The sequence below is a fragment of the Streptomyces sp. NPDC004542 genome (assembly GCF_040610035.1).
GTDB lineage: Bacteria > Actinomycetota > Actinomycetes > Streptomycetales > Streptomycetaceae > Streptomyces.
Genome location: NZ_JBEXLP010000032.1, coordinates 1 through 56835, shown reverse-complemented (window position 1 = coordinate 56835; position 56835 = coordinate 1). Strand labels below are relative to the sequence as shown.

The following is a 56835-nucleotide window of genomic DNA, read 5'->3' as shown; positions in this document are numbered from 1 at the left end:
CGCGGCGCTCAGCAGTCGCTCCGGCGGCATCAGACCGTAGGAGTGCCGCACCCAGGGCACGTCGGCGATCGTCGCCGCGGCAGGCCCGGCCAGTTCCATGGGTTCGGCGATCACCAGGTCCGGGTGCCAGGCGTCGACGAGTGCACGGACGGCGGGCAGCGCTCGGACACCGATCTCGGCGCACCGGTGGCCGGTCCTCTCAGCCGGGCCCACCGGACCGCCGGACAGGCCCGACAGGCCCGACAGGCCCGACAGGCCGACCGGTTTGAACAGTTCGACCGGGTCCACAGGTTCCCGCACGGCCGCGGCAGGCAGTCCGGCTCCGGTCACCACCGGGAGAAACTCACGGTCGGTGGCGACCAGCACGGTGTGCCCGGCTGCCTGTAGCGCCCAGGCGAGCGGCACCATGGGAAACAGGTGGCCGATACCGGGGAGGCTGGTGAACAGCACTCTCATCGAATGACTCACCTCACCTGTCCACCAGCACGTCCGGGCTCTCACCGCGAGCCTCGGCGCTGACCTCGCGGATCCGCAGTCGATCCGTCTTCCCGGTGTTGTTGATCGGGAACTGCCGCCAGCGCACGAACCGGACCGGAGCGTGCGTCGGGGTCATGGCCTGCGCGACGTGGTCGCGCAGAGCGGCGAAACCCGGGGCGTCCTCGGTGCTGAGCACGACGGCGGCGTGCAGTTCCTCGATCAGGTCCGGCCTGCGGTGGCCGTACACGCACGCGTCCACCACACCGGGACAGCCGACGAGCACCTTCTCCACCTCGGTCGGGCTGACGCGCGTGTCCTGCACCTTGACCATCTCGTGCATCCGACCGAACAGCCGCACATACCCGCGTTCGTCGACGGAGCCGATATCGCCGGTGTGCACCCAGCCGTCCCGGACCACCCGCGCGGTGCCCTCGGGATCGCCGACATAGCCGGCCATGCTGTTCCGGCTGTGCACCACCACCTCGCCGACCTGGTTGACCGGCAGGTCTCGTCCGGTCTCCGGGTCGCGGATCGCGATGGTGACCCCCGGCATCGGCCGGCCCACGGTGGCCAGCAGTTCAGGATGGTCGTGGTCGTCCTCACGGAGCATCGCGATCCGGCCGGTCTCGGTGGAACCGTAGGACTGGCACAGCACGCCAGGGAACACGGTGACCGCCTCCCGCAGGCGTTCCGGCGACGCGGGACAGCCGACGTACACCAGGTGTTGCAACGAGGACAGGTCCGTGGTGCGGACATCGGGATGGTTGAGGATCGCGTAGAGCTGCGGCACACCCATGAATGTGTCGGTGACCCGGTGCGTCACGACATCCCGCAGGAAGTCGGTGGGATCGAACTTCTCACGCAGCAGCACGCTGCCGCCGGCGGCCAGCGCTATGTCGACGACCATTCCCACTGTGTGGCTCACGGCGGTCATCGCCAGATAGGTCTGCCGCGGCCGGGGTTGCCCGGCCAGGCCGACCACGGTCGCGTTCCATGCCCCGAACGGTTTGCACACGCCCTTGGGTTGACCGGTGGTGCCGCTGGTATAGAGCACCATCGCCAGCTCAGGTGCCTCGGCCGGGAATTCCGCCGCCACGTCCTCGACCGGCCGGCCGTCGGCGGTCACCGTGCCGGACGCCGGATGACCGAGGCCGCACAGCACGAGCTTGTCCGGAGCCGTCTCATGGATGGTCTCGGCGAGCTGAGCGTTGCGCTCGTCGAACACCAGGACAGATGCGCCTGCTTCACGCATCATCCGGACCCGGGTGGTGACCGGCAGGTCGTGGGTTACGGTGCCGTGGTTGGCGCCGGTTATGTACACGACCGATGCACCCAGCAGGTGTGCGGCATAGCGGACGAGCAGCATCCATGGGCTGTTCACCTGGGTCAGGATGGCCACCGCGTGGTCGCGTGCCACACCTGCCTCGCGCAGTGCCGTCGCGATCCGCCGTACCGAACGGTGGAGCTCTGTGCCGGTGATCACGGTGTCCCGCCATCGGACGACCGGTCGGGCGCCGTCCCGGGCCGCCTCATCGAGGATGCGGGTGACGTAGTGCTCCGGTCCGTGGTCCTTGTTCGCCACCAGTGGCTACCTTTCGCCAAGTAGAGGTACTCCCGCTTGGGCAGCGGCGAGGTAGATCTCCTGCCCGGTGATTCCGGCAGCCTGCTCGTCGACCAGAAACCCCGTCACGTGCCCGACCGCCTCCGCGTAGGAGCCCGCGCTGCCGTTGACCGCCGGTTGGTGCGCCGGGGCCCGGCTGTCGACCGCGCTGCCGGCCGGCGCGATGAGGTTCACGGTGACACCGAACCTCGCCAGCTCCAACGCCGCGGACCGGGTGAAACCGATCAGCCCGGCCAGCACGGGCTGGGAGGTGCGCCAGGCGTCTTCGCCCACGTCGACCGGCTCGGTGACGACGATGATCCGTCCCCACCGGTGGTGCAGTAGTTGGCCGGCCCCGGCCTGGCAACATACGAATGCCGAGCGCAGCGCCCGTCGTACCACGCCATAGCGCTGTTCGTCCGCGAGTTCGTCCTCGGGTAACCCGTCCGGCGCCGGCCCCGGTCCGACGCAGGTGACCAGCACGGCGGGGCTGCTCAGCGTGGTACGCACCTGGCCGAAAGCGACACCGACCGACCTGGCGTCGGCCAACTCGGCCTCCACCGTGACGCACCGCCTGCCCGACTCCTCGATTCGCCCGACCGTTTCGTCGGCCGCCGTGAACTCGGTGTCCAGCAGGGCGACGTCGAAGCCCCGCGCCGCCATGCTGAGCGCGACCGCGAGCCCCGTGCGCTCGCTGCCGCCGGCCACGACCGCGACTCCTGTCATCGCCGACCGCCTTCGACGTGGATGGTCTCCCCGGTGAGGTAGCCCGACTCCGGCCCGGTGACGAATGCCACCACCGCGGCGATCTCCTCGGGCGTCCCGATCCGGCACACGGCCGAGGACCTGGCCGCTTCCCACAGGACGGTGTTCCGATCCACACCGAGCCGTTCGGTCAGCTCGTCCACCATCGGCGTGGCCACGAATCCCGGTGCGATCGAGTTGACCGTCACACCGTGAGGACCCAATTCGGCCGCGAGCATACGGGTGAACCCGGCGATCGCGCCCTTCGCGGTCGCATAGTTGGTCTGACCGGCATTGCCGCGCGCGGCAACCGAACTGAAGTTGATGATCCGGCCGTGTCCCTGCCGGCGCATGTGCCTGCCGACCGCGAACGAACATCGCATGGTGCCGCCGAGGTTGACGTCCAGGGCCCTGTCCCACTCCTCGTCGCTCATGGTGAGCAGCAGCCGGTCCTGGGTGACCCCGGCGCAGTTCACCAGCACGTCGAGGTGACCGAACTCCTCGACGGCCGAGGCGACCGTGGCCGTCACCGCGTGAGCTACGGCGACGTCACAGCCGCACCCGCTGGCCCGTCCGCCGGCCGCACGGATGGCCGAGACCGTGGCTGTGGTGTCCTGTTCCACGCGGTCCACGACGATCACCGTCATGCCCTCCGAGGCAAGGCGCTCGGCCGTGGCCGCGCCGATGCCCCGGCCGGCTCCGGTGACCATCGCGACCGGCTCGCAAGCCACCGCTGATGCGGCGGGCCCGGTCATCGGGTCGCGCTCCGCGGTCGGCGCGCCGACCGGCTCCGCTCGATGTATGCAAGGCAGGCCACCCGGCGATCTGAGCAGAACTCGGCGCCGTGCCCGTCCTCGAATGCGCTGGCCGCGTTGACCGTGCCTATCATGTACACGTCCCCCCAGGGGGGCTTCAAGCCGTGATCTTGATCGGCAGTGAGCTCATGCCGTGCAAGATGCTGGAGTAGATCCACCGTTCTTCGCCGATCTGCTCCAAGTCGCCCACCAGCCGACGCAGCCCGTCGAGCACGGCGTACACCTCCATCCGGCCGAGGTGGTGGCCGAGGCAGTAGTGCGAGCCGTAGGCGAAGGTGAAGTGCTTGTTCGGGGTGCGGGCGAGCCTGAACTCGTCCGCCGTGTCGAAGACGGTCTCGTCCCGGTTGGCTGAGGAGATCCACACGCTGACCACATCGCCGGCCTTGATCTGCTGGCCGTTGATCACAACGTCTCCGGTTGCCTTCCGACCACCGTGCAGCGACGGCACGGTCCACCGCAGTGCTTCCTCGGTCGCCGTCTTCAGATCGACATCGCCATTCTTCAGGGCTCGCCACTGGTCGGGATTCTCGATCAACGCCAGGACCGTGCCGGTGATGGCGTGTCTGCCGGTCTCGTCGCCGCCGATCATCAGCCCGTAGCAGTTGGCCATCTGCTCGGCTGCATTGAGCGGATCTCCGTCGATGCGGCAATTCGCCAACAGACTGACCATGTCCTCCCGGTCACCACCACGACGCTCCTTGAGCAGTTTGCTGAAATACAGGAGGATCTCGTTCTTGGCGACCCAGCTCTCCTCAGGAGGTTCGTCCGCGTAGTCCGTGCTCCACGCGTGCGCGGTCAAGCCGAGCAGGTACTGCCGGTCGGAATGGGGAATCTCCAGCAGGTCGCAGATGGCGCCCAGCGGCACGTTCGCCGAGATGTCCCGCGCGGCATCGCATTCGCCTCGATCCAGCGCTGCCAGCAGCAGCCCGTCAACGGTTTCCCGCAGCGAGTTGGCGATCAGGTCGAGCATCTGCGGGGAAAAGCCCTTGGACAACAGGTTGCGCAACTGGTGGTGGCGCACACCGTCGGTGACCGCGAGCATGGCACCCGAGGCCGAGTCACCGCCGGTGAGCAAGGTGGCCAGCGCGTTGCCGTTCTCCGTGGTGAAGTGCGCCTTGTCCTTGTACACCTCGTTCACGTCGGCATACCGGCTGATCACCCAGAAGCCGGGCTGCTCACCCCGTGGCTGCTGCCAGTACATCGGCCGATTGGCCCGCAGATGGCGGAAGACCTCGTCGAGTTCGTACTCGGCGTGCAGAACGGGCGAGGCCAGGTCGATCTGCTCGAGTTCGTCGGGGGACACCGTGGGACGGGTGGTCATCTCTCACTTCCCGAGGGTCGCTATCGCAGCGAGCTGCTCGATGGTCGGGTGGTCGATCACGGTCCTCGGCAAGAGCGCCAAGCCGGCTTCCTGCGCCCGGTGAATGAGGTCGACGGCCAGGATGCTGTTCCCGCCCAGTTCGAAGAAGTTGCTGCGCACGTCGATCTCGAGAGGGCCGAACAGGTCTCGGAAGATATCGAACAGGATCTTCTCGGCAGGAGTACGCGGTTCCAGAACGGCGAGCCGGGTGGTCGTGATCGGCGGCAGCGCGGCTCGGTCCGTCTTTCCGCTGGGAGTCAAAGGAATGGCGTCGATGGTCGCGTAGACCGACGGCACCATGTAGTCGGGCAGGAAGCGACTGGCGTGCTCGCGCAGTCCGTCCGCTGCGGGCGTGGCGCCGTGCGTCGGCACCACGTAGGCCAGCAGCTGCGGCCCGTCGGCTGCGCCGGCCCGCAGCACGGCCACGGCCTGCGCCACGTTCGGATGCCGGCTGAGCACGGACTCCACCTCTCCGAGCTCGATGCGGAACCCGCGCAGTTTGACCTGGTCGTCGATCCGGCCGTGGAACAGGATGTCGCCGTCGGCCCGCATGGAGGCCAGATCACCGGTGCGGTACATCCGCTCGCCGTCGGCGGCGAACGGATTGGCCACGAACGCCTGCGCGGTCAGATCAGGGCGGTTGAGGTAGCCGCGGGCGAGCCCGGCACCGCTGAGGTACAACTCGCCGATCTCCCCGGCCGCGACCGGTGACAGTGCCTCGTCGAGGATGTGGGCGGACACGCCCGGAATCGGCCGGCCGATGGTGACCTCGTCCGTCGGGGTCAGCGGGCCGGTCATGGTCGCGCACACGGTGCACTCGGTCGGACCGTAGGCGTTGACCAAGAGGCGCCCTGGTGCCCACTGTTCCACCAGGCCGGCCGGGCACGCCTCGCCGGCCACCACCAGCACGCGTAGGTCCGGCGCCGCGTCCGGGGACAGGGTCGCGACGGCGGCAGGCGGCAGCACCGCGTGGCTGACCTGGCCCTCCTGCAGAGCCTTTTCCAGCGGGTCACCGGCCAGCGTGTCCGCCCCTGGCACCACCAAGGTGGCACCGGAGGTGAAAGTGGCCAGCAGCTCGGTCACATAGGCGTCGAAGCTCGGCGACGCGAACTGGAGCACCCGGCTGTACTCGGTGACCTGCATCGTGGCGGCCTTGGCCGCGGCCAGGGCGGGCAACCCGGCACCGGTCAGCGCGACACCTTTCGGCCGGCCTGTCGAGCCCGAGGTGTAGATCACGTAAGCCAGGTCCGTCGCGGCGAGTGAGCCACCCCGTTCGTCCTCAGTCACGTCGGTGTCGGGCAGTGCGTCGAGCGTGGCGGTCTGCTTGGCCGAGTCCAGCACCAGCTGCGGCACCCCGATGTCGGCAGGCAGCTTCGGCACGGCGGTCCGGATGGTGCACAGCAATGCGGGCCCGGCATCAGCGAGCACGTGGGAGATCCGCTGTTGCGGGTGGTTGACGTCCACCGGCAGGAACGCCGCCCCGGCCTTGGCCACGGCAAGCACGCTGATCACCATGCGACTGGACCGGGGCAGCGCCAGTGCCACCACACGGCCCGGGCCCACCCCCTCACTGAGCAGCAGTCGGGCCAGCCGGTTCGCCCTGGCGTTCACCTCGTCGTAGGACAGGATCTCGCCGTTCGAGACAATCGCCGGACTGCTTGGCCGACTGCGTACCGTCCGCTCCCACAGTTCGGCCAGCGTGACCGATGCCGTCCTGGTTGCCGCCGACCGATCAGAAGCCTCGTTCAGACCCTTGGAGAACAAACCGCCCCCTGTTGAATATCAGCATGGTTGTACCACCATCAAGTCTCCATGGCATCGGAACACACTCCCCAGACAGCCGAAAGGGAGTGCGGCACGAACAGGCGACTTCCGAGACAGCTTGCACGATATGCATCTCGACGACACTCCAAGCGTCGGGAAGTCATGCATCGAGTGCTTTCGCGTGATTGAATCACGCCTTGGGTCTGCCGTGAAGCGTCTGACTCCTTGAACATTTTGGACAGCCGCAGAGGTTGAATAGGTGCTGTCGGTGGACTTGACGTCGTTGATCGCTGGTTGCGGTTCACTCGGCGGGTGAGACATCCGCCAGGAAGTGCGTTCACGCCCTGCGCCCGGGGATGCCGGAGCGGTTGCAAACCGTTGGGCCAAGGGGTGTGCGTGGCACCGTTGTCGTCCGACGAGCGGTTTCTACTCGTCACCCATCGCCCGTTGCAGACTCAACGGGCGCATGTCTGTCCAATGCTCATTGACGTAATCGAGGCACTCTTGCCGCGACGCCTCATTGAGAATGACGGTCCACCCTTTGGGAAGAGCAGCGAACGAAGGCCACAGAGAATGCTGCCCCTCGCCATTGACCAGAACCAGATAGACGCCGTTCTCGTCCTCGAACGGGTTCGTCGCCATGACATGCGCCTCCGCAGATCTCATCGTCTGGAGAATCGACCTTTCGGCCCTGCCGGCAGGCGTATCGGACCGCCGCGACCTCGAAAACTGCGTTGCGGAGAGTACCCGTCTGCCTTCTTGAGCACCACCGCCACAGCACGTTCACGTACCTCAACGAGAGCGCCTCGAAGACCGAGCCGTCTCTCCATCGTCTTCATCACACCCGGGCGGTTCAAGATTCCAGGCCCGACCCGGTGACCATGATGCCGGCCGTCGACGTTCGGCTGTGTGGTGGTGTTCAACCGTATGGTTCGAGCAGTTGAACGTCCCGCAGCCACCGGATCGGACCGATTTCTCCGTCAGGCGGTGTCCCGGCCCGCGAGCTGGTCGGCCAGGTGTTGCCATGCGGCGGCGCACTCTCGGGCCATGTCGATCACCATGACACGACAGTGTTCCGGCACGCTGTCCGCGATCTGGGCGATCTGCTCGACGCTGCCCGGGGCGGCGCCGCCGAGCAAGCGGAGCAAGCGTCGGCCGACGTCGGTGAACCGCAGCGACGGGTTGTTGCGCAGGCTCTGCAGCACGCGGCTGTAGTCCGGACCGGCTCGCCGCGTCGCGGCGACCGGGCGTGGTTTCAGGGCTGCCTGCTGCAGGGCGGTTATTGCCGGCTCCCCTCGCCGCAATCTGGCGCGCACATTGCTGGCGGTGCCCACCGAGATCCGCGCTGCTTTGGCTATTTCGCGAACCGACGCGTTCGGGTTCTGGGCCAGCAGATCGCTCGCACGCCGGCGTCCTTCCGTGCCGTCGTTGGGTCGAATCCGGCCATCCTGCCCGGCTCTACGCTCGATCTTGCCGGCGATGGATGGCGATCGCAAAGACGCGACAGTGCTGGCCGCCAAGCCAGTGGTCCGTGCGATCTTGCGGTCGGACCAATGCGGGTACGAGTCCATGATCCGCGTGGCGGCAGATTTGCGCTCGGCCATCGTCAAGGGCAGGCCGTGCGCACGATTCAACTCAACCGCGAGGACGAACATATCGGCTGAGGAACCATCGACGAAAACGACCTCGATCCATTCGTCGCCACGAAAACGAGCTGCCCGCAGTCTGTACATTCCGTCGATGACCCGCCGAGTCTCACGGTGCACGACAATTGGCGGCAGGACATCCTCCGTTTCGACGAGTGCACGAATGTGTTCGGTACTTTCGCCGGACCGCAGCAGTTCAGACGGCGGTAATAATGAAGCGATCGGAACCCGTTCCCCTTTTTCGATTGATTTAGACGAAATCGACGTCATCTCCTCAGCACCGCTGTTACTCATATGCCCCCCTAGGACATGATGATCTGGCCTGGATCAGCGCGTGTAGAACATGGGTGACCAGAGGCAGGTCTCGGCCAGGATCAGCATCAAAGCACGTTCATCGCTCGTCACAACGACTACCCGAATGACTCGATTCGGTCCGCGTCCAGACCGATCACGGCCATGCCTGGCGTTTGCACATTCGCACGGTGTGCGGAATCGTCGGCTCTACCCGGCGCGGCTTGTGAGTGGTTGTCGGTGAGCCCATCACCGACTGTCCCCGTTGGATTCTAGGTCACCGACATCGGCGCCCTGGAGGTCATCCGAGCCGTGAGTTTTTCGCGCGCGTCGAGTTCTTCGCGCGCATCGAGTTCTTCGCGCGCGCCGAGTTCTTCGCGCGCGCCGGTGCGCCCGGTGACGCCCTAGTCGGCACGGCCGGCGGAGGGTTCGTCCTGGGCGTCGGTGCCGGATCCGTGAGCGCCGGTGTTGCGCGAGTACTCATCGAGACGGGCGTGCCGCGTGGTGAACGGAAGGCTGGAGTCGAGGAGTTCGTCGAATTGACCGCCCTCGGCGATGTCAGGCGTCCGCCGACCACTTCATGCAACGTAGTGCGTATAGGAGGTCCTGAGCGCTGCGCGCAGTGACCGACATGGTGACCGTGCGGTCGAGGCTGTCCGGCCGCTGCGAGATGGTGATGCCGTGCACCACCACCCCGGCTCCCCGCAGTCCGGCCCCCTGATCGACGAGACCGTCCGTGAGGGCGGCCGCCGGATGCTGGCCGCCGCGCCGGCAGCGGAAGTCAACCAGTACCGAGCCGAGTTGCCGGCCGAGACGGACGAGAGGGGTCGCCGCATGGGTGGCCGTGCCGGAGCACCACGGCATCAGCGCCGCTGGGACCATAAATCCCGTAATGTCTCGAACCCTCTGCCGAAGTCCGCGCAGCCGGGCGCGACGAAGGCCATGCAAGAGACCTGCAACGCGGAGGATCGCGCGCACGCCGAGAAGGCGGTCGAGGCGTGCGTGAAGACCTGCGGTGCCAAGTGGACCGAGGCCGTCGCGAAGATCACCGACGCCGCGGACGTGCTGCCGGCGTCCTACGACTTCCCGGCGGAGCACTGGGTCACTCTCGGCGCGGGCAGCCCGGCCGCCGTGCTCGCCCTGGTCTTCAAGCTCGTCGAGTCCGCACCGACCCGTTGGCGGGCGATCACCGGCGCCCACCTGGTGCGCCTTGGCCGCGCGGGAGCCATGTTCGAGAGCGGCGTGCCGGTCGAACGTGGCACGGTGGCGTCATGAACCCGCCGACTTTCGAGCAGGCCGCTCCCATCCGCGGTCGGGTGATCGTCGTGACGAGACCGCCCGGAGCCGGCAAGAGCAGCGGCGCTCTTCGCCGATCGCCTGGCCCCAAGCGTCCACCTGCACCGACAACTTCTGGCGTTACATCGAGCAAAGCCGGATCCCGCCATACCTGCCCGAAGCCCACCGGCAGAACCAGGCAGTCCTGCTCGTACTGGTCTCGGCGGCGTTCGGCCACGCCGGCGGCGGCTACCACGTGGTTTGCCACGGCGTCGTCGGCCCCTGGTTCATCGACCTCTTCCGCGCCGCGGCCAGGGAACAGGCCGTGCCGCTGGGCTACGTCGTCCTTCGCCCGAACCAGCTCACCGCTCCAGAACGGGCGACCGGCCGCACCGGCATCGCTCTGACCGACCCCGAACCGATCCGATCGCTGCACGACCAGCTACCTCCTCGACCCCGAGGACAGCGCCACCGACGCGGACGACCCGATCCACAACTCTTGACGATCGCTCCTCCCGTACCTGCCGGGAGGGGGTTGCGGCCATTCGATGCCACGCTCGATGAACTCGAGCAGATGACCGTCGGACTCCGCGGGCGAGCCGCCTCCGTCAGGCCCGAGCGGCGGCGAGAGTGAGGACGCCCTGGGGGACGAGCGTGCCGAGACGTGGGCCGTCGGCACGGCGACCACCGCCCGGTCCACCGCTTCCGGCGGTTCCGCAGCGGTGCCGTGAGGCACCGATGGCGTATGAGTGCATCCGGTCAAACGGCCTCGTCGACGACGAATAAGATCCAGTCCGTCAGAGTCAGGTTGCTCCCCCGCGCCGCCTGCCTCCACCGTTCGAGACGTAACTCGTCCAATTGAAGGCTGAGCTGAACTTGGCGGCGGAGATCATCTTCTTCGCCCGATATGCTGGCCCGGATCTGTTTGCGCAGCTCGTTCCTCGACCAGTTCAGTCGGACTGCGAAGTCGAGCCAGTGGTCCTGTTCGGCTTCCGAGAGAGCTGCCACTTCCATGTGATGTTGGAACGTGAGACTGTCTCGCCGGCGGGACGGCTCGAATTTTCTCGCCACCCAGGCATAATTTCGCAGCGTTTGGTAGTCGAGCTTGGTCTCCTCCATCGCCCGGCGGTATCGGTCACCGTACTGGTTCTGCCCGAACACCAACCAGTCACCGATCCACCAGGCCGACGAATCGCACACCGCGAGGATCCTTCCGCCGAGGCGGCACCATGCCTCCAGGGAGAGATCTTGTGGGATCTGAAGTCTGGTCCTCTGGGCCGAAACCTCCAGGCCGAGATGCGAGCCGTGGCCTGATTTCCTGCTGTCGACGGGGGTCGCGTCCCCTGCAGTCGGTTTCACCGGAGTGGCGCCGCACCCCCCGGCCTTCGAAGCTGTCTGACCAAACGCGACCACGACGCCTCCCGTTTAACACCGTCAGGACGAGCAAGTCGGCGCAGCCTTGGTCCATCTCAGACACGCTGCTGCGACCGACCGACCGTCAGATTACTAACCCCCATCGTTCATGAGGAACCCACCAGCTTGCTGTCGGGCCGAGTTCGACCACCGGCAGACCTCACCGCGTACGCGGCGTCCCTCCCGGAACACGAGTACGAACGACAGCGGCGTGCCGGCGCTCGGCGCGGGCACCAGGCCGGCGCCACCCACCCGCCGGCCCGCCTGCGGCGCCCGTCTGCTTGTCGGGGAGCCTGTGGCGGCGGCGGTGATACCGCAAGGTCGCCGGCGACCGGATCGCCGCGGAACCCGCCGCGGTCCGCACCGAGGTGGTCGTCACCTGATGCGCGACGGCCTCGGAAACGGCGCCCCCTACGGCGTGCACGCCCCGGGGCGCATCGACCCGGCGGCCACCCCGCGCGCCGCGCACCACCTGAACCTGGTCCACGGAAAGGCGATCGGGGTCCTGCGGGACGACCTGCCCTCGGCGCCCGCCCCGGCGCCGTCCGTAGCGGAACCGGACCGGCCACCGGCGACTGAGGATGGCCGGAAGGGCGAGGACGACGACGGTCAGGACCATGACGGTGCCCCAGCGCGAGGACCACCACAGGTCGAGCGGCCCGGCGGAGACCGCTTCGATGGCGGTCGGATTCACTACGACGGCGAGCTGCCAGTACGGCAGTCCAGGGCGCGGGCGATACCGAGGCGCGCGACGGCGAGACCGCGCAGGCACGGGCTCTCAGCTCATGGCCGTGAGATGACCGGAGCGAACCTGGCGGCGGACGGAGCCGACGACCGTGATGTGGGCGACGACGAGCCAGCCGAGGCCGACAACGCACTCCGCGCCGAGGTGGAGGAGGACGGACGGGGTCACCGGGGCGCCGGCCACGGCGGCGCGCGCGGCCGGCAGGCCGTTGGTCACCGGGAGGACGTGCAGTACCGAGCCGAGGGCTCCGCCCGGCACGGCGCCATTGACCCCGGCGCCGGAGAGCAGGGCGATCGTCACCGTGCTGGTGACGAAGGTCCGGGCCTCCGGCCAGCGGATGCTCAGTCCACTCAGTGCGACGGCCATCGCGTAGGTGGAGCTTCCCAGCACCAGTTGAGCCAGCACGATGAGGGGAAGGGTGCCTTGCTGGGCGTCGAGGTCGAGGATCACCGAGACCAGCCCGAGCGTGACCAGGGAGGTGAGCAGACCGTCGAACAGCCAGTACAGGCCGCGCGAGACGAGAACCACGAGAGGGTCGGTCGGGGAGAGCAGCAGCAGGTGCAAGGTGCCCGGCCGACGTTCCAGCGACACCTTCTTCGGCCACGACGACGAGCAATACGATCCCGTGCGCAACGGCGTGCAGCTGATGACGGCCGGGATGTTCGCGGAGATCGCGGGCTACCGCGGGCAGACAGCCCAAGCGCGTGCGGTGCTCGGCACCCTGGCGAAGGCGGCGGGTGACGCCCCGTACTCCGTCACCACCGCGACCTCCTTCGAGGCCCGGACCGCCGCGGTGGTCGGCGACCCCGCGTGGGCCCTGCGCGCGGCCGAGCGTGGCATCGCCGCCGACCCGCACTTCTCCTTCGCCTCCCTCGGCACCTACCTGCGCCTGGCCGGGTGCTGGGCACTGGCGGCCACCGGGCAGAACCCCACCGCCGCCGCGGACGAAGCCGAACGCCTCATGCGCACCCACCTAGCCAGCCCAGCCCGCACCTGCGTTTCCACCTGGTACGCGTTCCTGGGCGAGATGCGCATCGCCGCAGGCTCGCCGGGCCAGGCCGCAGCAGCACTCGACAGCGCCGAGGAGTACCTCGAACGCTACGGCCAACGCTCCGCGGAGGCGCTGATCATCCTCGTCCGCGTACAACTGAAACACGTCACCGGCAACAACCGTGGCGCCGTACGCCTGGCCGGCCGGGCCCGCACCGTGGCACATCGGCAAGAGGCACATCTCTTCGCGCAACGCGCCGGCCGGTTCCTCACCCGGATCGGTCAGCGCGGCGGTACCGGGGTCCCCGCTCTTCGTTCACCGAGAACTCCCGGTGATCTGGGTCAGGGACTCGTCAGCAATGGGACTGTAAGCTAGATCAGCGCCAGCGCCTGGTTCAAGTGGTGCTCGGCAATTCCCTGCATGAACGCCCGGTCGGGGAAGTCTCCGTCGAGCAGCCGGAGCGGCCTCGCCGTCAGGGACAAGTGCTGGGTGAGCTTGTAGAGAGCCAGCCGGTCCTCGTCGAGGTCCTCCACCGCCAACCGCCGGTATTGGTCCTCGGAGTGGCGGAGCCGCAGGAACACGTGCTCCCACTCGACGTCGAAGTACAGCAGCTCCTCGAAGTCGATCACGACTGGGTTACCGTCCCGGTCCACCAGCACGTGATCCAGCCCCAACTCACCGTGGACGACCGAGTACTCGGCACGAGGCCGTACCGCCGCGGCGAATTCGCGCAGCCGCTCCTCCAGCCTGCCGCGAGCGTCCGCGATCCTCCGGTCACGGGACGCCGCCTCGGCGAGGCAGCGCAGCGCGAACTCAAGCGCTGCCTCCTCACACGACACCGTTGCCCCGTCATCGCCGCGCAGCTGCTCGGCGATGAACGTCCCGGCCTCCGTCTGGCCACCGTCCGGGGCTCGATCAGGTGCCGAACGACGGGACCTGCTGCACGGTGAGATCGTCGCGCAGCCGCAGGAAGCGCACGGGGTGTCGGTAGACGCCCTCGTCGGTGGCGGTGTCGGGGGAACTCCGCCACCAGACCGGGACGCACAGAGTGGTACTCCAGCCCGCCACCGGTGCCCCAGCCGGCACTGAAGCGGAGCCCGTGCCAGGGGTGATCGGGGCCGGCCGGGTGCAGCCGCTGCGCAAAGGATCACTCACCCAATCAGTAGACACTGTCTACAAATGTGCGGTAGACACTGTCTATGACTGATGAGAGCTCCCTTCGGGAGCGGTTGATCGATGTCGGGGTCGACCTTGTGCTGACCGAGGGCTCCGCGTCCGTGGGCCTGCGGGAAATCGCCCGTCGAGCGGGGGTGTCGCACGGGGCGCCACGTCGGTACTTCCCCACGCACCACGCGCTGCTCTCGGCTATCGGCCGTCGCGGCTTCGAGGACCTCGCAGCCATGTTCGAGGTCGCGGTCACCGGTACGACCACACCGCGCGGCCAGCTGGAGGCCCTCGCTCGGGCGTACGTCGGGTACGCGCTGGAACGCCGCGGCATGTTCGAGCTCATGTGGCGGCACGACCTGCTCGACGGCGCGGCGCAGGCATCGGACCAACCGAGGCTGCGCGAGTCGACCCTCCCGCTGTTCGGGCACTTCACCGGGCTTGTCGCCCGATGCCGATCGGAGCGGGATGCCGCGCGACGCGCCGACGGGCCGGACGAGGCCGGACCTCCGCCTGCGGTGACTGCCGCCGCCCTGTGGTCGAACCTGCACGGCATGGCCCAGCTGTGGGCCTGGGGAAGCCTGCAACTCGCCCTCGGCGCCTCACCGGTGGGCGACGCCCCCGACGACAGCCAACGCGACCGGCTCATCGCGGCGGTTCTGGACGCCCACCTCGGCCCGGTGACCTCATGACCGCACCCGCACAGCGGCAGATTGCACTTCTGGTCAGCGTGGCCGGCGCGGTGATCGTCGCACTGGACGGAACCATCCTGCTCATGGCGCAGCCCGGCATGCAGCGTGATCTCGGCGCGAGCGTGGCGCAGATCCAGTGGACGAGCACCGGCTATCTGGTCGCCGTGGCCGCGTTACTCGTGATCGCCGGGCGCCTCGGGGACCGGTACGGGCACCCACGCCTGCTGTTCGCCGGCGTCCTCGGTTTCGGGGCTGCCTCGGCCGGGATCGCGCTCGCGCCGACCGTCGGCTGGGTGATCGTCCTGCGCGCCGTGCAGGGCGGTTTCGCCGCGTTCCTCCAGCCTGCGACGCTTGCGCTGCTGCGGCTGGCGTATTCCGCGGACCGGCTCAGCAAGCCGATCGCCATTCGCACCAGTGCGATCGCGGTGGCGGCAGGGTCCGGTCCGCTCCTGGGCGGTGTTCTCGTGGCTCATCTGGGATGGCGCGCCGTCTTCTGGGTCAACGTGCCCCTCGCGTTCGTCATCGCCGTCCTCGCCCTCGCCGTGCGGACGCCGGCACCTCAACCTGGCAACGCTCCACGGCTCAACCTCACCAGCGCGGGCCTGCTGGCGGTCGCGCTCGCCATCCTGGTCCACGCCTTGGCCGACGTAACCGCACGGGGGTGGACCGCCGCGCCGACGCTGCTCGGATTCCTCGCCGTCATCGGCGTCGCAACGGTGCTCGTCTGGCACGAACGCCGCACCACGCATCCGATCGTTCCACCAGCCGTAGCGCGGTCCGTACCGGTGACGGCGTCGATGACGATCCTGCTGGTCACCACCGCCGGCCTGTTCGGCGCGCTCTTCAGGGCCACGTTCTACCTCCAGGACGTACTTCGACTCGACCCACTCGCCAGCGGTCTGCGCGTACTCCCGCTGACCGTGCTCATGGTCCTCGGCTCACCCGCCGCGGTCGCCGCACTGCGCCGGTACGGTGCGCGCCGCACCGCGATCGCCGGTACGGTCCTCGTCGTGGTCGGCATCGCGGGGCTGTCCCGGCTCGGTCCCGCCAGCACATGGATGACCATGGCTGCCGCCTTTGCCGCCATCGGTGCCGGGTTCGCCACCGTGATGGTCACCGCCACCGGAACCGTCGTCGGTGACGCGCCACCCGGGTACGCCGGGGTCGTCAGCGGACTCAAACAGACCGCCATGAACATCGGACCGACCCTCGGCATCGCCGTCGCGGCCAGCGCAACCAGCACCGCTGCTCCAACCATGAACTCCACTCTGCTGACCCTCGCCGCACTCCCCGCTCTCGGCCTGCTTCCCGCATCGCGGCTGCCCCGCCGCCCGGCCCACCAGAAAGGAGACCACACGACCACCTCACGCCCGGCGCAAGCACCCGCACCACAAGCAGCACCCGCTCGACACCCAAACAGCCGAGCAACCGCCCAGGCTCATCCGGTCATGCACCAGACCGACCTTCAGTGAGCGGTGTGCGCAGTGCGGCGCTCACGCCACGTCTCGTCGGACACGATCAGCGCGGGGATGCTCCGCACTATGTGCAGCACGATCGCGTTGCGGACCGTGTCGGAGCGCTGCGGCTGGTCGAAGAACGTGCCGTTGTCCGCTGCGTCGAGTGCGCAGGTGCCGCATCCAGGACGCTGATGGCACATCCTGGCGCCTGGTCAACCAGCACCTCAACGAGCAGCCGGCACCGCTGCGCACCCTGCGCCCGGACGCCCCTGCGGAGCTGGAGCGGCTCGTCACCCGGCTCATGGCCAAGGACCCTGCCCAGCGGCCGGCCAGCGCGGACGTGTGAGCTGCTCTCAAAGAGATCAACGACCGGTACTTCGGGTCCACCCCGCCCAGCCGCGGCCAGGACCTCGCCCACGACACCGATGTCACCCCGGCGGAAGCCGCCGACGGCGCGATCATCCCCCCTGCCGATCACCGCCCACCGTGTCCCGCCTGCGCCACCAGGACATGAGATGGCGGCACGGGCCTGCACGACCTGTAAGGGGGAGGACCGGCTCACCCGAGAGCAGCACACCTACAAGGTCCGCATCCCCGCGGGCGTCAGGGGCGGCCAGGAGGTCCGGATCCGCGAGCTCGGCGGCCCCGGCAAGCACGGCGGTGCGCCCGGGGACTTGTCCGTCACCGTGCACATCCTCGGCTGATCAGCTGTCGGACTCCAGTTCGCGGCGCTCCGCGGGGTCGTGTACGTCGCCGTGCACGTCCACGGCTGACCCGTCGTGCGGTATTCGGCCAGGTCCAATGGCTTTGTGCCATTCGTCGGCAACCCGGTCCCAACATCGCTGAGGCCCGACTACATAAGGAGGCTGGGGTGGCGTGCTGCCATCCCCGCGTGGTGATGGCCGGTCGTATGGGGGAGGTCGGGACGGTTGCTGACCATCAACGTGGCGGTGCTGCTCGCAGTCATCGTCATCTGGCGGCTGCGGCGGCGTACGGAAGCCCGTAGCCGCTTCGACGAGAAGCTGACCGTCGTCATCGTCCTGGCGCTGGGGGTCCTGATCGCCCCGACCCCGGCGGGCCAGGGGATTTTGAACATCTTGGGACAGCTTGCGAGCGGCGTCACCCAGGCCAGCCGATGAGCCCCCGCACACGTACGGGCCGGACGGTGCCCGCGGGTGCGCACTGCGGGGCACGGGGCTGGGGGGCGGGAGAGTGATGACGGTACGTCGACGGCGCTGGCGCTTGAAGAAGCGGACGCGCAGGCAGCTGCAGGGCTGGGGTGCGGTAGCAGCGGTGGCCGCCGCGATGTGGGCGGGCCGGCACTGGTCGGTGGTGTGGCCCGTCCTGGTAGCCGTGCTCGCCGCGGCTGTGGTGGGCGGGGCCGGATGGGCGCTGCTGCGATCGCACCGTCTCACGGTCGGCCAAGACCGCGCGTGGCGAGCTCAGGAGGAGGCCAGGGCGCGGGAGTTGTCGATGGCCGAGGTCGACGCGTTGTCGTGGCAAGAGTTCGAGACGTACATCGCCGATCTGTGTCGGCGGGACGGCTGCACGAAGGTCGTCGTCAGCGGCAAGAGCGGCGACCTGGGAGCAGACGTCGTCGGCTACCTGGCCGACGGCCGCAAACTGGTGGTCCAGTGCAAAAAGTATGCGCCTCACCGGAGCGTGTCCTCGCAGGACATGCAGAAGTTCGTCGGCACCGCCCGTCTCGAACATGGCGCCGACATCGCCTTGTTCGTCACCACCTGCCGCACGTTCACGAAGGCCGCGCTGGGCCTGGCGCTGCGCCAGGACATCGTGGCCCTGCACCGCGACTTGCTGGGCTCCTGGGTCAAAGGCGCTCATTTGGAAACCTTGATCCCGCTGAACGGAAGCGGCGGCGGCACCAGACGACGTCCCACTGCCTGACCGCCCCGGGTCAGGATGCCTGCGCTTGGGCGGGCGCGCCGTCCAGGAAGCCGAGGTGGTCCCCGAAGGAAATCTTTCTCGACCGTCGGCGCCCGGCACGCTGCGCATCGTCGGCTGGTCACGGCCTGGCGCACGTTCCCGAGCCGGACGCCAGCCCGGACGACGCACCAGCCCCGATCGAGGTCGGCCGCGTCCAGCGCCGCCGCGAAGTCGCCGCTACCCACGCGCCCGCGCCTCGCCGCGCCCGCGCCGAGCGCGCTCAGGCGGCCGAAGTGCTGGAGCTGCCGGTCATCGCCTCCGAGCATGAGACGGGCGGTGGGGTGCCGGAGGACCGCTCGCCCCCAGGGAGGCGTTCGGGATGGCTAGGTGTTCTGTCCCGGGAGGTTGTGGACGGGTGAGACACCTTGCGGTGGACACGAAGGGCTTCCCCGTGATGATCATGGTGACACCCGCCGACATGCAGGACCGGGAGGCCACCCGCGAACTGCTCTGGCGCCTCCGCCCCACGCAGCCGCAGGCAACACCGGCACCGCGCTCCGTGCCGACTCAACAGGCACCCCTGCCAGACACCCAGGCTTGGCGGACCCGCGGTCGGCGCACCCCTCCGGCACCGGGTGGCTCACCGTGGGGACGGGGTGCGGGCGGACCGCCCGGGGTGGGGCCCAGGTGCCGTCATCACGAACGCCGCCGAGCCGAACGAGGGCGCCGAAGCCGTACCCGCAGCGGGTTCGTGTCCGGCGGAGGTGACGGCCGGGTGAGTCCACCGGGGGCCGCCCGCCGTGGACCTGCCGCACGGCGAAGGACCAAGCAGACGGCGAGCACGAGGCTCGCTCCGTCCGACGAAAGAGTGAGGATGAGCCGCAGCTACTATTCGATCGCCTTCACCGAGCCGGTCCGCAACGCGCAGGCACAGTACGGCAGCAGGGCCGCTGTCGACCGCGCGGACCGGCATCTCTCCGGCCCGGGGCATCCGGTCGCCGGGGCGGCGGGCGGGGCTCGGCCCCGGACACCGAGGCTGACGGGACCGGTGGACTCGATCAGTTGAAGGACCCCCTGGGTCCCGCTGAGCGAGACTTCATCGCCGGCCGGGACGGCGAACGCGAGGTGCGCGTCGAGGTCAAAGTCTTCGACTGGAACTGCCCTCAGCGCATACCTCCGCGCTACACAGCCGGTGAAGTGGAGTCCGCGCTGCACACACTGCGGAGCCGCATCACGTCCCCCTCCGCCACGCGTACGCCACGCCCGGGGGCATCCGCCGCGCGAACGAGAGGGCGCTGGAGCTGTCCGCGCCGACCGGCCTGGAACACGCCCCCTGCCGCACACCGACGCCACGCGGCCTGCGCCCGTGCCGAAGGCGACAGCGAGCAGGCCTGCCGCCGCACGATCGCCGTCCTGACCGCGCTGCCGGACGGCTACCGCACCGACCATGCCCGCCGACGTACCCAGGACCTGTACAAGGCGGTCCCCTACCCAGTACCGAGCGTGCTATACGGGAACTACGCGACATCCCTCGCTGCCCGAGCCGGGCCGGACTCGTGCCTCTTCCGGGGTCAGTCCGATGCGGGCAGATGCGGGGCTGTCTGTTCCGGTGGGGGCGGTGGCGGGAACAAGCGGTCTTCCAGGGCGGGCAGCCCGAACAGCATGAAGATCAGCATCACCGGGACGAGCAGAGCCATCACGATCACGACGCCTCCCCGCACATCAGCGATCACAGCTGTTGCCTGTCGGCAACCTGGTCACGCTCACCGTGCGGCCGATCGGGGTACGCCGCACATCGGAGCAGGCCCCGACTAGGCCGATCGGGTGAGGTCTGCCCCGTGCGGATGCGCACCCGGGCAGGGGCTGAGATCCTGGCGCCGCCCCGCGCCCCGTCAGGTCCGCCGACGGAGCAGGCCGCGAATCTTGCCGGGCTCCTGGACGTGGCCGTCCTCCGGCTCCGGCGGCCCGGTCCCCACCCAGGCTGCGCAGTTGGTCACCCACGGCGATGTTCCATCCCAGGCCGCCCTGGATCCGGGCTGCCTCGGACAGGCGGTTCCCCAAGCCGCCGTAGTCGAGGTATGCCTCCACCACCCATTCGGCGGCACCGGACAGCAGACCTCCCGCGAGCGCGGCAAACAGCCACGGCCTTCGCCACCTTCGCACGGTCACCATCAGCGCGAACAGCGGAAGGCTGCACCACACCGCGTCGGTCGGCCGCATCCACGCCATCAGCGCAGCGCTCGCCGCCACACCCCACAGCGCGGTCCGGTCGATGACGGCCGATCGTGTACGCGCGAAGTAGCCCGCCCCGGCCAGGGCGCCGATCGATACCCAGTAGTTGGGCATCGCTTGGGGGCCATAGAACAAGGTCACCCAGAGCGTACTGAAGAGTGCCGCACCCAGAGCCAGCACCCGCATCGGGAACACGTTCCGCCAGGCACGGAACGCCATGAAAAGGCCGAGTCCCGACAGAACCGCCAGGTAGACACGCAACACCGGGGTGGACGATGACCACAAGGTGATGGGCACGACAAGGAGGGAGATCCCGCGGGCGCGCGGTGCGCTGAAGAATGCCGGTGGGGCGTGGGAGCTGACCTGGCTGACGTACACGGTCTCATCCCAGCCGAACCCCATCCCCGGCTTCACAAGGGCCCGCGGGCTGCACGAGGCGGACGTCCCGCCCGTACTGGCGGCCCACCTCGATCGGCCGTCTTGGCGGCGCCGATCGAGGAATCCGCTACCTTGCGGGCCATGGTGCTCTTGGCTGCGCACTTCGGCCGGAATTCCTCGACCGGCGATCGCGTCATGGTCGCGGAGACGCGCGTCGCCCACTTGTGGGCGGTGTCCTGCCGCTGCCAATCGGCCTTCACAGAAGACACCTAGTTTCCACACCTCGCGCCCGGCCAAACCGAGGCGAGTTCCTCTACAGGCCGAGTTCGGACAGTCCAGGGTGATCCGCAGGGCGGGGGCCCAGGGGCCAGAAGAACTTGCGTTCCGACTCACTGATTCCCAGGTCGTTGATGCTGGCAATACGCCTTCGCATCAGCCCGTCCTCGTCGAACTCCCAGTTTTCGTTTCCGTAGGAGCGGTACCAGTTACCTGAGTTGTCATGGAACTCATAGGCGAATCGGACGGCGATGCGGTTGCCGCCGAACGCCCACAATTCCTTGATCAGCCGGTAGTCCTTTTCCTGATTCCACTTGCGGGTCAGAAACTCGACGATCCGTTCGCGGCCGTGAAGAAATTCCGCACGGTTTCTCCATTCGCTGTCCGGGGAGTAGGCCAGAGCGACCTTCTCCGGGTCCCGGGAATTCCATCCGTTCTCCGCCCGAAGCACCTTCTCTACGGCGGACTCATGCGTGAAAGGGGGTACGGGGGGCCTGCTCGGCATACCGGGCTCCAAAGAATTGAGGGATGAACCGCGCGCCCAAGGCCGTTCGGAAGCGGCGAGCAGCGCGGCTGCCTGCCGGTCCCCGTTTCGTGGAGGAGCGTCTCGGCCGGCGCGCCTCCACGCACTGACGCTGTACCGGCAGGGACGTCGCGTCGGACGGCCATGGTCTCCACCTGGTGGTCCCCGGTCGACCTGTCGGCTTCTGCGTGGATGTCCGGGGGCCCCGGACTGGTCGAGGCCAGGCGACGGCCGGGCCTTGTCCGATGAAGGCGTGCCGCGAAGCTTGCGGACAGCAGTAGATCACAGGACGCGTGAGGGTCCGCCGACTCCTTCGGCGCACCCTCACGCAAGCACGAGGCTGAACGACCACTTCGAAATCAACCCGGCGGATCGGAGATGAGGCCAGGATCTAGCACGACTGGAAAGAAGAAATCCTATCATTGAGCCCGTCTCCCTTCCCTGCGGGATTCAAGTCATTTATGATCTCACCAGGAACAACCACCAGCTTATGTCCAGAGAAACCCGTATCCCGATAGAAGCAGATCCTGTGATTGGTAGTATTCTTAATATAGGAGATGTTGTCATTGAAAGTAGAGGAAGTCGACACCCCACTACTGATGTCATTGGCCGCGAAAAGATTATTCACGAGGCTGTCGGTTGGAGACGGTATATTCGAGCACAGACCCTTCACATCGGCATCAGTGCAGACCAATACTGTCTCCGCTCCCGAACCGTCGCGGGTTACGATCTTCCCCTTGTCGACCTGCTTGACACCACCGCCCTCACTGGACTGCTTGGCACTGCCGCCACCGTCTGCAGCTCCACAGGCACTCAGAGCCAGAAGGGCGATAGTGGAAATAACTGCACAAGCCGCAAAGCGCGCACGCGACATAAGAGATTCCTTAGAGTGGATGCGTTTATTATGCAGAGCGCGGACGCCACACAAGACGCCTTTGGAGAATTTCGCGGCTCACATGTCGACGGGGTTCAATCAACCCCATCCATAACGAGTCGCTACTGATTTATTTTTTTCCGTCTGCACTGGGTACTACGGCTCGCACGTCGATGGAGTTCAATCAGTTTCTCTGCGCCCAGAACGACGTGCTCAGGCCGTGCCTGCTCGGCGCATGAGTCCGACGGCCGGCCCGTGTCCGGGCCTCGATGCGATGTGAGCCCCCCTGCTCGACGTACCCACCGACGACAACACCCCCACCGGACACACAGCAGGCCACTCCCACCTGGTCATCCGCCGTCACCGCTGCACTCGCGCTGCCTTCCCTGCCCTGCGCGGCACCGCGGGCCGTGAGCTACAGCGAACGTCACAACGCACATGGCACGGGCAGTGAGCTTTTCAGCGTTGACGTTCCAGGGTGAGGACGGCAGCGGCGATGACCGTCATGCGACTGGGGCTGCAGCGGGCTCTGCGGAAGACGTCTGATCGGCGTAGTCGCCCAGGAGCCGGCCGCGGGAAGCACGGCCTCGGCGACGCCCTCGGTCCTGGCGCGCACCGGGCGCCCAGCGAGCAGAGCCAGGACCGGTCATCGCCGCGATCACGCGGCTCCCCGACGCCGAGAAGAAGGACGGGAGCATCCGCGCGGGCGCCGATCCCGGCGACTTCCCTCAACTCACCGACGCGCTGTGGCGTGCCGTGACCGGCCCCGACGACCGGGCACCCCACATGCTCGCGCTGATCCTGGAGGGACTGCGCACACACCGAGCGGGTGGCCTGAGGTGGACCGTTCGCCTCCGTGTGCTCCGTTCGACAGCCGCCTACGGCCGGAGCCCCGCAGACAATTCACTCCAGATTCGGCTTGATCGAAATTGAACTGCGCACGCGATCACAGCCGTTGTCGAGCACGAACAGATCCACGCAGGGCTCCCGGCACGGGTGAGCGTGCCGGCCCCAGCCCGGCGAGGCCGCGCGGTCACGGTCGTAGGAAAAGGTGGGAACGATGAGCGGGAACGCGGGTGACTCCGGAGGGGGGACCGACTCCGACGGCATGGGCACCGCCGTGAAGGCCGGGATGGCGGTCGGCGGTCTGGGATGCCTGATGTCCCCCGTCGCCATGACCGTGGCGATCTCCTCCGTGTTCGTGATCGGCGGCTTCGGAGTCCTGTTCGCGCCGCTGATCGCGCTGATCCTCTTCTTCACCGGAGGAGGGGGCGGCGGGGGTGACGGTCGTGGTGAGGCACCCGACCCCGTCGAGATCGCCGGGATCATCCAGGGCGACGGGAGCGGCGAGTTCGACCCGAAGTCGGTGCCGGAGGGCATAGCCGACCCGATCATCGAGGCTGGCTCGCTCTGTCCCGACATCGGTCCGGTCGTCATCGCCGCCCAGATCGACCAGGAATCCGGCTTCCAGGGCGACAAGACCGGCCGCGAGGGCGAGCAGGGCGTGTCCCAGTTGCCGCCCGACGTGTTCACCCGCCTCGGCAAGGACGACGACGACAACGGCGAGACCTCGGCGCTCGACGCCGCCGACTCGATCCTGGCCCAGGGCCGTTTCATGTGCGAACTGGCGGACAAGATGCGGCCGTTGGCGACCACAGAACCACTCGGCGATCTGGTGAGCCTGACCCTGGCGGCCTACGACGCCGGACCGGAGGCGGTACTCGACGCCGGCGGCGTCCCCCGGACCAACGCCTCCCAGACTTACGTCCTCGCGGTCCGGGCCAAGTTCGCGATCTACGAGGGTGCAGTGCCCGCGTCACCGCCGGCTCAAGACACCGACGGACAGTGAGAACCGTGTTCCAACTGGAACAGCGCGGCACGCAGCCCGCATCGACCGGCTCGGGCGCCGTCATCGAGGCCGCCGCTCCGGCCAGGGACGACACCGAGCGGGGTGACCGTCCCGGGGTCGGGCCCCGCGGAGACCGTTTCGGGGGCGGTCCGGTCCCCGTCTTCATCACCACGGACGGCACCGTGGCGGTCAACGGCGAGGTCATCGCCACGGGCGCTACGGGCGGCACCGCCCAGACTGCCGTACTCGACCATCTGCACGAGCATGCACGGGCCCTGGGTGCGCCCGTCGAGGCGTCGGTCTTGGACGAGCAGCGACGCACGGTACTGCGGATCCAGGTGCGGGAGGACGGGGCGAGCGAGCTTCTTGAGGATTCGCTCCCCTTCGACGAGCCCAAGGCCCCGTCCACGCATCCGGGCCCTGCCGGGCCGCAGACGCTACCCGCGCCGGAGCCGGTCTCCGCACCGGAGGAGCTGGCCGCTGCGGTGGCGCTGATCTGCGAGACGGTCACCAGCGGCGAGTTGACATCGGCCAAGCTCCATACGGCCGCGCTGCAGAAGCAGTCGGCCCGCCGTTTCGGCCCTGAGCACCTCTACACGCTGGAGGCGCGCACCTTCGAGGCATATGTGGCGCATCTGATGGGCGACCACATCACGGCGGCCACACTCTGGCTCCAGGTGGCCGAGCTACGGCATCGGCGGGACGACGTCCGCGCCCGTGAGGACGTCGAACGTGCCGTCGCCAGCTGGCAGCTGGTTGTCTCCCCGTTCACCGCCGTACCGCTCGGAAGGCGGCTGCTGGCGCTTTGGGAGCAGATCGGCGCGGCCGAGGAGGCACAGCACTACCAGGCGGCCGAACATCGCCTCGCATCGCTGTCCCAGGTAGCCCCGCCCGCTTTCGCTGCGTCCCTGGTCGTCATGGACTGAACTGCCGACCGATCCTTCCCGTTGCCAACCTCGGCACCAAACCGTGGAGGCGGAGTAGCCATGGACCACGTCCTATTTTCGGTATACGCGGCGGCACTTCTCGTGTGCTCGTTCGGCCTCATCGCCGGCGGAGCGCAGAACTCCGGGCAGTCCGCCGGCAAGGCGTCCGTGAAGTGGACCTGCCTGCCCACGCTCAACCCGGACGGGCCGGACCACGGGACCGAGGAGAAGATCTCGTCCTGGCAGCCCGCGGCGCGTGCCGACGTCGTGCCGATTCACTCCAACTGAGCTGCGGCTCTGAAAGATTTCCATGGACTACTTCAGGCAGCCGATCCGCCCCGATCTCCTTCCCGACTACGGCAGTTCCACTGCCTCGGAACCGGATCCGGACCTCGACCCGGACGACGATTCCCTGGCCGACGCGAACTTCGGGGAAACGAGCCGCCCACGCTTTCGGGTGCGCCTCCGCTTCCCGCGCGCCACACGCACTCGGAGCACTCCCTTCTCCTCACGCGCCCCGAGCCTCTCCCGCCCACCGCTCCATCGCCGACTCGGGCTCGACAAGAAGTCCTTGGCGGTCCTCGCCGCAGCGGTGGCACTCGTCGCCGGAACGGTGACGGCATACACCCTGTCGGGTGAGGACCGGACCGTCGCCGACGGTCTGCCTCCGTCGTCGACCGTCACCACCTTTCCGGCGTTTCCGACCGCGAGTGTGATGCCGCCCGCGGATGCCGACGAGCAGCCCGACGGCGGAGTGATCCGTGCGCCGGAACTGCCGGAGGGCGAGGACGCGGACTCCGGTGCCGGCTCGGACACGGACACGGTCGCGGCGCCGCCGGAGGAGGACACAAGCACGGAGCAGCCGAACGCGACGGTTTCCTCACCGGCGGCGCAACGGCGTCAGGGATCCGGTCAGGGGGCCCGTACGGCGACCGCACCGGTCCGGGGCTACGTGATCACCGCCGCCTACGCCCAGTCCGGCAACTGGTCCACGGGCCATCACACCGGCGTCGACCTGGCGGTACCGGTCGGTACTCCGGTGGTCGCGGTACGGCCGGGAATGGTGTTGATGTCCGCCACCGACGCCAGCTACGGCCACTACGTACTGATCATGCACGCCGAGCACGAGTACACCCTGTACGCTCACCTCTCCCAGCGGGAAGTGAAGCAGGGGGCGACCGTATCGGCCGGGCAGCGGATCGGGCTCTCCGGGGCCACCGGCCATGTGACCGGACCCCATCTGCACTTCGAGGTTCGGACGAGACCGGTCTTCGGCTCGGACATCGATCCGGCCGCGTATCTGGCCGCTCATGGAGTGCGCCTCTGACCACGCTTCGTACGTCGGAGGCGATCGCCGAGTACCGCAACGCCATCGCCCTCGACCGAGCCTACGGCAGCCCGCCTGCTACGCCGTCAGCACGCTCGTACGCCTCGCCGACACCTACGTCGGCGTCGGCGACCTGGACTCGGCACGCACCGTGTGGACGGAAGCGCTGAGCATGACGGAGTCGCTGGGGCACCCCGGCGCCGATACGTCATGCCAAGCTCCCGGAAGTCTCCTCTCCTTCAGAAACGGAGTGAACTCTATTGAGCTCCCGTCCGTCGTTTCGTAGGACAGCGCAACACCTCACGGAATTCGACGAACGAGGAATAATGTCCACACCACCTGAATTGTACGGCCCGGGATCGAAGCAACGGCACCAATCTCTGCATACTGTGGCGACAGAGACTCCGCGGGGGTACACGGGAGTCCAGGCCTCTATCTATCTGAACGCAAGTACCACGCCCCACCTCACGTCCTCTACGTTCTTGAGCAGCGTCCGAGCGGATAGCAGGAGCAGGTACGCGCTCCACGATGACAAGAGGGCCGAAGTCGCGCGCTCCAGAAACGACGCGGAAGTGCACGCTCTGGACTGGGCTTACAGGGCGGCCGATTCCTTGCACCGGCAAGGGACGAACGTGAACGCGATCGTCGTGGACATGTCGGTGAACCAGGGCGCCTGCAACGGGTGCAAGGTGAGGCAGCAGCTGTTCGCGAACGATCTAAAAAAACTCTTCCCCAGCGCCGATGTGAGGGTGAATGCGAACTACTCGTCCCGTCAGCCGGCGGTTTCCGGCCGCAGCGGCACTTCGGTGTACGGGTACAAGAAGGCCACACCCATGGATAGTGCGGCCGGCGCGCAGATCCATCCGGGTGCCAGCAGCAATCAATACCATCAGTATGCGCACAAGCCCAACGGGCGCGACGGTTGGGTGCCAAACATCAGCAACATCCCTCCTGTGCCCACGAACTGGAGATCAGACGCGGACTCGCCGCATGTCAGCCCTAGCGACAGCCCCAGCGCTGAACAGGAGTTGAAGCACGCGGAGCAGGCCGTGACGATGGCCGAGAACAAGGCCAATAAGTGGAAGATCGCAAAGGAAAACGCCGAGCGGGAGCTCAACAACGCGTCGACCATGCACGGACAAAAGTATGAGGAAGCCTACACGCGTATCGCCGCGGCGAACCCACTCACCGCCAGGGACAGGACGCCGGAGGATTATCGGGAACGTATCAGGAAGCAGGCTGAAAGCGTTACCCATATCTATAAACGCCCGGTGGAGGAGGCCACTGCCAAGCTGCGTGAAATGCAGAGGGGGCTCGGGGAGGCCCAGCGCCACGTGCACGCGGCCAAGGACGACCTGACGAGGGTGATGCAGCAGCAGGCGGCGGCCGGCAAGCCGTTCAACGCCTCTACGAGCACCTCAACGCAGACGCAGCGCAGGTGAGGTTCGCCCTGCTGCACAGTCGCGTTTGTCATATCGGGTGGCCACCGCGTGGAACTCCTTCCACCGCCCGCGTCACCGCAGTCGGCGCGGTTGTCCCGACTGGAGTCCGCCTTGTCGCCGCGCACCCGGTCCGGCCTGTTTCGGCAGGCGACCGGGTCTGCGGCACAGGGGCCGTAAGCCGTCCAGCGCCGGGGTGACCATCGGGCTGTCACCCCGCTGACCGGGCGAGGCCGACCAGTGCGGCCGGCGGGCCCAGCTGCCGCAGAGCAGACGAACCTCGCTGGTCAGCCCGCCCCGTAGGCACCCCAAAGCCTCACGCCCCTCTGCCTCCTTCCGCCCCCGCGCCCGTCTCTTTGCGGGTGGCAGGACGGCCGCTTGCGGGACGCCCCGGCCGCGTGCTGACGCGCCCGGCAGGAAGCCGAGTCGATGTTCACGGTCCACTCCTGCCGGGACACACGGCCGGCGAGCGCTCCGTCCGGATCACCAGCATCCGCCTCGATCTGCAACTCCGTGAGGACAGCCTTCGAGATGCCGTCGGCCGACCAGCGGCGATGACGCACACAGACAGTCCGCCACAAACCGTACCGTTCCGGCAAGCCAAGCCAAGACACGCCGGTCCGGGCCCAGACACAGCACCCCGCTGATCACCACGATGATCCTCGCACGGCCCGCCCGGCCTGCCGCCGCCGGGCAAGAACGGCCCAGTCCCCCGCTACTGCGCGTCCGCGCGCTCATCCCACCGCACCAGGCGCCGATGGGCAGCGCGGCCGAACGGCGCTCGCTTCCGAGCGCAACGCCGCCGAGCACGCCCTCGCCATCCGTTCGGCACCAGGCCGTGCTGCCCTGGTGCATCGTCGGCACACTCACTCACCAACTGCGCCGCCCCGACGCCGATCGCTTCTGGGAAATTGAACTCGCGCGACGGACTCCGCCGTAGAAGCAATTGACCGAGTAGTCATGGATTCTATAAGAGGTGACCCGGTGACAGATGAAAAGATCGAGGAGAACGCCAGAATCGTGGCCTTCTTGGCCCGGTTCTACGACTGTCTCGTCGACAAGCGGGAGCTTGTCGACGGGCACGGGCGACCTCTCAGTGACGGCGAGATCACCAAAGTACTGGCGGAGGCCGGTCTGGCCGAGGAGCACAAAGTCGCGCCTCTGCTTGGAGAGATCAAAGCGCGGGTGGCCAACGGAGCCGATCCGGAGCTCATTCGGCATCGCGATTGGATGCTCCAGGCCGAGTACGCCGAGCGCCACGAGGGGGTGCCTGCCTCCGGCAGGGCGGAAGCTGCGAGCTTCCTCCGCCAGTATGCCGATCACTACCTCATCGGGCTCGAGCGTGCTCGCAGCCTGTGCGTCGGTCCTCGGGTCACGACTGGTTACGCGACGCCCGCGCAGTTGGAGGCAATCGAGAAGTCGCTGCACAAGCAGATGACGACGCTGGGCGTGCAAGGCTTCGCACAGCCTCTGGTGGCCGAGTCGCGTATCACTCAACTAGCACTAGCACGACGCCGGGCCGAGATGGACGCGGCGCACGAACGGCAGACGGCCGCGCACCAGCACGAGGAGGCGGCAGCCTGGCGCCAGCAGGCGGAGGCGGTTCGCCGGCAGCAGGCGGAGACGGACCGCCGGCAGCTGGCGGAGATGGCTCGCCGGCAGCAGGTCTCAGCGAATTACCAGCAGGTCCCAGCGCATCACCAGCAGGTCGCCGCCGCGTATCCGCACGCACACGCCGCCTACCGGCCAGGCGGAAGCTATCCCGGCAACAGCGTCTTCGCGGCCACAGCCAGGCCCGCTGCCCCGCCACCTCGCCCCGCCGCACCACACCCCACGATGTCTCACTATCCGTCGGCCTACGCCCACCCGGTGGCTCACATTCCCACAACCGTCCGCGCCCCACAGCCGACGGCTCCGTACGGGGTGCCGTACGGGGTGCCGTGGGGAAGCGCGTACGGCACCCAGCAGGTTCCCGCGCCTGACCAAGGGCACGGCCCCAAGTCGGCCCGTTAACGCCCGCTCGCCGCAGCGAAGTTGTCTCCTGGCGGCGAGCTCCCTGCCTTCGACGCGGGCACGTCCGTGGACATGCGTTCCGGTGCGGGAGTCGCCGCAGGCGCCACCTGGGTGCGTGGCGCCACGGACTCGCCTGTCAACCGAGCCAACGGCTGTCGGCGTTGGCGAGCAATTTCCGTGTCGGAAGCCGCCCATTCTTGAGGCGTACGCCATTCTTGGGACGTACGCCATTCTTGCCCGCTGCCACGGGTGACGTCTGACATTCGGTCCTCCGGTGATGAGAATCTGTCGAAGAGAGAGAAGGAAGGCGCATTGCTTCCCACCGAGCACTACGGAGCAGCCACACTTCTCAGTTCACGGGATGCCGAGCTGCTCTTTGTGTTCCCCCGCCTCAAAATGGTGGGCGAACGTTGGACGTCTTCCCAGCCGGAGGTGACGACCGGCGCGGCGAACCCGGTCCGGCCGCGGTCTTCGGCAGAGACGCCGGCGGGCGCCGGAGGGGTCGGGAACGGCGATCAGCGCCCTCGCGTGCCGCGGGGGTCGCGCGCCTGCCGGGAGTAGGCCGAAGGAACACCCTGCAGAGGGCGACGGCCCGCTTCAGGCGCCGGAGTTCTCGTCGGCGAGGAGCTCCTCAGCCCCGCCACCGCTGCCGTACTCGCATTCACGTCCGCGGACGTGGGGACGGGCGCCGTACTCGGTCCGGACGGGAGTAGACGTACGAAATCACGCAGTCGCATCCCGCCCGCGGAGACTCGACCGCGGGCTTCCGCTACCGAGGCACGCATTTCCTGCAAGGCGCTTCCCAGTACCTGGGTATGCTGCACCAGTTCAGCTGTCAGTTGACCGAGCACCGCGTGATCAAGGTTCGCCTGAATCGTCCCTGCAACGCGAGTATTGATGTCATCCAGATTCCTCCGAGCGTCCTGGTAGTGCGAATCCAGCACATTGATGGAAGACCCCAGGGACTCTGCGAGCTCCCGCCGCCTGGACTCGCCCGGACCGCCTGGACCACGGCTCCCTGTCAGCCTCTGAAACTCAGCATCCCGTTCCTGACCGGCCATGCCCATCTCTTTCCGGCACTCTGCGATCATATTCACGTATTCCCTATGGGCTGCGGCGAATCGCTGTTGTGCAACGTAATCGAGAAGGAACCCTCCTGCTTGTGCGAAAAGGATGGAGGGTGCCTCTTTGGAGTTGGCCTTGCCGACGCGAGAACCCAGCCTCTTCCAGAGGGGCGAGGTACGTTTCTTGTCAGTCATGCGGGCGGCCAGTCCCTCGGCCACGAACCACATTCTGTCGTCCGGGATGACGAACTTCCTCGCGAACAGTTCGGTCACGGACAGTCTGTCAGGACGACTGCTGTAGGCGAACACGGCGGCGACGAGTTCAGCTTCGGTGGCCATCTCTCCCCCTTCCCCCCGGAGGGAACCCTTCGTCCCCGGCGGTCCCGAGGCTCATGAGGTGCTACGCCGCAGGGGCCAAGCCGGTTCAAAGCGCGCTGCGCACGGCGCATGGACAGGTCGTCAACGGGGTCTGTACAGGCGGCTGTCTGTCTTGATCAGGCAATGGCCCCCGCTGGACCCGGCGGGCGATGCCGACGTTCCGCACCAGAACCCCGATCACGATGAACACGCCTGACGCGGCCCTCGAAAACCCCGCGCCCGGTTCCTCCGAGTTCGACCCCCGCGCATTCGGTACGACCCTGCTGAAAGCCCTCATGGCCGAGCACTCCCCGGCTGTGATCGCCTACGCGGAGAAGCTCCTCCGAGACCACCACCTCGCCGAGGACATCGCCCAGGAGGTATTCCTCCGGGCCTGGCCGCACACGGAGCGGCTCTGCTCCACCGCGGGTTCCATATGCGGCTGGCTGCTGACCCATACCCCCCCCCCCCCACCGTCATCGACCGGTCACGCAGTTCCATGGCCCGCAATGAGGTGGTCGAGGCCGACGAGATGCTCGGGGAGAGCGACCGGAAGGCGACGCTGCCGGACCACGCCGATTCCGTCGCCACCTCCATGGAGACCCTCAGCCTGCTGCACGGCCTCTCCCCCGCACACCGGGAGGTCATTCTCCACCCCTATATGTTCGAGCACGGTGTGCGGGAAACGGCCGAACGGTGCGAAGAAGGTGCTCACCGCGATGACCCGAACCGGCTCCGGAACCGTTGGTTCTTATATGTATCGCATGGAATGGACCGCACTTATGGAACTGCTGCTCCGCCGCCGCGTGGCCGCCCAACGGGAGAACCTCCGCGCGGGCGCTGCGTCCGCGCACGACTGGCGGCGGGCCCGGGCCGCCGCCGAGGCCGCGGTCCGGCACGCGATAAGGCGCCACGAACGCGTGGTGCTGGTCTCGGACGTCGTGCGCCAGGCCGAGGAGCAGTTCATGCTCCAACTGCCGCTCCATATGGCCTCGCTGGTCCTCGGGGACCGGATCGCCGCGCACCGCGGGTTCATGACCGACGCGTCGGACCACTGAACAGCGCCCGTCGGCAGCCTACTTGGGGCGGCGCGGCCCCGAAGATACAGGCCAGGCCGATCACCCCCCTCCGCCGGGGAAGGGTGAACTCATCCTCCGCAGTGGGCCGTAGGTGTCGGTACAAGGCACCCGATCTCGACGGAGCGCATGGTGAACCACACGTACCCCCGACGCCAGTCACCGACGGAGCGCCAACTCGGTTTTTTACGACGGGACTTCGTGACCGTCTTCGGTCTCGCCGCCCTAGGACTGCCGCTGCTCGAAGCCTGTGGGTCGGCCTCGGGCAGACCAGCGAAGGCCGCGGACGACGGGGGTGCGACGGTCGGCGCGCAGCCCCGCGTGCGGGCGTCGCAGGCGGCGTCTCCGGGGCGCGGGGTGCAGCGGACCTCGTTCCCGATCACCGCGGTCGGCATCACCTGGACCGGCTCCCCGCGTGGTGTGCGGCTGCGGTTCATCGACCGGAAAGGCCAACCCGGTGCCTGGCAGGCCGTCGGCGCCGGGTGCCCGTGCGGCAAGGATCCCGCCCCCGGGACCGTACGCACGAAGTCGGCCACACCGCCGAACCGGGCACTCGTACCGGCCCAGGGGAGCTACGGCTACCAGCTCGACGTCGACTTCGGGGTGGAAGTCATCGAGGCGATCGCCATCGACGCCGGGAGCGGGAGCAAGTACCGCCCCTCACCGTCGAAGAGCGCGGCCGCGAAAACGCCCGACGCGTCCGGGACCGCTCCGGCGTTTCCACCGTCCGGTGTGGTCCTCCGGGCCGACTGGGGCGCCGACGAGGCGAAGCGGTTCACCGCGGACGGCAGCGAATCGTCACCTACCCGGTTCACCGAGGCCCAAATGGTCACCGTGCACCACACCGCCACACCCATGGACGACCCTGACCCCGCCGCGACCATACGCGCGATCTACGAGCAGCACGCCGTCTCCAACGAATGGGGTGACATCGGCTACCACTTCCTGATCGACAGTCGGGGCACGATCTACGAGGGCCGGTTCAGCGGCACGGACGGCATTCCCGCGCACAACGCACGCGACGAGGTCGTCACCGGCTTCCACACCTTCGGCTTCAACCCCGGGAATATCGGTATCGCCCTGCTGGGCGACTTCAGCAAGGAGAAGCCGACATCCCGGATGCATGGCTCGCTGGTCGAGCTGACGGCCTCCCTCGCGGCACGGCACAAGCTCGACCCGCTGACCGACATCACCTACACCAGCCCCACCAGCGGCAAGTCCACCGGCGGCCCGGCCCTCGGCGGCCACCGCGACTGGACGTCCACGGAGTGCCCGGGGTCGGCGGCGTATCTGGACTTGTCGGCAGTACGGGAGAGGACGGCGCACCTCGCCCGCTGAGCACGGTTCTGGGTTCTCTGCACCTTCGCGTTCCTCGGCACCGCCTGGGCGTGTGCGTGGACAGGGGTGCAGGCACAACCGTCCGCTGTCCCGCCGAGTCCTCACTCCGGCGGCCCGAGTGCCCCGTCAGGCTGGTGGAACGGCATCCTGCCCGACGCTGCCGGCTGCTGGCCGAGTGGCCGGAAGAGGCCTGGGCTCCCACCGACTACTGGCTGTCCGGACTGCCGGCCGACACGACGATCGCCGACCTGGTCCGCCTGGCCAAGGTCTGCCGGCGCATCGAGCACGACCACCGAGAGCGCAAACACGGCCTGGGCCTGGACCACTTCGAAGGCCGTTCCTGGCCGGGCCGGCACCACCACGCCACCCTCGTGACCACAGCACCGCAGCAACACCCGCCGGTCCGACTTCCGGACCAGGGAAAGGAGTAGGTATGGCGGGACATGACGTCGGTGCCACCGGTCGATGCCAGTGAAACCGGGGCGCCTCGGCAGGTGTCGGTCGGGTAGCGGGTGGGCCATGTCGAGTCCTGAGTCAGACAGGGTGGGGGCTTCCGGTCACGCCGTCAGCCCCCTGAACCACTGAGCTGACAGCCTGTTGCCGCGCCGCGTTCTGCGGTCGGACGAGTGCGCAGGAGGCCGCGGTGCTCCGGGTTCGGGTTCGGGTGTGCGCGTCACGTCACCGCCGGACCCGGTCCGGGCTCCTCTATCGGGGGCGACTCCTTCGGCCGGTGCTGGCCCGGCTTGCAGCCCGCGAAGATGCCCGAGGGGTCGCGCAAGGTGTTCATCACCGGGGTCAGGTAGTCCCGGTGCCACATAGCGGGTCCGGTCAGCAGCGCGCTGGTCCCGGTGCAGTCCTGCCAGGCCATCCAGAGGCCGTAGAGCTGCGCGATGGCTTCCATGTGTTCGTACCAGCGCGGGCACCAGGGGGCGGTGGACGATATCTCGCGGCCGTAGACCGGCAGGAGCAGTCCGTGCACCCAGAGCGCGAGGCCGGAGACAGCGGCGTCGAAGTCCGCACCCGCCTTGTAGAGGACGAAAGGCGGGACGTCCTCCGAGGGTTCGGCCTCGGGCGCGGGGGCAGCCACCGGCTCCCCGGCAGGGTCGATCGGGGGAAGGGGCGGGGAATCGGTGGCTACGGCTGCCTCGTCCCCCGGACCCTCTGAGCCCCCTGGGTCCCCCGGGGCTCCCGAGTCCCTCGCGTTCTGGACCGAGGCGGTGCGCACCCAGCCCTCGGTGTCCGGTGCCCAGTTCTGCTCGCTCTGGTGCGGCACGTCCGGTGCCGGCGTTCGTGTGGTCTCCACGGAAACCACCTACGGTTGCCGCCGCTCGCACAGTTCAGCCAGGAGCCGCTGATACCGCCGTCAAGGGCCTGGGGCCGTCTCCATGAGGCTGTGCTGCACCGCTTGGATGACGCCGGTTTCTCCGGCGTCACCCGCGTCGTCCTCGACATCACTCACCTCAGGGCGAAAAATGGGGTGAACACACAGGTCCGACTCCCGTGGGACCGGAGCAGGCCGGGTTCCGGGATGCACGTTCTGTCGGACGCGAACGGACTGCTTCTCCCCCTGACTCGGCCATACGGGCACCGGCCGTGTGGGATTTCACCGTGTTCCCGGCGAGGAGGTGACGGTGTCACCGAGGAACGACTTCCATCCGTCGTGCGGCTCCTGTCCGACGCCGAGCGTGCGCAGCTTGGCGAGGACCTCGGGCTTCTGGACGTCCATCCAGTCGGTGAACTGCCGGAAGGAGACGAGGCGTACGTCCGCGCCCTTCTCCTTCTCCGCCGCAATGTGCTTGAGCGCCTGCTCGACGGCGTCCATGTAGATGCCGCCGTTCCACTGCTCGAAATGGTTGCCGATGAAGAAGGGAGCACGATTGGTCTCATAGGCGCGCTGGAAGCCGGATATGTACGCCTTGGCCGCCTGAGTGCGCCAGCCCGGGTAGTTGGAGGCAGGCGCGTTGGTTGACCTTCCCCGCCGCCCGTGAGCACCAACGGTGCCATCCCAGCATCGGCACGGACGGTTACACACTCACTGCCTGATCCACGTCCTTCCCTTCACAAGAGCCGCACCCGCGTGCCGGCAGGCAGGCAGGCAGGCAGGCAGGCAGATGGGACGACGGTTCGCAGGACGCGTCACATGCTTTCGGCCCGCAGCGGCAGGCCGAGACGATTGGCGAGTTCGGGCACGCCGATTCCAAAGGTCTCCCGCACTCTGACACCGTGCGGCGTGATGTCAAAGACGGCGAGATCTGTGTAGACGCGGTTCACGCAGGCGAGCGCGGTGAGAGGGTAGCTGCATTCGCCGACCAGCTTGGGTGCTCCGTCGCGGGTGAAGAGGTTCATCATCACGAAGACCTTCTTCGCCCCGATCGCCAGGTCCATGGCACCGCCGACCGCGGGGATGGCGTCGGGTGCTCCGGTGTGCCAATTGGCGAGGTCTCCTCGTGCGGAGACCTGGAAGGCTCCGAGGACGCAGATGTCCAGATGACCGCCGCGCATCATGGCGAAGGAGTCCGCGTGGTGGAAGTAGGCGGCGCCGGGCAGTTCGGTGACGGGGACGTTGCCGGCGTTGGTCAAGTCCTGATCGGCCTGGTCGTCGAGGGCGGCAGGCCCCATGTTGAGCATGCCGTTCTCGGTGTGCAGAACGACGCCGGAGCCGGTGGAGAGGTGGTCGGCCACCAGGGTCGGCTGGCCGATGCCCAGATTGACGAAGGCGCCCTGCGGAATGTCACGGGCGATCAGGGCGGCGATGTCGTGCTTGTCCAGCGGGTTTCGGCCCCTGGTCGCGGGAGATGTCCGGGTCATGAGTGATCAGCCACCTGCACCACACGGTCGACGAAGATACTGGGGGTCACGACGCTCTCCGGATCGATATGTCCCGTCTCCACGACCTCGCGGACCTGGGCGACCACGGTGGTCGCCGCGGTGGCCATGACGGGTCCGAAGTTTCGGGCGGTCTTGCGGTAGACCAGGTTGCCCATGCGATCGCCGCGATAGGCGCTGATCAGCGCGATGTCTCCATGGATGGGGTATTCCAGCACATGGGGACGGCCCTTGATCTCACGCACTTCCTTGCCTTCCGCCAGGAGGGTGCCGGCACTGGTCGGGCAGAAGAAGGCGCCGATACCGGCTCCGGCCGCTCTGAGCCGTTCCGCCAGAGTCCCCTGCGGAACCACCTCGAGTTCGATCCGGCCGGCCCGGTAGAGGCCGTCGAACACCCAGGAGTCGGCCTGTCGAGGGAAGGAACAGATCACCTTGCGGACCCGCCCCTTGGCCAGCAGCGCCACGAGGCCCGTGTCGCCGTTTCCTGCGTTGTTGGAGACGACCGTGAGGTCCTGGGCCCCCTGCCGGATCAGAGCGTCGATCAGCGCCACCGGCATGCCCGCCATGCCGAAGCCTTGGACGAGCACTGTGGAGCCGTCCTGGATGTCCGCGACGGCCTCGTCGGCGTGCGCGCACAGCCGGGCGGTCATCGGCTGCTCCCGGCGACGTTCTCCAGGACGACCGCGAGGGCCTGGCCGACACCGATGCAGATGGCCGCGACGCCCCACCGCTTGTCGGCTTCCTGCAGACGGCGGGAGAGAGTGCCCAGGAGGCGTCCGCCGGACGCGCCGAGGGGATGACCGAGCGCGATGGCACCGCCCTTGGCGTTGACGATCTGGGGGTCGACGTCCCATGCGTCCACGCACGCCAGTGCTTGGACCGCGAACGCCTCGTTGAGTTCGACGGCGTCGATGTCGGCCCAGGAGATGCCCGCACGCTTCAGTGCTCTGTTCGCAGCCTCGACGGGCGCGTATCCGAACATCTGCGGCTCCAGGGCGGACACCCCGCGGCCTGCGATGCGGGCGAGTGGGGTGGCCCCGATGTACTCGGCGGCCGAGCCCGAGCCGAGCAGGACCGCGGAGGCGCCGTCGCTCAGTGGCGAAGCGTTCCCTGCCGTGATGACGCCGTCGGGGCGGAAGGAGGGCGTGAGTGCGGCGAGCTTCTCCATGGTGGAGCCGGGGCGGATGCCCTCGTCGCGCTCCAGGACGGTGCGTCCGCCGTCTTGGACGGGGACGACCAGGTCGTCGTAGAAGCCCGCGTTCCAGGCGTCGTCGGCGAGGCGGTGGGAGCGGACGGCGAAGGCGTCCTGGCGCTCGCGCGAGATGGCGAAGCGGTCGGCGAGCTGTTCGTTTGCCTCGCCCAGGGAGACCGTCCACTCCTTGGGCATACGCTCGTTGACCAGGCGCCAGCCGAGCGTGGTGGACACCGCGGTCAGGTTGCCGGCCGGGAAGGCGCGCTCGGGCTTGGGGAGGACCCATGGAGCGCGGGTCATCGACTCGACGCCGCCGGTGAGGACGATGTCCGCGTCGCCGCTCTCGATGGCCCGGGAGGCGGTGAGGACGGCGTCGAGAGACGATCCGCACAGGCGGTTGACAGTCGTTGCGGGTACCGAGGTGGGCAGTCCGGCCAGCAGGACGGCCATCCTGCCGACGTTGCGGTTGTCCTCGCCCGCGCCGTTGGCGTTGCCCCAGACGACGTCGTCGATGCGTCCGGGTTCGAGTGCGGGGGTCTTGGCCAGCGTGCCGCCGATGATCTGTGCCGCGAGGTCGTCGGGCCTGACGTGGGAAAGTGCTCCGGAGAAACGGCCGAAGGGGGTTCGCGCCGCCGAGTACAGGTAGCTGTCGGTCACGCTTTCAACCGTAGGAGCGGGGCTTCAGCGCGTCCAAGACACAGTCTGCATGAGTTAATAACGTGAGCTTATAAAATGAGGGTGTGGAGCTGCGTCAGATCAGGTATTTCATCGCGCTGGCCGAGGAACGACACTTCGGGCGGGCGGCCGGCCGTCTGCACGTAGCACAGCCGGCCCTCTCCCAGCAGATCAAGCAGCTGGAAATGGATCTCGGAACCCCCCTGTTCAACCGCTCGACCCGGCATGTCGCCCTCACGGAGGCGGGACACCGGCTCCTCGAGTACGCCCGCACCCTCGTGGCGGAAGAGGAGCGCGCCCGCCGGCACATGACGGAGCTGGCCACCGGCCGCGCGGGGCGGGTCTCGATCGGCTTCATCGGCACCGCCACCTACGACCTCCTGCCGCAGGTCGCACGCACCGTCCGGGCCCGGCTCCCCGACGTCACCATGGACCTGCGCGGCGAACTTCTCACCCCCGACCTGCTGGCCGGCCTGCTCGCCGGCACCTACGACCTCGCCGTGCTGCGCGGGCCTGTGGACCACGAGGACATCAGCATCACCCCCCTGCGCTCGGAGTCCCTGGTAGCCGTACTACCCTCGCACCATCCCCTCGCGGCCCGGCGGCGGATCTCGCTCGAGGCGTTGGCCGACGAGCCGTTCGTCATCCATCCCTCGCGATCCTCCATACACGGCAGCGTTCTGGCCGCCTGCCGGCACGCCGGTTTCCAGCCCACGTCGCTGACCGAAGTCGGGGAGACGGCGACACTGGTCGTCTTCGTGGCAGCCGGACACGGTGTGGCACTCGTGCCCGCACCGGTACAGAGCCTGCAACTGGCCAGCGTCGTCTATGTTCCTCTCGCCAGGAAGGAGTCCGTCGATCTCGTCCTGGCGCGCCGCGTCCGATGCTCCACCCCCGCGACCGAGCAGGTTGCCGCACTGATCAAGACGAGCATCGACGACCTCGGCCACGACACGACACGGCCCTCTACGCTGACAGGATGACGAGCGGCATGAGGAGCGCTTTGGTGCGCTTCCACACCAACAGCCTCCCCGAGGCCGACCGCATCGCCCGGTGGGAGGAACACAACGCCGAGGCTTTGATCGGGCTGCGCTGCCGATCACTGCACGACACCGCGCTGGACGCCACGGAGATCAACCTCCAGCTTCCCCGAATGCACCTCGCGCGGGTCCTCGGCACCCCGCACGTCGTCGAGCGGCCTCAGTCGGAGATCCGTCGCGTTCCTTCGGACTCCGTGGCCTGCTATCTGACGCTTGTCGGCGATGCCTTCTTCTACCACGATGACGGCGTGCAACTGCTGCGCCCGGGCCAGATGTTGGTCTGTGACGCGGACCGGCCGTTCATGCGGGGCTTCTCCCACGGCCTGGAGGAACTGGCGGTCAAGATCCCTCACACGGTGTGGCGCGAGCTCGGCAGCCCCAGGTCCCTTTCGCAGCCGTTGGTCGTCGACGCCGGCGCTGCCCTGACGCAGACTTTCGCCCACCTGGTTGCCAGGGATCTGCGTCCGAATCCTGTCGTCGACGTAGACGAGGACATGCTGCTGGACATGCTCGTCTCCGCGGTGACCGGCCGCGTCCCTTCTCTGTCCGCCGTCCATCTGACCATGGCGAAGACCTACATCGAGGAGCACCTGACCGATACGGGGCTGTCCGCGGCTCGTGTCGCCCGCGGCGTCGGCATCAGTGAACGCCATCTGTCCCGGGTGTTCGCCTCGGGCGGCAGCAGCGTCCCGCGCTACCTGCTGCACCGACGCCTGGAGCGAGCCCACGCGTTGCTCAGCGCCGGGGCGGTGGGGACGGTGGCTGAGGTGGCCGCCCGGAGTGGGTTCGCATCCGCGGCCCACTTCTCCCACCGTTTCAAGGAGCGCTACGGACTGCGCGCCATCGATCTGCTGCGCGAGGCGCGCGCGCAGGCGTGACCGCGTGCCGGCCGGTGCGCCATCGCGGATCCCGCGGCAGCGCACCGGCCGGGTACTGCGTACGGTCAGCTGTCTTCGGGCGCCAGCACGATGTCGAAGCGGACCCGGGACCACGAGCGGTCTCCCAGGTCGCGGCCGTCTGGCGTGGGTATGCCCGCCGGTTGCGGCAGGAAGTCCTTGACCAGCGACTCCTTCACCCCGAACACGGCGTCCTGGTCCAGCAGTTCGTCCCCACGGACGAAGATGTGCGTCACCAGTGTCCGCTGCGCGGGTGCGCTCACCATGAAGTGCAGGTGCGATGCCCGCATGGGCGAACGGCCGACCGCAGCCAGCAGTGCGCCGACCGGTCCGTCGTGCGGAATGGGGTACGGCGTCGGGGTGAGCGCCCAGAACCGGTACCGGCCGTCGGCATCGCTGAACAGGTGCGCGCGGGCTGTCGTCCGGTCGTCGCCGTACTGTGTGTCGTAGAAGCCGTCCTCGTCGGCCTCCCACACCTCGATCCGCGCTCCGGCCACAGGCTTTCCGGTGACATCGGTGACGCTGCCCTCCACCCAGCACGGTTCGCCGGCGGCACCGAAGGAGAGGTCGCCGCCCTGAGTGATCTCGGGGCTGTTCTCCACGAAGAAGGGTCCGAAGACGGTGGCCTCGGTGGCATCGTCGTACGCCTCGTTGTTGACAGCGACCGTCTGCATGGAGGCACCGAGCACGTCCGAAAGCAGGATGAACTCCTGCCGGCGCTCGTCGGTGATGTGGCCGGCGCGAGTAAGGAAGTCGATCCCCCGCGCCCACTCCTCCTCAGTGAGGCGGACGTCCCGGACGAAGGCGTGCAGGTGGTGCGCCAACGACCGCATGATCTCGCGCAGGCGGGGATCAGCACAGCCGTCGAAGGACGCCAGCACCTGGCGGGTGACCTCGGCTTCCCTCTCCTGTTGCGTGGCCGGGACCGGCGTACCTGGCGAGGTGCTCTCGCTCATCGGGGGTCAGCTCCTTCCCAGGCGTTGCGGACGAGTTCGGTGATCGCCTCGAGCGTGACGGGTGCGGGGTTTCCGGCCGGCGCGGCGGCCACGACGGCCTCGGCCACTGCCCCCACCCCTTCCTGCGGCATGCCGAGATCGTGCAGGGAGCGCGGCACACCGAGTTCGTCTCGCAGCCAGGCCAGCCCCTCGACGGCGGTCCGGGATCCGAAGGCCGCGGCCAGGCGCCGTTCGGCCTCCTCTGCGAATGGCACGTTGAACGCCAGGACGTGAGGGAGAACCACGGCGTGCGTCTGGGCGTGGGGCAGGTTGAACATGCCACCCAGTACATGGCACATCTTGTGGTGCAGACCGGACCCCGCGGAGGCGAATGCCACGGCTGAGAGGTAGGCCCCGTACAGTGCCTGCTCACGGCCTTCCAGCGCGCCCGGGTCCTTCCCCACGAGAGGCAGTCCCGCCTGCAGCGCCCGTACCCCTTCCACGGCAAGAGCCTGGTTGATCGGATCGGTGCGCGGCGCCCACATCGAGTCCACACAGTGCGCGAGCGCATTGAGACCCGAGGCGACACTCAGCCCGGCGGGCAGGCTGAGCGTCAGCGCCGCGTCGTAGACGATCGCACGCGGCAGGACGCGTGCGTCGGTGCCGGTGGTCTTCACGGAGTCCTCGGTCAGACCCCACACGGCGGTGGCCTCCGAACCGGCATAGGTGGTGGGGACCGCGATGATCGGCAGCCCGGTGCTCAGCGCGACCGCCTTGGCCAGTCCCGTGGTCGACCCACCGCCGACACTGACCAGGATGTCGGCGTCCCAGGCGGCGGCCGCCGCCCGAGCCCGCTCAGCGACCTCGACGGGAACGTGCATGACGACGTCGTCGTGGTGGTGGACCACGGGCAGGCCGGCGGTCACGCGATCGGCGAGGTCCCACTCACCCGCTCCTGCGACGACCATCACCCGCCGCGCGCCGAGCGCGTCGATTTCCGCGGCCAGGCCCTCCCGGGCCGCGCCGGTGGCGAACCGCACCCGCTGCGGCAGCGTGTCGTGGACGAAACGCATGGGCTAGTCCCTCCCCAGGATCGAACGCAGTGCCGTGCGAAGCTGCCCCTCGGGATCGTCGGGCAGCTCCATGGCTCGCCACGCGATGTGCTTGTCGGGACGCACCAGCAGCACACCGCTCTCACCGATCTCGCGCAGCTTGGCCCAGTCGTAATAAAGGTCCGTCACTTCACGGCCCGGTCCGATGACGACGGTGGTGAGGGGGACACCCAGTTCCTCGCCGACCTTCTCGGCCGCCTGTTCCCACATCTCGCCGGCGATGCCGGTCAGCAGTGTCCAGCGGTGATAGGGCGCCAGGTCCATCAGCGCGTGCCGGTGTGCGCTGTCGCCGACCCAGGCGTGCGGCAGATGCGCGCCAGGGACGGTTGACATCTCGTAGTAGAGGTCGCTGTCGCGGGCGGGGGCGGGCAGTTCGCTGCCGTCGGGGACGACGGCCGTCGAGGTGTAGTGCTGGCCCAGCTCCACTCCGTGCGCGTTGAATTCGTAGTTCTTCAGTTCCATCGCCCGTACCAAGGCGGCTCGTTTGGCGGCTCCGGCGGGGGTGTTGGCTTTGCGCTCCTCGATCGCGGCCATCATCGCGGCCTCGTCGGCGGCATCGAGGACGCCCAGTGCGTCGAATATGCCGATGAACTCCCGGCTGGACTTGTTGGCGCGCGTGACGATGCGTTCGGCAACGGGCGCCCGTTCGGCACTGTAGGTGTCCAGCAGTGCGGGCTTCGCCTGTCCCTTGAGTACTGCCGCGATCTTCCAGACGAGGTTGTAGGAGTCCTGGACGGAGGTGTTGGACCCCAGGCCGTTGCTCGGGGGGTGCCGGTGGATCGCATCACCCGCGCAGAACACCCGCCCCTGCTGCAGCCGGGTCGCATACATTTCGTTGTTGCCCCACAGGCTTGTGCCGGTGATCTCCACCTCCAGGGTGGGCATGCCCAGGAGGCCGCGGACGATCTGTACAGCGGCGGCCTCGTCGACGACCGGAGGCTCTTCGGCTATGTCGTAGCCCCACACGATCAGCCACTCGTCCCACGGGCGCACCATGCGCACCAGCCCGGCCCCGATGCCGCCGACATTCGAGCCCGGCTGGACAACCCAGTACAGGACGGAGGGCCGGTGCGCGACGTAGCGGCTGATGTCGGCCCTGAAGGTGATGTTCATCGACCCGGCGATGTCCATCGCGCCTTCAAACGGCAGACCGAGGTCGGCGGCGACCTTGGAGCGGGCGCCGTCCGCGCCGATGAGGTACTTCGCCCGGATGTCGTATTCGTGGCCGGTGAGCCGGTCCAGCACCTGAACGGTGACTCCGTCGGCGTCCTGAGTGTGCGAGAGGTACTCGGTGGAGAACCGGGTCTGCGCACCGCGCTGCGCCGCATTGCGGACCAGGATCGGTTCGAGATAGGTCTGTGGGATGTCCACCGTCAAGCAGGGGGAGGCCAGACGGTAGTCCGCCTCCCGGTCCGGACGCGTGCCCCAGGTGTGAATACGGCCGATCTCCTCACCGGCGATGCTGGTGCAGAACACGGTGTCGCCGACGAGGGAGTGGTCCGTGGCGTCGGCCAGTACCTGCTCTTCGATGCCCAGGTCGCGGAAGACTTCCATCGAGCGCTGATTGGTGATGTGCGCGCGAGGGGTGTTGGCCGTCCATCGATACTTCGTGATCATGATGGTGTCGACGCCGAGCGTCGCCAGCATCAGAGCCGCGGAGGCGCCCGCGGGGCCGGAGCCGACAACCACCACGTCGGTTGTCACCGTCGCATCGGCCGGCAGTCCGGTTTCGGAGATTCCGTCGCTGAAGATGGGCATCGTAGTGCGCCTTTCATCGAACCGGCAGCGTTGCCGACTGCGTCAGTGTGAGACGCGCCCTGACAGGTACGGAACCGTTCGGCTGTGAGGTTGACGGAACCGCCAAGAGTTGGCGGATGCACGCAAGGTCCAGCAGGCCGTGACCGTCCGGCCACGTCGCGGATGTGCCGGTACTGCGGACGCTCGCCGTCCCAGCGGGGCGCGGTGTCGGGGCATCGGGGCATCGGGGCGCGCAGAGTCCGCCGTTCGTCGCCACGGGCTCCCTGCGACGCCGGGCCGGGTGTCGCCGCTCTTCCCGGCCGACCAGCCCGCGGGCTTGCTCCGGGAGCGTATTCCCCCCACACACACAGAGGTGGACGACGATGGACAGCAGGCAAGCACTTGTCGAGCGCAGCATCCCGTTCCTGCGGGAGATCAGGAATCGCACTGCCGGCAAGGAGCTGGAAACCTGGCTCAACACCACGTACGGACCCGACTCCGAGCTGTATGCGGACGTGTCGCGGCTGATCAAGCAGGGAGTGGAGGAGGGGTGGGCCGCCAACATCGAGGTCGACGGCCAGAACTACCGCCGCAGCATGATCGAACCGCCTTCGGCACGGACCGAGTACTTCAGCATCACCGCGGTGTACTTGAACAGCGTGCCCCGCTACCGCGGCCAGTTTCACCAGCACCCCTACGGTGAGCTCAACATGGTGGTGCCGATCGGCCCGGACGCCCAGCTCATGGGTCCGCACGGCTGGCAGGGCGCCGGCTGGACGGCACCTTCCCCCGGCAGCAAGCACTGTCCCGAAGTCCGCGGTGGTGCGCTGATCGCCCTGTTCTACCTGCCGGCGGGCCGCATCTCCTACGACGCCACGCCGCCGGCCGCCACCGGTCCGACGGCGTAGATCGGGCGTGTCATCAGTGCGGGCGGGAAGTACGAGCCGTGCTCGGTGACGAGATCCGCGGCAATGAAGGCATACGTCCTGCTGGAACGGCACGCTCCTGCCGGTCGGCCGGATCGCCGCCGACCATCCCTTCTCCTCCGGCAAGCACCAGAAGCACGGAATGAACGTGCGGGCATCTCCGGTCCATCCGGCTGTCCGCTGTGGGCATCGGCCGGGCCGGAGACCGGACCACTGCAGGCTCTGCTGAACCGGGCCGCCACCGCGAACGTCGAGGTCGGCCGCCGCCCGGCGTCGGTCCAAGACGAGTTGGCCGGCACCCGTCCCTTCACCTCACCCGCCCCGACCAACACCGTCGGCGGGTCATTCCCCCTCAACTGGTCATGCACAAGAAGGTCAGTCCCTTCGCACAGACTCCGTGGACGTACCGCTTGAATCTCGTCACCCCCTCAGGAGACACCATGAACAACCTCCGAGTACGACGGCTGCGCACGATCAGCATTCTCACCCTCATCGGGACGCTGAGCCTGACTGGCGTACCTGCAACGCAGGCGGCCGACGATGCGGGCGGCCGGCGGCTCGGGACGAGTACCGAGCACTCGAGCGGGACCAGACCCAAGCCCACGGTGGTGCTCGTCCACGGGGCCTGGGCGGACTCCTCCGGATGGGCAAAGGTCACCCGTGATCTGCAAGCCCAGGGCTACCAGGTCCTCGCGCCCCCGACACCGCTTCGTGGACTGCCTGAAGACTCGGATTACCTCTCGGCGTTCCTCCGGGACCGAACCACCGGCCCGGTTGTCCTGGTCGGCCACTCATACGGAGGAGCCGTCATCACGAATGCCGCCAAGTCGGACAAGGACGTAGAAGCCCTTGTCTACATCAATGCATTCGTTCCCGACGAAGGTGACAGTGTCCTTGGACTGCTCGACCCGAACCATCAACTCGACCCGGCGGATCTTTTCGAGTTCGTGCGGTACCCGGGCGCTCCGGAGGGCGACTACGACCTCTACCTGAAGCAAAGTGTCTTCCCAGACGCCATCGCGAACGGGATCCCGGCACGCGACGCGGCTGAAATGGCTGCGGCCCAGCGTCCCGTCACCCTGAGCGCGCTCACGGACGAGTCCGATGCGCCGGCCTGGAAGTCGGTACCGAGCTTCTACCTGCTTGGCACCCAAGATCACATCGTTCCCGTCACCCTGCAACGCGCGATGGCCGAGAACGCAGGAGCGAAGATCACCGAGGTCAAGGCAGGCCACCTCCCGATGATCACCAACCCGCACGTTGTCGAAAAGTTGATCACCGAGGCCGATCGGTCCACGCCGGCACGCTGAAAGAGGGTTGCGGGAAGCCGCGAACCGCTGTTCCGGCAACGTTGAGTGCTGAATGGGCCCTGCTTCGCGCTGCCGCCGCACGGCCGCTGCGTGCGTCCCGCGCCGAGAAGCCGGTGCGGCCTTCACCCTCCTGCTCCCAGGGGGAGCCCGACCAGCCGGAGGCTACCCGTGCTCGTCTGCCCGGATCGTGGGCCACAGTGCGGCCACGACCCGCTCCGCGTGATCGGCGGGTGTGCTCGCCCCGGTTTGCAGGTAGTCGCCGAAGTAGCTGCCGAAGCACAGGATGACCACGGTGTCGAGGTCGGCGTCGTCACGTACCGCGCCGGCGTCCTGCAGGTGCCGCAGGGTCTGCTTCAGCTCCTCGCAGCGCGGCCTGTTGCCGCGCTCGCGCATCTGCTCGAACAGTGCCGGCTCGCGCTCGGCCTCGCCCATGAAGTTGCCGTGCAGCCCCATCGCCCGCGCGTTGTGGTACCGGGGGTCCAGGCGCCGGACGGCCTCTGTGAACGCATCCAGCGGCGTCATCCCGTCCACGTCGAAAGACGGGTAGCTCTCGCGCTGCTTCTGCAGACCGTAGTGGAGCGCGTCCACCACCAACTCGTACTTGTTCGGCCAGCGCCGGTACAAGGTGGGGCGCGTCACACCGGCGTCCGCCACCACGTCGCCGATCGTCATCCGCGTGTACCCGTCGGTGGCCAGGCGCTTACGCGTGGCCTCAAGGATCGCCTCCTCGATCGCGGGGTCCCGCGGCCTGCCGCCGGGGCGGGGCGTGCGCTCCTGCTCGGGCGTGCCCGTCTCCGTCCCGGCCTTGCGTCGCGGTCGGCGTGCGCGGCCGACGACGCTCTGGTCCTTGCTGCTCACAGCGTGCTGTCCCTTCTTGTGGGCATCCACACTAGCCAGCTCGGAGCCACTCCAGAACAATTTAGTTCCAATAATTGACTGTAACGAATTAGGGCCTCCCCGGCGCCGGCGATCGGCAGAACACCCCCCAGCAGACGCACCCCTCATGACCGACGGCCTCAGCGCGTGGCCGACGAGGACGGCGCGATCTGTCTGGACGACCGTCCCGGCGACCTCGTGCGCCGTCACCCTGTCATGGGCCTTCAGCGCTTACGGCCCTGCCGATCAGCGCCTGAGGTGCTGGTGGCACGGGCCGGTGACAACGGGGGCTGCGCCCGGAGGCCAGTTACGTTACAGTCATCACCTGTAACTGTGGTGGAACAGGTCTCGGTCCACCGCTGATGACTCCTTCACCGGGGGAAAGCCATGGCAAGTAGCTATGAACACGGCCGATGGGGATTGCTGCTCATTGACCTCGTCAACGAGAACTTTTCGGAGGACGGCAAGGCCTATTCCATCTATGCACCGGAATACGAACGACTGGACACGATCGGCAACCTGAAGAAGCTCATCGCCGGTGTGCGGCGTCACAAAGACATCCCCGTCTTTTACTCGACGACTTCCTTCACTGACGAGGACTATTCGACCTGGAGGCATATCTCCGGGATTCACCAGCAGATGTTCGACAACCGGATGTTCGGGGCCGGCACCTGGAACACCGAGTTCCACGAGGAACTGGCTCCCCAGCCGGGCGAAGTGATCCTCGCGCCGCACAAGGGTCTCGATGTCCTCCACCACACCGACCTCGACTTCCAGCTCCGGCAGCGCGGAGTTGAATATCTGGCGATCGCCGGGGTCTCCGGGATCATGGCCGTGGAATCGACGGCCCGCACCGCCATGGAGCGCGGCTACCACGTCACGGCGTTCACCGACGCGATAGCCGCTCCCGGTGGCCTGGTCACGTACCAGGCGATGATGCGCGGCCTGAACATGGTCTCCCACAGCGTGGTCAGCGTGGACGACTTCCTGGCCTCGCTCGACGAGTCGGCGGCATAACACGTTCACCGCCGATCCGGTGGGGAGAGCAGCTGGGGCATGCGGCGGACACGAACGGGCTTGGCGGATGTTTATGGCCGGTTCTTGGCATCCGATCCCGGACTGATGCGGATGCTGTCCGCGCTCGGCACGGTCTGCGCGGTACTGCTGACGCTCGGTGTCATCGCGGCGCTGGACGCCCCGGTGCCGATCCTGGTGACGGGTGCTCTCACGGCGATGGTCAGCACGGCCGCGGTCACCGAACCCCGGCCGCGCGACCAAGCACTTACCCTCGCGACGGGGGTGCCGGTCGCCTGGGCCATCATGGCGGTTGGCAGCGCACTGGCGCCGTACCGGGTGATGGCGGACGTGGTGTTCGTGCTGCTGATCTTCGCCGCCATCTACATCCGGTGGCTGGGCTCGCGCGCGACCGCGCTGGGCATTTTCGCCTTCCAGCTCTTCTTCGTGACCCAGTTCGTCAAGACTCGCCTGGAGCAGTTGCCTCAGCTGTGCCTGGCCGTGCTGGTGGCCTTCGGCAGTTCGGCGTTGGTCCGGTTCGCCCTCCTGCGCTCGCCGCCGGAGCGGACGCTGGCGCGGCTGCAGCGAGCCTTCGGACTGCGTCTGGTGCTGGTGCTCGACGCGCTGATCGATGTGGCCGAGGGCGGACCAGAGGCGCCGCGCGCCGAGCGGGCGGTCCACGCCGTACGCCGGCATGCGGCCCGCCTGCACGCGGGCGCATTGATGATCCAGAGCCAGCTGGGAACCGGCACGCCCGACAAGCGCACGGCCATCGCCATCCAGTGCCGTGTGGCGGAAGCCGAGACGGCCGCGGAGCGGTTGGCCGTCCTCGTACTGCGGGTCCTTTGGCCCGGCGCCGGCGTCGACACCCTGTCCCGGCACCTGATGAAGGTCCCATCTGCCGGATCCCCCCTCGACGCCCGCGACGCGGCGGCGTTGCCCGTGCTGATCTCGGAGCTGCGGGCGCTGCGCGTGGCGATCGGTTCGGGTCCGTTGCGGCCGGCGGGCGCTGGTCCCACCGAGGTCCGAGGTCGGCTGCTCGGCTACCGCAGGGACGAGCATCTGCCCTCCGCGTCTCCGGAGATGCAGGACGTCTTCCGCTCTACCGGGGACTTCGCTCGCGCCCTGTTCTGCCTGCGTCTGGCCGGCGACGGGGAAAGCCGGGCGGTCCAGGACACCCCCGAGGCGGCACGCACGCTTGAGGGGCTGAAGGCGGAGGGCCCTGCCCCGGCGAAGGATGCCCTGCCGAGGCAGCAGGGCCCCCGCCTCCGCCCCACCACGCGGACCGCGCTCCAGGTCGCGACCGGATCGGCGCTGGCCATCGTCGGCGGTGAACTGCTGTCGCCGCAGCGCTGGTACTGGGCAGTCTTCACCTGCTGGGTGGTGTTCATCAGCACCGCCTCCACCGGCGAGATCCTGGTCAGGGGATACCGACGCCTGATCGGCACGGTGGTGGGTGTCGTCGCCGGGCTCGCCCTCGCCACCCTGATAGGCGACGCCTCCTGGCCGGCCTTCGCCTTGGCGGTCCTCGGCGTGTTCGGGATGTACTACACGATCGCGGTCTCCTACACGCTGATGTCCTTCTTCGTCACCACGATGATCGGCATGCTGTACACGCTGCTCCATACCCTCACCCCGAGCGTGCTGGTGGTGCGGATCGAGGAGACCGCGCTGGGGATCGCGTGCGGGCTGACGGCCGCTCTGTTCGTGCTGCCGGTGCATACCCGGGATCGCACGGACCAGTTGCTGCGCGACGTGCTGGAGCGGCTGCGCGCGGTGCTCTCCCAATCGCTGGCCCATGTGGGCGGCGCGTCGGGCGGGGACCTGCTTGGTCCGGCCCGCGCGCTGGATTCGGCCCTGCACAGCCTGCGCCTGTCGGTGCAGCCGTTGCTCACTCCGATCAGTCCGTTGCGGTCCCGGCGGCGCGCCGCGCTTCGTGTGCTGGGGCTACTGGAGACGGCCGCCTTCCACACGCAGCCTGGCTGCCACCGTCGAACTGGTTCCATCCGGCCTCCACATCGGCGCCGATCCGCGCCTCCTGGACGAGGCCCGCAGGATCGACCGCAACCTCGCAGTCCTGATCAGCCAGGTAACCGTCCGAGGCGAGGGCGACATCACGCTGGTGCGCGGTACCGGGATGCCCACCCCTGTCGAAGTGAGCGAACCTGGCGCGCTTGCCGAGGACGTCAACGCGGCACGACGAGTCCTGCGGCACCTCCAACGGGTGGACGAGAGCATCACGGGCCTGGCCCGGACGCTTCACCTGACTTAACGACTCAGGACGCCAGGGATGCGCGGTGGACGACCAGTGACCGATCCGTGAACCGGGCCTGCCGGGGATCATAGGTGCTTGCTCAAGAATGTTCGGATGAGGGGGACAACCTCCTCCAGAGCGCTCTCGAGCAGGAAGTGACCGCCAGCCACCAGGTGGACCTCCGCGTCCGGCAGGTCGGTGGTGAAGGCCAGTGCCCCGGCAGGTCCGAAGATCGGGTCGCCCTTGCCCCAGATGGCGAGCAGTGGAACCTGCCGCTCGCGGAAGTAGCGCTGCACCTTCGGGTACAACGCCAGGTTGGTGGCATAGTCCAGGAACAGCGCAAGCTGCACCCTGTCGTTGTCGGGGCGCGACAACAGATCGTGGTCATGGGTCCAGGTGACCGGGTCGACCAAGGTCTCGTCGGTGACTCCGGTGAGGTAGCGCCAGCGGGTCAGCTCCAAGGTGAGCGCCTGACGAACGCCGGCCTCGGTGCGGGGGGTTTGCTCGCGCCAGTAGTCGCGCACCGCGGTGAAGAACTCCGGCTTTAACCCTTCGTCGTATGCGTTGCCGTTCTGGGTGATGATCGCCGAGACTGCGGCTGGAGTCTTCAGGATGAGCCTCCACCCGATGGGTGCCCCGTGGTCGTGGACGAACAGGCAGTACCGCTCGATGCCGAGCTGAGCGAGAAGGTTTCCGGTGATACCGGCAAGCGAGTCGAATGAATACGTGAACTCGTCAGCCGGCGGCGCGTCCGAAAGTCCGAAACCGAGGTGATCGGGTGCCACGAGATGCCAGCGGTCGGCCAGCCGTGGGAGAAGGTGTCGGAACATCAGAGAGCTGGCAGGGAAGCCGTGCAGGAGCACCAGGGTGGGCCTGTCTCTCGGGCCGGCTTCCCGGTAGAAGACCTGGTGACCGTCGACCACGGCGTACCGGTGATGAATCGTGACCATGTTCTCTGCCGCCTTTGCCCGGTGTTTCGGTTCCTTGGGAGCGATCACTGAGCTTCATCAGCCGGGTCTCGGAAGGGTGACGTCACCGTTCCCGTTGAAGTAGCGCGGACCAGGGCGTTCAGGTGTCCTCGGTGCCCTGCGTCTGCTTTCCGTGTCACCCGGTTGGCGGCCAGACCGAAGAAGCTCACCGAAACGTACGGGCCCGCTGTGAACGACTTGTGGAGTCGCGACGAGGCGTGGCGTGGCGTCCGTCCGGTGTCAGCCTTTGAGGATCGCGGCCGAGACCTGGTCCACGAGCCACCGGCTTGCGCGGTCGACGCCCCACCCGAAGGTCTCCGCGGCGAGGACGAGCTGGGGATTGCGGAAGTGGAAGAAGATGATCTTCGAAGCGTCCTGGACGGAGAGTCCCTCGGCCAGGCCGCCGTTGTCTGCGATGCCCTTGACGATCGTTTCCAGCGCCTCTATGTGACGTCGGTCGGCGATGTCGAGGAACTCTTGGGCTGCCGGGAAGACGGGTGCTGCACGCTCGAGTATGCGCATGATGTCGCCGGCCTCGGCGGCATGCCTGACGTAGCTCTCGGCCAGGACCTCCAGCTTGGTACGGCCTGTGGGCGCGGCTGCCGAGTCGGTGATGATCTGTCCCACTGCCGGGCTCGTCGTCCACATCTCCATCAAGGTGCGGAGAAGCCCTTCCTTCCCCCCGCACCGGGCGTAGACGGTGGCAGGGGAAACCCGCGCCTCGCGTGCGATCTTCTCGACGGTGATCTGTGCATAGCCGGGCGTGCCGAACAGCTTCCGCGCGGCCTTGACGACTTCTTGCCGAGTCATCCTGGCGTACTCCTCACGACGGCTCGGCGTCTGCCCTGGCAACGTGTCACTCCTCGTCTCGTGGGTGGCGGCCTGTGTCGCTTTACCGTGGGATCCAGCACCTGGCCGAGGTCCGCGAAGTCCTGGGTGGCGACCCCGGTCAGTGAGCTTCTTCAGTCGGGTCTCGGACGGGTGGCGTCACCTTTCACGTCGAAGTAGTCCGGACCAGGGCCTTCCGGTGTCCTCGGCGCCCTGCGCCGGCTCTCCGTGCGCGGTGCCGGCTCTCCACGCGCAGGGTTTCCGTCGCGCTGGGCTGCTCGGAGGAGCCCGTCCAATCCCTCGAGCTCGGCGGTCGGGTCACCTGCCGCGTGCGCACGCTGAATCTGTGCATGCGCCGGACGACCGGCGGCAGCGTCGGTGTCGCTCTGTCTGAGCGTCGCGCAGAGGTCCCGTCCGTTCGTCACCGCGCCTCGTCGAGTTGGTAATGGAGACTGGCTAGAGTGGTACTCCAGCATCTAGAGTGTGTCTGCACTCACGCTAGCGCAACTCCTAGCTGCGCAGGAGCGAGCGGTGGGGCCGGGGTGGAACCATCGAGGAGGTCGGACCATGACATCAACGCTTGTCGTTCCAGGAAGTCCAGGAAGCACCGACCCGATGGGGGATCTGACACGCAAGGGCCCTCTGCGCCTGCAAGTGCTTGGTCCGTTGAGGCTGTGGCGGGGCGAGTGTGAGTTGGAGGCGGGACCGCCCCAACAGGCCTACATGTTGGCATTGCTCCTCGCCCGGGGAGGCCAACCGACCGGCATCAGCGATCTGATCGACCTGATCTGGGGTGAGGATGCGCCCGTCAGCGCCCTCAACGTGATCCACAAGTACGTCGGCTCGATACGACGCCTGTTGGAGCCCGACCTGCCCCCACGGACAGCGGGCGCCTACCTGCTGAGGCGGGGCAATGGCTACTTGTGCACAGCTGGAGAGGGCCTTCTCGACCTCACGAGGTTCCGGCAGCAATCCGACGCAGCCCGAAAAGCGCGGGCGGAGGAGCACGATGCCACTGCGCTGGCGCAGTACCTCGACGCCCTCCGGCTGTGGAACGGCCCGGCCGGCGACGGGTGGACACACGGACCGGTAGCCGCACCGATCTTCGCGGGGCTCAACAACGAGTACTTCCAGGCCTGCATGGAGGCGGCCGACGTCGCGCTGGCACTGGGGCAGCCCGCGCGAGTACTTCCGGCCTTGCACCTGGCTGCCAAGATGGCCCCGCTGCACGAATCAGTGCTGGCCAGTCTCATCACCGTGCTGGGCGACGCAGGTCGCCAGGCGGAAGCCCTGGGTGTCTTCGACGCCGTGCGCGGACGCCTCGCAGACGACCTCGGCATAGACCCCGGGCAGGCCCTCAAAGCCGCGCACCAGCGGGTACTCACCCAGACCCACACACCCCGGACCCCTTCGGCCCCGGCCCAAGACACCACGGCGCGGCCTGCTGAGCCCGTGACCGCAGCGCCCGCGGAGCTCTCGGCACTGTCGCCCTCCCTGGTCTCGCCGGGCGCACTCGACCGGCTGGTCGGCCGGGCGGACGAGCTCTCAGCGCTGCAACGCGCTGTCGAACCGGCCCTGGGAACAGGAAACGGCACGGCAGTGGTCCTGTTGGAGGGCGAACCCGGCGTCGGGAAAAGTCGGCTCATGGAAGAGATCGCCTGTCATGCCGAGGACCGTGGCGCTCTCGTGGTCTGGGGGCACTGCCTCGAGGGTGAGGGCAGACCGACGATGTGGCCTTGGGTCGAGATAGTTTCCAGGCTGTTTGAAACCGTACCGGCGTCACTGCGGGCGCAGTGGACAGCTCGCGATCTCGGTCATCTCGTCGACTCTCGCACGGAGAAGCCGAAGGCTCCGCCGATCCCCGACAGCAACGCCCGGTTCCGGCTGCTGGAACAGGTCGTCGACCTGATCACCGAGGCGGCCGGCGAACAGTCGGTCGTATTGATGCTTGACGACCTCCAATGGGCGGACACGAGTTCGCTCCAGCTGCTGGATCATGTCGTCTCCCGCCTTCCCGCTGGTACGGCCGTCGTCGCCGCGTTTCGTAACCTCAGCCCTTCGCCCTGCCTGGAACTGGTTCGGACACTCGCAGCCGCCAGTCGCGCAACAGGCCACCGGCGACTCTTGGTAGGCCCCCTGAGCGTTACCGAGGTGGCCGAGCTCATCCAACTGGAAACCGGAATCCGCCTCGCCCCGGACGTAGCTCGAACAGTCCGGAGCCGCACAGCCGGCAACCCGTTCTATGTTCAGGAGCTGGGACGACTGTGGGCCGCCGAGGGCGAGGTCACCATGAAAACGGTGCTGTGCAGCACCGTGCCGGTAACGGTGCGTGATGTCGTACGCGACCGTCTCGCCGTGCTCGACCAGGGCACCCGAGAGCTGCTTGACATCGCGGCACTAGTCGGCCGGAGCATCGAACTTGTCTTGCTGGCCCGGGCGGCTTCCCTTGGGGTGAGTTCATGCCTCGAGCGCCTGGAACCTGCCCGCAATCTTGGTCTGGTCGGCCCTACACCAGGCGACCCCTTCTCCTACCGCTTCACCCACGACCTGGTGCGGCAAGCAGTCTCAGAGACAATCCCGCCCGGTCGTGCCGCGACCCTCCATGGCTCCATAGCGGACGCCATCGAGGAGGTCGGCCTGAGCGACGAGTCTGTCGCCGAACGGCTGGCGCACCACCTGTGGAGCGCGGGTCCCTTGGCGGACCCGGCGCGTATCGTTGCGTCACTGGTCCGCGCCGGCGCTCAAGCCAAGGCGAAGACGGCGTTGGGCGCGGCCGAGCGCCACCTGGCATCCGCCGTGGAGCTGACACGCAAAGCAGCACTTCCCGAGTTGGAGCTCAGGGCTCTCTCGCAGCTGATCGCAGTCGTGGGGATGCGGTCGATGTACGGCTCGGCTTCTGTCAGCCTGCTGGAGCGCGCGGAACAGGTCGCGCACCGTCTCGGGCACGAGCGTGAGGCGGCGGGGTTTCTCTTCTCCCGCTGGACAGCACACGGCCAGGCTCTCGACCTGGACCGCAGCACTCCCCTGGCCCGCCGGCTCGAGGAGTTGGGCAGAACGGCCGAAGACCCGGTTGTCAGGACTTACGGCAGGGCGGCGGCGGGTATCCACGAGTGGTGCGTGGGAAACATAGGCGCATCCTTCGAGCGCCTGAGCGCGCTGGACACCGACACCTTCTCCAGCCAAGACGACGAGTACGATCCCGTACGGAGCGGCGTACAGCTGATGACCGCGGGAATGTTCGCGGAGATCACAGGCCACCACGGGCAGACGGCCCGAGCGCGGGCCATGTTCGACGCCCTCACGAGAGTGGCGGGGGATGATCCGTACGCCGTCATCACCGCCGCCTCTTTCGAAGCCCGCACCGCCTCGGTGACCGGCGACCCCCAGTGGGCTCTGCGTGCGGCCGAGCGGGGAATCGCCGCCGACCCGCACTTCTCCTTCGTCTCCCTGGGCACCTACCTCCGCCTGGCCCAGTACTGGGCGCTGGCGACTACAGGGCAGGGTCCCGCAGACGCCGCGGACGCAGCAGAACGCCTCATTCGTACACACCTGGCGAACCCCGTCCGCACGTGCGTCTCGACCTGGTACGCCCTCCTGGGGGAAATGCACATCGCCGCAGGCTCACCGGACAAGGCCGGGGCAGCACTCGACCGCGCCGACGAGTACCTTGAACGTTACGGACAGCGGCCCACGGAGGCTTTGATCATCCTTGTCCGCGCACAACTGCACTTCGCCGACGGCGATACCCGGGGCGCCGCAAGCTTGGCGGACCGGGCCCGCACCGTGGCACTGCGGCAAGGTGCGCATCTCTTCGCGCAACGAGCCGACCGCCTGCTCGCCCGGACCGGCGCACCGGTACCGAACAGCAAGCCCTGAGCTTGGCGTGTACTGACTTCGGCTCGTCAAGGTGACGTGGCTTCGTCGAGGGTCAGGCCGGTGCCGGCCATGGAGCCGTCGAGAGTGCCGGGCGCCATCCGACTCTGCTGTCATACCCCCCTACCGCGCAGGGCTTGATCAAGTTCCGTTGAGGTCGGGCTTGTAGGTGATGCCCAGGATGGGGAGGGCCCGTTCGGGTTGGTCGCGGATGGCGCGGGTGGTCTTCGCGATGTTGGTCGCTCCGAGGGCTTTGAGGGCTCCGATCGCGAGGTTGCGGAGGGTGGCCATGACACGGGGTGCGTTGCCGGCGTGGACTGTGGAGGCGTCTTCGGCGAAGGTACGGTCGCGGATGTGGTGCTGGGCTTCCACGGTCCAGTGTC

General features: G+C 68.0%; 51 protein-coding genes and 9 pseudogenes (1 of these 60 only partly in view). 29 read left to right on the top strand and 31 right to left on the bottom strand.

Going from position 1 to position 56835, the window contains the following annotated elements; translation table 11 throughout:
* The 8 genes from ABZX30_RS19410 to ABZX30_RS19375 all read right to left on the bottom strand — a co-directional run.
* Positions 1–456, bottom strand: partial view of a nucleotide disphospho-sugar-binding domain-containing protein gene (locus tag ABZX30_RS19410; protein ID WP_355934944.1) — the 5' portion only. 741 nt of this gene lie to the left of the window's left edge; 456 of the gene's 1197 nt are visible here — the first part of the coding sequence; its start codon is at positions 454–456; its stop codon lies off the left edge, out of view.
* A 13-nt stretch (positions 457–469) separates the two neighbouring features.
* On the bottom strand, positions 470–2059 hold the full coding sequence (locus ABZX30_RS19405; protein WP_355934942.1) for a long-chain fatty acid--CoA ligase: 1590 nt from the start codon (positions 2057–2059) through the stop codon (positions 470–472).
* A gap of 6 nt (positions 2060–2065) precedes the next feature.
* Complete coding sequence (locus tag ABZX30_RS19400; RefSeq protein ID WP_355934941.1) at positions 2066–2803, bottom strand: SDR family NAD(P)-dependent oxidoreductase; 738 nt, start codon at positions 2801–2803, stop codon at positions 2066–2068.
* Complete coding sequence (locus ABZX30_RS19395) at positions 2800–3576, bottom strand: SDR family oxidoreductase (protein ID WP_355934939.1); 777 nt, start codon at positions 3574–3576, stop codon at positions 2800–2802. The genes ABZX30_RS19400 and ABZX30_RS19395 overlap by 4 nt, the downstream gene beginning before the upstream one ends.
* A gap of 157 nt (positions 3577–3733) precedes the next feature.
* Positions 3734–4957 (bottom strand): cytochrome P450, encoded by a 1224-nt coding sequence (locus ABZX30_RS19390; protein WP_355934938.1) that lies wholly within the window; start codon positions 4955–4957, stop codon positions 3734–3736.
* 3 nt (positions 4958–4960) lie between these two features.
* Entirely contained in the window at positions 4961–6760 is a 1800-nt protein-coding gene (locus ABZX30_RS19385; RefSeq protein ID WP_355934936.1) for a non-ribosomal peptide synthetase, read from the bottom strand.
* Between the two features lie 426 nt (positions 6761–7186).
* Positions 7187–7402 carry an MbtH family protein gene (locus tag ABZX30_RS19380; protein WP_355934935.1) on the bottom strand — a complete coding sequence of 72 codons (216 nt, stop codon included), beginning with the start codon at positions 7400–7402 and terminating at the stop codon, positions 7187–7189.
* A gap of 338 nt (positions 7403–7740) precedes the next feature.
* Positions 7741–8700 (bottom strand): streptomycin biosynthesis protein, encoded by a 960-nt coding sequence (locus ABZX30_RS19375; RefSeq protein ID WP_355934934.1) that lies wholly within the window; start codon positions 8698–8700, stop codon positions 7741–7743.
* Between the two features lie 678 nt (positions 8701–9378).
* Here ABZX30_RS19375 and ABZX30_RS19370 point away from each other — a divergent pair.
* Both ABZX30_RS19370 and ABZX30_RS19365 read left to right on the top strand, forming a co-directional pair.
* A complete protein-coding gene (locus ABZX30_RS19370; RefSeq protein WP_355934932.1) occupies positions 9379–9972 on the top strand; it encodes a hypothetical protein in 594 nt (197 codons plus the stop codon).
* Complete coding sequence (locus ABZX30_RS19365) at positions 9953–10606, top strand: hypothetical protein (RefSeq protein ID WP_355934931.1); 654 nt, start codon at positions 9953–9955, stop codon at positions 10604–10606. Before ABZX30_RS19370 ends, ABZX30_RS19365 begins: the two co-directional genes overlap by 20 nt.
* Before the next feature lie 125 nt (positions 10607–10731).
* On the opposite strand, the gene ABZX30_RS19360 is transcribed toward ABZX30_RS19365, so the two are convergent.
* Both ABZX30_RS19360 and ABZX30_RS19355 read right to left on the bottom strand, forming a co-directional pair.
* A complete protein-coding gene (locus tag ABZX30_RS19360) occupies positions 10732–11385 on the bottom strand; it encodes an LmbU family transcriptional regulator (RefSeq protein WP_355934929.1) in 654 nt (217 codons plus the stop codon).
* A gap of 778 nt (positions 11386–12163) precedes the next feature.
* The gene (locus ABZX30_RS19355) at positions 12164–12721 is read right to left on the bottom strand and encodes a hypothetical protein (RefSeq protein ID WP_355934987.1); all 558 of its coding nucleotides are present in this window, start codon (positions 12719–12721) and stop codon (positions 12164–12166) included.
* Here ABZX30_RS19355 and ABZX30_RS19350 point away from each other — a divergent pair.
* Positions 12696–13496: a hypothetical protein gene (locus tag ABZX30_RS19350; RefSeq protein WP_355934985.1), complete on the top strand. Its 801-nt coding sequence runs from the start codon at positions 12696–12698 to the stop codon at positions 13494–13496. The two genes, ABZX30_RS19355 and ABZX30_RS19350, sit on opposite strands and share 26 nt — an antisense overlap.
* On the opposite strand, the pseudogene ABZX30_RS19345 reads toward ABZX30_RS19350, so the two are convergent.
* Positions 13493–13957 (bottom strand): annotated as a pseudogene (locus tag ABZX30_RS19345) (phosphotransferase); the annotation flags it as partial. The gene ABZX30_RS19350 and the pseudogene ABZX30_RS19345 overlap by 4 nt on opposite strands.
* A 79-nt stretch (positions 13958–14036) precedes the next feature.
* A complete protein-coding gene (locus tag ABZX30_RS19340) occupies positions 14037–14189 on the bottom strand; it encodes a hypothetical protein (protein ID WP_355934927.1) in 153 nt (50 codons plus the stop codon).
* Positions 14190–14320: 131 nt separating this feature from the next.
* Here ABZX30_RS19340 and ABZX30_RS19335 point away from each other — a divergent pair, with 131 nt between their 5' ends.
* From ABZX30_RS19335 to ABZX30_RS19305, 7 genes are all read left to right on the top strand, one after another.
* The gene (locus tag ABZX30_RS19335; RefSeq protein WP_355934926.1) at positions 14321–14977 is read left to right on the top strand and encodes a TetR/AcrR family transcriptional regulator; all 657 of its coding nucleotides are present in this window, start codon (positions 14321–14323) and stop codon (positions 14975–14977) included.
* The gene (locus ABZX30_RS19330; protein WP_355934924.1) at positions 14974–16449 is read left to right on the top strand and encodes an MFS transporter; all 1476 of its coding nucleotides are present in this window, start codon (positions 14974–14976) and stop codon (positions 16447–16449) included. The genes ABZX30_RS19335 and ABZX30_RS19330 overlap by 4 nt, the downstream gene beginning before the upstream one ends.
* Before the next feature lie 148 nt (positions 16450–16597).
* Complete coding sequence (locus tag ABZX30_RS19325) at positions 16598–16780, top strand: hypothetical protein (protein WP_355934922.1); 183 nt, start codon at positions 16598–16600, stop codon at positions 16778–16780.
* 79 nt (positions 16781–16859) lie between these two features.
* Positions 16860–17138: a DnaJ C-terminal domain-containing protein gene (locus ABZX30_RS19320; RefSeq protein ID WP_355934921.1), complete on the top strand. Its 279-nt coding sequence runs from the start codon at positions 16860–16862 to the stop codon at positions 17136–17138.
* A 225-nt stretch (positions 17139–17363) separates the two neighbouring features.
* Entirely contained in the window at positions 17364–17573 is a 210-nt protein-coding gene (locus ABZX30_RS19315) for a hypothetical protein (protein ID WP_355934919.1), read from the top strand.
* A 76-nt stretch (positions 17574–17649) separates the two neighbouring features.
* Positions 17650–18339 carry a restriction endonuclease gene (locus ABZX30_RS19310; RefSeq protein WP_355934918.1) on the top strand — a complete coding sequence of 230 codons (690 nt, stop codon included), beginning with the start codon at positions 17650–17652 and terminating at the stop codon, positions 18337–18339.
* A gap of 853 nt (positions 18340–19192) precedes the next feature.
* Positions 19193–19384, top strand: coding sequence for a hypothetical protein (locus tag ABZX30_RS19305; protein ID WP_355934917.1), 192 nt, complete (start codon positions 19193–19195; stop codon positions 19382–19384).
* A gap of 505 nt (positions 19385–19889) precedes the next feature.
* Here ABZX30_RS19305 and ABZX30_RS19300 read toward each other — a convergent pair.
* From ABZX30_RS19300 to ABZX30_RS19280, 5 genes and pseudogenes are all read right to left on the bottom strand, one after another.
* Complete coding sequence (locus tag ABZX30_RS19300) at positions 19890–20024, bottom strand: hypothetical protein (protein WP_355934984.1); 135 nt, start codon at positions 20022–20024, stop codon at positions 19890–19892.
* Positions 20025–20289: 265 nt separating this feature from the next.
* Positions 20290–20952, bottom strand: a pseudogene (locus ABZX30_RS19295) (hypothetical protein); the annotation flags it as partial.
* A gap of 289 nt (positions 20953–21241) precedes the next feature.
* A complete protein-coding gene (locus ABZX30_RS19290; protein WP_355934916.1) occupies positions 21242–21709 on the bottom strand; it encodes a nuclear transport factor 2 family protein in 468 nt (155 codons plus the stop codon).
* Between the two features lie 409 nt (positions 21710–22118).
* Positions 22119–22601 (bottom strand): hypothetical protein, encoded by a 483-nt coding sequence (locus ABZX30_RS19285; protein WP_355934914.1) that lies wholly within the window; start codon positions 22599–22601, stop codon positions 22119–22121.
* A gap of 459 nt (positions 22602–23060) precedes the next feature.
* A pseudogene (locus tag ABZX30_RS19280) lies at positions 23061–23159 on the bottom strand (IS5/IS1182 family transposase); the annotation flags it as partial.
* 502 nt (positions 23160–23661) lie between these two features.
* On the opposite strand from ABZX30_RS19280, the gene ABZX30_RS19275 reads away from it, so the two are divergent.
* The 6 genes from ABZX30_RS19275 (at position 23662) to ABZX30_RS19250 (ending at position 30155) form a co-directional block, all read left to right on the top strand.
* Positions 23662–24450, top strand: a complete 789-nt coding sequence (locus tag ABZX30_RS19275) for a lytic transglycosylase domain-containing protein (protein WP_355934913.1) — start codon at positions 23662–23664, stop codon at positions 24448–24450.
* A gap of 5 nt (positions 24451–24455) precedes the next feature.
* On the top strand, positions 24456–25376 hold the full coding sequence (locus ABZX30_RS19270) for a hypothetical protein (protein ID WP_355934912.1): 921 nt from the start codon (positions 24456–24458) through the stop codon (positions 25374–25376).
* Between the two features lie 60 nt (positions 25377–25436).
* The gene (locus ABZX30_RS19265; RefSeq protein ID WP_355934911.1) at positions 25437–25664 is read left to right on the top strand and encodes a hypothetical protein; all 228 of its coding nucleotides are present in this window, start codon (positions 25437–25439) and stop codon (positions 25662–25664) included.
* A 22-nt stretch (positions 25665–25686) separates the two neighbouring features.
* Entirely contained in the window at positions 25687–26703 is a 1017-nt protein-coding gene (locus ABZX30_RS19260) for a M23 family metallopeptidase (RefSeq protein ID WP_355934909.1), read from the top strand.
* A gap of 632 nt (positions 26704–27335) precedes the next feature.
* The gene (locus ABZX30_RS19255; RefSeq protein ID WP_355934907.1) at positions 27336–28145 is read left to right on the top strand and encodes a hypothetical protein; all 810 of its coding nucleotides are present in this window, start codon (positions 27336–27338) and stop codon (positions 28143–28145) included.
* Between the two features lie 981 nt (positions 28146–29126).
* Positions 29127–30155, top strand: coding sequence for a hypothetical protein (locus tag ABZX30_RS19250; RefSeq protein WP_355934906.1), 1029 nt, complete (start codon positions 29127–29129; stop codon positions 30153–30155).
* A gap of 515 nt (positions 30156–30670) precedes the next feature.
* On the opposite strand, the gene ABZX30_RS19245 is transcribed toward ABZX30_RS19250, so the two are convergent.
* Positions 30671–31558 (bottom strand): hypothetical protein, encoded by an 888-nt coding sequence (locus ABZX30_RS19245; protein WP_355934904.1) that lies wholly within the window; start codon positions 31556–31558, stop codon positions 30671–30673.
* Positions 31559–31746: 188 nt separating this feature from the next.
* On the opposite strand from ABZX30_RS19245, the pseudogene ABZX30_RS19240 reads away from it, so the two are divergent.
* Positions 31747–31971: pseudogene (locus tag ABZX30_RS19240) on the top strand (sigma factor); the annotation flags it as partial.
* A gap of 92 nt (positions 31972–32063) precedes the next feature.
* Here the strand turns inward: ABZX30_RS19240 and ABZX30_RS19235 are convergent.
* Entirely contained in the window at positions 32064–32291 is a 228-nt protein-coding gene (locus ABZX30_RS19235) for a hypothetical protein (RefSeq protein ID WP_355934982.1), read from the bottom strand.
* 40 nt (positions 32292–32331) lie between these two features.
* Here ABZX30_RS19235 and ABZX30_RS19230 point away from each other — a divergent pair, with 40 nt between their 5' ends.
* The 3 genes and pseudogenes from ABZX30_RS19230 to ABZX30_RS19220 all read left to right on the top strand — a co-directional run.
* Positions 32332–32634: a hypothetical protein gene (locus tag ABZX30_RS19230; RefSeq protein ID WP_355934981.1), complete on the top strand. Its 303-nt coding sequence runs from the start codon at positions 32332–32334 to the stop codon at positions 32632–32634.
* 147 nt (positions 32635–32781) lie between these two features.
* Positions 32782–33990, top strand: coding sequence for a peptidoglycan recognition family protein (locus ABZX30_RS19225; protein ID WP_355934902.1), 1209 nt, complete (start codon positions 32782–32784; stop codon positions 33988–33990).
* 135 nt (positions 33991–34125) lie between these two features.
* Positions 34126–34421 (top strand): annotated as a pseudogene (locus ABZX30_RS19220) (IS701 family transposase); the annotation flags it as partial.
* Between the two features lie 242 nt (positions 34422–34663).
* On the opposite strand, the gene ABZX30_RS19215 reads toward ABZX30_RS19220, so the two are convergent.
* On the bottom strand, positions 34664–35293 hold the full coding sequence (locus tag ABZX30_RS19215; protein WP_355934901.1) for a DUF4913 domain-containing protein: 630 nt from the start codon (positions 35291–35293) through the stop codon (positions 34664–34666).
* 52 nt (positions 35294–35345) lie between these two features.
* On the opposite strand from ABZX30_RS19215, the pseudogene ABZX30_RS19210 reads away from it, so the two are divergent.
* A pseudogene (locus tag ABZX30_RS19210) lies at positions 35346–35560 on the top strand (IS5/IS1182 family transposase); the annotation flags it as partial.
* A 33-nt stretch (positions 35561–35593) separates the two neighbouring features.
* Here the strand turns inward: ABZX30_RS19210 and ABZX30_RS19205 are convergent.
* The 4 genes and pseudogenes from ABZX30_RS19205 to ABZX30_RS19190 form a co-directional block, all read right to left on the bottom strand.
* Positions 35594–35959, bottom strand: a pseudogene (locus ABZX30_RS19205) (hypothetical protein); the annotation flags it as partial.
* Positions 35960–36126: 167 nt separating this feature from the next.
* Entirely contained in the window at positions 36127–36798 is a 672-nt protein-coding gene (locus ABZX30_RS19200) for a 3-oxoacid CoA-transferase subunit B (protein WP_355934900.1), read from the bottom strand.
* Positions 36795–37466 carry a 3-oxoacid CoA-transferase subunit A gene (locus tag ABZX30_RS19195; RefSeq protein ID WP_355934898.1) on the bottom strand — a complete coding sequence of 224 codons (672 nt, stop codon included), beginning with the start codon at positions 37464–37466 and terminating at the stop codon, positions 36795–36797. Before ABZX30_RS19195 ends, ABZX30_RS19200 begins: the two co-directional genes overlap by 4 nt.
* Complete coding sequence (locus ABZX30_RS19190; protein ID WP_355934897.1) at positions 37463–38665, bottom strand: thiolase family protein; 1203 nt, start codon at positions 38663–38665, stop codon at positions 37463–37465. The genes ABZX30_RS19195 and ABZX30_RS19190 overlap by 4 nt, the downstream gene beginning before the upstream one ends.
* Before the next feature lie 83 nt (positions 38666–38748).
* On the opposite strand from ABZX30_RS19190, the gene ABZX30_RS19185 reads away from it, so the two are divergent.
* Both ABZX30_RS19185 and ABZX30_RS19180 read left to right on the top strand, forming a co-directional pair.
* Entirely contained in the window at positions 38749–39666 is a 918-nt protein-coding gene (locus ABZX30_RS19185; RefSeq protein ID WP_355934895.1) for a LysR substrate-binding domain-containing protein, read from the top strand.
* A complete protein-coding gene (locus ABZX30_RS19180; protein WP_355934893.1) occupies positions 39663–40601 on the top strand; it encodes a helix-turn-helix domain-containing protein in 939 nt (312 codons plus the stop codon). Before ABZX30_RS19185 ends, ABZX30_RS19180 begins: the two co-directional genes overlap by 4 nt.
* Positions 40602–40666: 65 nt before the next feature.
* On the opposite strand, the gene ABZX30_RS19175 is transcribed toward ABZX30_RS19180, so the two are convergent.
* The 3 genes from ABZX30_RS19175 to ABZX30_RS19165 are packed head-to-tail and all read right to left on the bottom strand — an operon-like array spanning position 40667 to position 44424.
* Positions 40667–41575, bottom strand: a complete 909-nt coding sequence (locus ABZX30_RS19175; RefSeq protein WP_355934891.1) for a dioxygenase — start codon at positions 41573–41575, stop codon at positions 40667–40669.
* Positions 41572–42627, bottom strand: coding sequence for a maleylacetate reductase (locus ABZX30_RS19170; RefSeq protein WP_355934889.1), 1056 nt, complete (start codon positions 42625–42627; stop codon positions 41572–41574). Before ABZX30_RS19170 ends, ABZX30_RS19175 begins: the two co-directional genes overlap by 4 nt.
* A 3-nt stretch (positions 42628–42630) precedes the next feature.
* Entirely contained in the window at positions 42631–44424 is a 1794-nt protein-coding gene (locus tag ABZX30_RS19165; RefSeq protein ID WP_355934888.1) for an FAD-dependent monooxygenase, read from the bottom strand.
* Positions 44425–44786: 362 nt separating this feature from the next.
* Between ABZX30_RS19165 and ABZX30_RS19160 the strand changes: the two genes are divergently transcribed.
* The 3 genes and pseudogenes from ABZX30_RS19160 (at position 44787) to ABZX30_RS19150 (ending at position 46639) form a co-directional block, all read left to right on the top strand.
* Positions 44787–45311: a DUF4863 family protein gene (locus ABZX30_RS19160; protein ID WP_355934887.1), complete on the top strand. Its 525-nt coding sequence runs from the start codon at positions 44787–44789 to the stop codon at positions 45309–45311.
* A gap of 51 nt (positions 45312–45362) precedes the next feature.
* Positions 45363–45521 (top strand): annotated as a pseudogene (locus tag ABZX30_RS19155) (IS5/IS1182 family transposase); the annotation flags it as partial.
* A 248-nt stretch (positions 45522–45769) separates the two neighbouring features.
* Complete coding sequence (locus ABZX30_RS19150; RefSeq protein WP_355934886.1) at positions 45770–46639, top strand: alpha/beta hydrolase; 870 nt, start codon at positions 45770–45772, stop codon at positions 46637–46639.
* A 162-nt stretch (positions 46640–46801) separates the two neighbouring features.
* On the opposite strand, the gene ABZX30_RS19145 is transcribed toward ABZX30_RS19150, so the two are convergent.
* Positions 46802–47497, bottom strand: a complete 696-nt coding sequence (locus tag ABZX30_RS19145; protein WP_355934885.1) for a TetR/AcrR family transcriptional regulator — start codon at positions 47495–47497, stop codon at positions 46802–46804.
* 405 nt (positions 47498–47902) lie between these two features.
* On the opposite strand from ABZX30_RS19145, the gene ABZX30_RS19140 reads away from it, so the two are divergent.
* Both ABZX30_RS19140 and ABZX30_RS19135 read left to right on the top strand, forming a co-directional pair.
* Entirely contained in the window at positions 47903–48532 is a 630-nt protein-coding gene (locus ABZX30_RS19140; protein WP_355934883.1) for an isochorismatase family cysteine hydrolase, read from the top strand.
* Positions 48533–48616: 84 nt separating this feature from the next.
* A complete protein-coding gene (locus tag ABZX30_RS19135; protein WP_355934881.1) occupies positions 48617–50875 on the top strand; it encodes an FUSC family protein in 2259 nt (752 codons plus the stop codon).
* Here ABZX30_RS19135 and ABZX30_RS19130 read toward each other — a convergent pair.
* Both ABZX30_RS19130 and ABZX30_RS19125 read right to left on the bottom strand, forming a co-directional pair.
* Entirely contained in the window at positions 50870–51733 is an 864-nt protein-coding gene (locus tag ABZX30_RS19130) for an alpha/beta hydrolase (protein WP_355934974.1), read from the bottom strand. The two genes, ABZX30_RS19135 and ABZX30_RS19130, sit on opposite strands and share 6 nt — an antisense overlap.
* A 258-nt stretch (positions 51734–51991) precedes the next feature.
* On the bottom strand, positions 51992–52561 hold the full coding sequence (locus ABZX30_RS19125; protein ID WP_355934879.1) for a TetR/AcrR family transcriptional regulator: 570 nt from the start codon (positions 52559–52561) through the stop codon (positions 51992–51994).
* Between the two features lie 741 nt (positions 52562–53302).
* On the opposite strand from ABZX30_RS19125, the gene ABZX30_RS19120 reads away from it, so the two are divergent.
* Positions 53303–56455 (top strand): BTAD domain-containing putative transcriptional regulator, encoded by a 3153-nt coding sequence (locus ABZX30_RS19120; protein WP_355934877.1) that lies wholly within the window; start codon positions 53303–53305, stop codon positions 56453–56455.
* A gap of 138 nt (positions 56456–56593) precedes the next feature.
* Here ABZX30_RS19120 and ABZX30_RS19115 read toward each other — a convergent pair.
* Positions 56594–56835, bottom strand: a pseudogene (locus ABZX30_RS19115) (ISAs1 family transposase); the annotation flags it as partial.

Excerpts from the sequence above, each read along its gene's own strand:
- ABZX30_RS19400 (WP_355934941.1), bottom strand. The coding sequence starts at position 2,803 with ATGACAGGAGTCGCGGTCGTGGCCGGCGGCAGCGAGCGCACGGGGCTC.
- ABZX30_RS19395 (WP_355934939.1), bottom strand. The coding sequence starts at position 3,576 with ATGACCGGGCCCGCCGCATCAGCGGTGGCTTGCGAGCCGGTCGCGATG.
- ABZX30_RS19390 (WP_355934938.1), bottom strand. The coding sequence starts at position 4,957 with ATGACCACCCGTCCCACGGTGTCCCCCGACGAACTCGAGCAGATCGAC.
- ABZX30_RS19380 (WP_355934935.1), bottom strand. The coding sequence starts at position 7,402 with ATGGCGACGAACCCGTTCGAGGACGAGAACGGCGTCTATCTGGTTCTG.
- ABZX30_RS19375 (WP_355934934.1), bottom strand. The coding sequence starts at position 8,700 with ATGAGTAACAGCGGTGCTGAGGAGATGACGTCGATTTCGTCTAAATCA.
- ABZX30_RS19335 (WP_355934926.1), top strand. The coding sequence starts at position 14,321 with ATGACTGATGAGAGCTCCCTTCGGGAGCGGTTGATCGATGTCGGGGTC.
- ABZX30_RS19330 (WP_355934924.1), top strand. The coding sequence starts at position 14,974 with ATGACCGCACCCGCACAGCGGCAGATTGCACTTCTGGTCAGCGTGGCC.
- ABZX30_RS19320 (WP_355934921.1), top strand. The coding sequence starts at position 16,860 with ATGTCACCCCGGCGGAAGCCGCCGACGGCGCGATCATCCCCCCTGCCG.
- ABZX30_RS19310 (WP_355934918.1), top strand. The coding sequence starts at position 17,650 with ATGACGGTACGTCGACGGCGCTGGCGCTTGAAGAAGCGGACGCGCAGG.
- ABZX30_RS19305 (WP_355934917.1), top strand. The coding sequence starts at position 19,193 with ATGAGCCGCAGCTACTATTCGATCGCCTTCACCGAGCCGGTCCGCAAC.
- ABZX30_RS19290 (WP_355934916.1), bottom strand. The coding sequence starts at position 21,709 with ATGCCGAGCAGGCCCCCCGTACCCCCTTTCACGCATGAGTCCGCCGTA.
- ABZX30_RS19285 (WP_355934914.1), bottom strand. The coding sequence starts at position 22,601 with ATGTCGCGTGCGCGCTTTGCGGCTTGTGCAGTTATTTCCACTATCGCC.
- ABZX30_RS19275 (WP_355934913.1), top strand. The coding sequence starts at position 23,662 with ATGAGCGGGAACGCGGGTGACTCCGGAGGGGGGACCGACTCCGACGGC.
- ABZX30_RS19265 (WP_355934911.1), top strand. The coding sequence starts at position 25,437 with ATGGACCACGTCCTATTTTCGGTATACGCGGCGGCACTTCTCGTGTGC.
- ABZX30_RS19260 (WP_355934909.1), top strand. The coding sequence starts at position 25,687 with ATGGACTACTTCAGGCAGCCGATCCGCCCCGATCTCCTTCCCGACTAC.
- ABZX30_RS19245 (WP_355934904.1), bottom strand. The coding sequence starts at position 31,558 with ATGGCCACCGAAGCTGAACTCGTCGCCGCCGTGTTCGCCTACAGCAGT.
- ABZX30_RS19230 (WP_355934981.1), top strand. The coding sequence starts at position 32,332 with ATGTATCGCATGGAATGGACCGCACTTATGGAACTGCTGCTCCGCCGC.
- ABZX30_RS19225 (WP_355934902.1), top strand. The coding sequence starts at position 32,782 with ATGGTGAACCACACGTACCCCCGACGCCAGTCACCGACGGAGCGCCAA.
- ABZX30_RS19200 (WP_355934900.1), bottom strand. The coding sequence starts at position 36,798 with ATGACCCGGACATCTCCCGCGACCAGGGGCCGAAACCCGCTGGACAAG.
- ABZX30_RS19195 (WP_355934898.1), bottom strand. The coding sequence starts at position 37,466 with ATGACCGCCCGGCTGTGCGCGCACGCCGACGAGGCCGTCGCGGACATC.
- ABZX30_RS19180 (WP_355934893.1), top strand. The coding sequence starts at position 39,663 with ATGACGAGCGGCATGAGGAGCGCTTTGGTGCGCTTCCACACCAACAGC.
- ABZX30_RS19175 (WP_355934891.1), bottom strand. The coding sequence starts at position 41,575 with ATGAGCGAGAGCACCTCGCCAGGTACGCCGGTCCCGGCCACGCAACAG.
- ABZX30_RS19170 (WP_355934889.1), bottom strand. The coding sequence starts at position 42,627 with ATGCGTTTCGTCCACGACACGCTGCCGCAGCGGGTGCGGTTCGCCACC.
- ABZX30_RS19165 (WP_355934888.1), bottom strand. The coding sequence starts at position 44,424 with ATGCCCATCTTCAGCGACGGAATCTCCGAAACCGGACTGCCGGCCGAT.
- ABZX30_RS19160 (WP_355934887.1), top strand. The coding sequence starts at position 44,787 with ATGGACAGCAGGCAAGCACTTGTCGAGCGCAGCATCCCGTTCCTGCGG.
- ABZX30_RS19150 (WP_355934886.1), top strand. The coding sequence starts at position 45,770 with ATGAACAACCTCCGAGTACGACGGCTGCGCACGATCAGCATTCTCACC.
- ABZX30_RS19140 (WP_355934883.1), top strand. The coding sequence starts at position 47,903 with ATGGCAAGTAGCTATGAACACGGCCGATGGGGATTGCTGCTCATTGAC.
- ABZX30_RS19130 (WP_355934974.1), bottom strand. The coding sequence starts at position 51,733 with ATGGTCACGATTCATCACCGGTACGCCGTGGTCGACGGTCACCAGGTC.
- ABZX30_RS19125 (WP_355934879.1), bottom strand. The coding sequence starts at position 52,561 with ATGACTCGGCAAGAAGTCGTCAAGGCCGCGCGGAAGCTGTTCGGCACG.
- ABZX30_RS19120 (WP_355934877.1), top strand. The coding sequence starts at position 53,303 with ATGTTGGCATTGCTCCTCGCCCGGGGAGGCCAACCGACCGGCATCAGC.